Annotated in this window: 44 protein-coding genes (1 of these 44 cut by a window edge); all 44 read right to left on the bottom strand. The window is 36.1% G+C overall.

All coding sequences use genetic code 11. From position 1 onward, the window contains the following. Window positions 1-153: 153 nt before the first annotated feature. Entirely contained in the window at window positions 154-690 is a 537-nt protein-coding gene (gene pgsA / locus K0R93_RS03965) for a CDP-diacylglycerol--glycerol-3-phosphate 3-phosphatidyltransferase (RefSeq protein WP_300297881.1), read from the bottom strand. Continuing rightward, window positions 674-2,020, bottom strand: coding sequence for a 30S ribosomal protein S12 methylthiotransferase RimO (gene rimO, locus K0R93_RS03960; RefSeq protein ID WP_300297879.1), 1,347 nt, complete (start codon window positions 2,018-2,020; stop codon window positions 674-676). The genes pgsA and rimO overlap by 17 nt, the downstream gene beginning before the upstream one ends. A gap of 25 nt (window positions 2,021-2,045) precedes the next feature. Further along, on the bottom strand, window positions 2,046-3,086 hold the full coding sequence (mnmH, locus tag K0R93_RS03955) for a tRNA 2-selenouridine(34) synthase MnmH (protein WP_300297876.1): 1,041 nt from the start codon (window positions 3,084-3,086) through the stop codon (window positions 2,046-2,048). Between the two features lie 86 nt (window positions 3,087-3,172). Beyond that, complete coding sequence (locus K0R93_RS03950) at window positions 3,173-5,488, bottom strand: FtsK/SpoIIIE family DNA translocase (RefSeq protein ID WP_300297873.1); 2,316 nt, start codon at window positions 5,486-5,488, stop codon at window positions 3,173-3,175. A 194-nt stretch (window positions 5,489-5,682) separates the two neighbouring features. Next, the gene (locus tag K0R93_RS03945) at window positions 5,683-6,468 is read right to left on the bottom strand and encodes a ClpP family protease (protein WP_330685010.1); all 786 of its coding nucleotides are present in this window, start codon (window positions 6,466-6,468) and stop codon (window positions 5,683-5,685) included. A 164-nt stretch (window positions 6,469-6,632) separates the two neighbouring features. Next, window positions 6,633-7,856, bottom strand: coding sequence for an aspartate kinase (dapG, locus tag K0R93_RS03940; RefSeq protein ID WP_300297871.1), 1,224 nt, complete (start codon window positions 7,854-7,856; stop codon window positions 6,633-6,635). 137 nt (window positions 7,857-7,993) lie between these two features. Beyond that, on the bottom strand, window positions 7,994-8,263 hold the full coding sequence (locus K0R93_RS03935; RefSeq protein ID WP_300297868.1) for a YlmC/YmxH family sporulation protein: 270 nt from the start codon (window positions 8,261-8,263) through the stop codon (window positions 7,994-7,996). 124 nt (window positions 8,264-8,387) lie between these two features. Next, the gene (dut, locus tag K0R93_RS03930) at window positions 8,388-8,825 is read right to left on the bottom strand and encodes a dUTP diphosphatase (protein ID WP_300297865.1); all 438 of its coding nucleotides are present in this window, start codon (window positions 8,823-8,825) and stop codon (window positions 8,388-8,390) included. A gap of 211 nt (window positions 8,826-9,036) precedes the next feature. Beyond that, the gene (locus tag K0R93_RS03925; protein ID WP_300297862.1) at window positions 9,037-10,296 is read right to left on the bottom strand and encodes a M16 family metallopeptidase; all 1,260 of its coding nucleotides are present in this window, start codon (window positions 10,294-10,296) and stop codon (window positions 9,037-9,039) included. Window positions 10,297-10,491: 195 nt separating this feature from the next. Next, entirely contained in the window at window positions 10,492-12,597 is a 2,106-nt protein-coding gene (gene pnp / locus K0R93_RS03920) for a polyribonucleotide nucleotidyltransferase (RefSeq protein ID WP_300297859.1), read from the bottom strand. Between the two features lie 153 nt (window positions 12,598-12,750). Beyond that, the gene (gene rpsO, locus K0R93_RS03915; RefSeq protein ID WP_415782646.1) at window positions 12,751-13,014 is read right to left on the bottom strand and encodes a 30S ribosomal protein S15; all 264 of its coding nucleotides are present in this window, start codon (window positions 13,012-13,014) and stop codon (window positions 12,751-12,753) included. A gap of 131 nt (window positions 13,015-13,145) precedes the next feature. Beyond that, window positions 13,146-14,072 (bottom strand): bifunctional riboflavin kinase/FAD synthetase, encoded by a 927-nt coding sequence (locus K0R93_RS03910; RefSeq protein ID WP_300297854.1) that lies wholly within the window; start codon window positions 14,070-14,072, stop codon window positions 13,146-13,148. A 12-nt stretch (window positions 14,073-14,084) separates the two neighbouring features. Next, the gene (truB, locus tag K0R93_RS03905) at window positions 14,085-14,978 is read right to left on the bottom strand and encodes a tRNA pseudouridine(55) synthase TruB (protein WP_300297851.1); all 894 of its coding nucleotides are present in this window, start codon (window positions 14,976-14,978) and stop codon (window positions 14,085-14,087) included. A gap of 8 nt (window positions 14,979-14,986) precedes the next feature. Beyond that, window positions 14,987-15,955, bottom strand: coding sequence for a DHH family phosphoesterase (locus K0R93_RS03900; protein ID WP_300297848.1), 969 nt, complete (start codon window positions 15,953-15,955; stop codon window positions 14,987-14,989). Further along, window positions 15,933-16,310 (bottom strand): 30S ribosome-binding factor RbfA, encoded by a 378-nt coding sequence (rbfA, locus tag K0R93_RS03895; RefSeq protein ID WP_300297845.1) that lies wholly within the window; start codon window positions 16,308-16,310, stop codon window positions 15,933-15,935. Before rbfA ends, K0R93_RS03900 begins: the two co-directional genes overlap by 23 nt. A 29-nt stretch (window positions 16,311-16,339) precedes the next feature. After that, window positions 16,340-18,364 carry a translation initiation factor IF-2 gene (infB, locus tag K0R93_RS03890; protein WP_300297842.1) on the bottom strand — a complete coding sequence of 675 codons (2,025 nt, stop codon included), beginning with the start codon at window positions 18,362-18,364 and terminating at the stop codon, window positions 16,340-16,342. A 2-nt stretch (window positions 18,365-18,366) separates the two neighbouring features. Next, window positions 18,367-18,702, bottom strand: a complete 336-nt coding sequence (locus tag K0R93_RS03885; protein ID WP_300297839.1) for a L7Ae/L30e/S12e/Gadd45 family ribosomal protein — start codon at window positions 18,700-18,702, stop codon at window positions 18,367-18,369. Continuing rightward, window positions 18,695-18,964, bottom strand: coding sequence for an RNase P modulator RnpM (gene rnpM / locus K0R93_RS03880; protein ID WP_300297837.1), 270 nt, complete (start codon window positions 18,962-18,964; stop codon window positions 18,695-18,697). Before rnpM ends, K0R93_RS03885 begins: the two co-directional genes overlap by 8 nt. A gap of 18 nt (window positions 18,965-18,982) precedes the next feature. Further along, the gene (gene nusA / locus K0R93_RS03875; RefSeq protein WP_300297834.1) at window positions 18,983-20,044 is read right to left on the bottom strand and encodes a transcription termination factor NusA; all 1,062 of its coding nucleotides are present in this window, start codon (window positions 20,042-20,044) and stop codon (window positions 18,983-18,985) included. Window positions 20,045-20,063: 19 nt separating this feature from the next. Further along, a complete protein-coding gene (rimP, locus tag K0R93_RS03870; RefSeq protein WP_300297832.1) occupies window positions 20,064-20,528 on the bottom strand; it encodes a ribosome maturation factor RimP in 465 nt (154 codons plus the stop codon). 188 nt (window positions 20,529-20,716) lie between these two features. Next, complete coding sequence (locus tag K0R93_RS03865; protein WP_300297829.1) at window positions 20,717-24,994, bottom strand: PolC-type DNA polymerase III; 4,278 nt, start codon at window positions 24,992-24,994, stop codon at window positions 20,717-20,719. A 43-nt stretch (window positions 24,995-25,037) separates the two neighbouring features. Next, complete coding sequence (gene ispG, locus K0R93_RS03860) at window positions 25,038-26,093, bottom strand: flavodoxin-dependent (E)-4-hydroxy-3-methylbut-2-enyl-diphosphate synthase (protein ID WP_330685009.1); 1,056 nt, start codon at window positions 26,091-26,093, stop codon at window positions 25,038-25,040. A 16-nt stretch (window positions 26,094-26,109) separates the two neighbouring features. Next, window positions 26,110-27,120, bottom strand: a complete 1,011-nt coding sequence (gene rseP / locus K0R93_RS03855) for an RIP metalloprotease RseP (protein WP_300297824.1) — start codon at window positions 27,118-27,120, stop codon at window positions 26,110-26,112. Between the two features lie 11 nt (window positions 27,121-27,131). Then, window positions 27,132-28,280: a 1-deoxy-D-xylulose-5-phosphate reductoisomerase gene (locus tag K0R93_RS03850; RefSeq protein WP_300297821.1), complete on the bottom strand. Its 1,149-nt coding sequence runs from the start codon at window positions 28,278-28,280 to the stop codon at window positions 27,132-27,134. An 88-nt stretch (window positions 28,281-28,368) separates the two neighbouring features. Further along, window positions 28,369-29,151 (bottom strand): phosphatidate cytidylyltransferase, encoded by a 783-nt coding sequence (locus K0R93_RS03845; RefSeq protein WP_300297818.1) that lies wholly within the window; start codon window positions 29,149-29,151, stop codon window positions 28,369-28,371. A gap of 11 nt (window positions 29,152-29,162) precedes the next feature. Then, on the bottom strand, window positions 29,163-29,930 hold the full coding sequence (locus K0R93_RS03840) for an isoprenyl transferase (protein WP_300297815.1): 768 nt from the start codon (window positions 29,928-29,930) through the stop codon (window positions 29,163-29,165). A 60-nt stretch (window positions 29,931-29,990) separates the two neighbouring features. Beyond that, window positions 29,991-30,176 (bottom strand): PASTA domain-containing protein, encoded by a 186-nt coding sequence (locus tag K0R93_RS03835; protein WP_300297812.1) that lies wholly within the window; start codon window positions 30,174-30,176, stop codon window positions 29,991-29,993. Between the two features lie 4 nt (window positions 30,177-30,180). After that, complete coding sequence (gene frr / locus K0R93_RS03830; protein WP_300297809.1) at window positions 30,181-30,738, bottom strand: ribosome recycling factor; 558 nt, start codon at window positions 30,736-30,738, stop codon at window positions 30,181-30,183. Continuing rightward, a complete protein-coding gene (gene pyrH, locus K0R93_RS03825; protein WP_300297895.1) occupies window positions 30,739-31,455 on the bottom strand; it encodes a UMP kinase in 717 nt (238 codons plus the stop codon). Window positions 31,456-31,569: 114 nt separating this feature from the next. Continuing rightward, on the bottom strand, window positions 31,570-32,217 hold the full coding sequence (gene tsf, locus K0R93_RS03820; protein WP_300297807.1) for a translation elongation factor Ts: 648 nt from the start codon (window positions 32,215-32,217) through the stop codon (window positions 31,570-31,572). Between the two features lie 89 nt (window positions 32,218-32,306). Continuing rightward, window positions 32,307-33,005, bottom strand: a complete 699-nt coding sequence (gene rpsB / locus K0R93_RS03815; protein ID WP_300297804.1) for a 30S ribosomal protein S2 — start codon at window positions 33,003-33,005, stop codon at window positions 32,307-32,309. 273 nt (window positions 33,006-33,278) lie between these two features. Then, complete coding sequence (locus K0R93_RS03810; protein ID WP_300297801.1) at window positions 33,279-33,797, bottom strand: DUF6115 domain-containing protein; 519 nt, start codon at window positions 33,795-33,797, stop codon at window positions 33,279-33,281. Window positions 33,798-33,812: 15 nt separating this feature from the next. Then, window positions 33,813-34,151 (bottom strand): hypothetical protein, encoded by a 339-nt coding sequence (locus K0R93_RS03805; protein WP_300297798.1) that lies wholly within the window; start codon window positions 34,149-34,151, stop codon window positions 33,813-33,815. A 7-nt stretch (window positions 34,152-34,158) separates the two neighbouring features. Beyond that, on the bottom strand, window positions 34,159-35,964 hold the full coding sequence (locus K0R93_RS03800; protein WP_300297795.1) for a FapA family protein: 1,806 nt from the start codon (window positions 35,962-35,964) through the stop codon (window positions 34,159-34,161). A 23-nt stretch (window positions 35,965-35,987) separates the two neighbouring features. Next, complete coding sequence (locus K0R93_RS03795) at window positions 35,988-36,722, bottom strand: FliA/WhiG family RNA polymerase sigma factor (protein WP_300297793.1); 735 nt, start codon at window positions 36,720-36,722, stop codon at window positions 35,988-35,990. Window positions 36,723-36,735: 13 nt separating this feature from the next. After that, on the bottom strand, window positions 36,736-37,086 hold the full coding sequence (locus K0R93_RS03790) for a hypothetical protein (RefSeq protein ID WP_300297790.1): 351 nt from the start codon (window positions 37,084-37,086) through the stop codon (window positions 36,736-36,738). A gap of 13 nt (window positions 37,087-37,099) precedes the next feature. Next, complete coding sequence (locus K0R93_RS03785; RefSeq protein WP_300297787.1) at window positions 37,100-37,588, bottom strand: chemotaxis protein CheD; 489 nt, start codon at window positions 37,586-37,588, stop codon at window positions 37,100-37,102. Continuing rightward, entirely contained in the window at window positions 37,585-38,202 is a 618-nt protein-coding gene (locus K0R93_RS03780; RefSeq protein WP_300297784.1) for a chemotaxis protein CheC, read from the bottom strand. Before K0R93_RS03780 ends, K0R93_RS03785 begins: the two co-directional genes overlap by 4 nt. 12 nt (window positions 38,203-38,214) lie before the next feature. Next, window positions 38,215-38,679, bottom strand: a complete 465-nt coding sequence (locus tag K0R93_RS03775; RefSeq protein ID WP_300297781.1) for a chemotaxis protein CheW — start codon at window positions 38,677-38,679, stop codon at window positions 38,215-38,217. Window positions 38,680-38,709: 30 nt separating this feature from the next. Then, window positions 38,710-40,734 (bottom strand): chemotaxis protein CheA, encoded by a 2,025-nt coding sequence (locus tag K0R93_RS03770; RefSeq protein WP_300297778.1) that lies wholly within the window; start codon window positions 40,732-40,734, stop codon window positions 38,710-38,712. A 4-nt stretch (window positions 40,735-40,738) separates the two neighbouring features. After that, entirely contained in the window at window positions 40,739-41,791 is a 1,053-nt protein-coding gene (locus tag K0R93_RS03765; protein WP_300297775.1) for a protein-glutamate methylesterase/protein-glutamine glutaminase, read from the bottom strand. Beyond that, window positions 41,792-42,454 carry a flagellar brake protein gene (locus K0R93_RS03760; RefSeq protein ID WP_300297772.1) on the bottom strand — a complete coding sequence of 221 codons (663 nt, stop codon included), beginning with the start codon at window positions 42,452-42,454 and terminating at the stop codon, window positions 41,792-41,794. It lies immediately after the preceding gene. Between the two features lie 57 nt (window positions 42,455-42,511). Further along, window positions 42,512-43,432 (bottom strand): MinD/ParA family protein, encoded by a 921-nt coding sequence (locus tag K0R93_RS03755; protein ID WP_300297769.1) that lies wholly within the window; start codon window positions 43,430-43,432, stop codon window positions 42,512-42,514. Next, on the bottom strand, window positions 43,425-44,251 hold the 3' portion of the coding sequence (gene flhF, locus K0R93_RS03750; protein WP_300297892.1) for a flagellar biosynthesis protein FlhF. The gene runs 316 nt beyond the window's last position; the window shows 827 of its 1,143 coding nt (coding positions 317-1,143); its start codon lies beyond the right edge, outside the window — the gene reads right to left on this strand; the stop codon is at window positions 43,425-43,427. The genes K0R93_RS03755 and flhF overlap by 8 nt, the downstream gene beginning before the upstream one ends.

Here is a 44,251-nt window from a genome sequence, read left to right as displayed (position 1 = left end):
ATTTCTCCCATACTGTATCCAGATAGTTGAGATAAATATTGGCGAGCAATGGTGATATTACTCCTCCTTGAGGACTTCCTATTTCACTTTCTTCGAATATTCCATTGGGCACGCTCCTATTAAACAAAAAAAGCAGCTCTGCTGCTTTTTCATCTACTGTTTTAATATTTGACGATTTAAATAAATATAATCTACACCTGAAATAATAGTTAGCAATACCGCAGCCCACAGGGCTAAACTGCTAAAAGGAAAGTTAATTAAGCTAAACGGGAAGTTATCAAGGAGTATTGCGATAATCGCTACGATCTGACTTATTGTTTTTAGCTTTCCCCACCAACTGGCAGCAATAACAATACCCTCGGATGCAGCAATTGCCCTAAATATACTGATGATATATTCCCTGGAAATAATCACAACTACAATCCATGCAGGCAGTTTACCCATTTGTACCAGTGAAACCAAAGCTGCTGTAACCAAGAGCTTATCTGCCAATGGATCCATAAATTTACCGAATTTGGTTATTTGATTTCTACTCCTAGCTATATAGCCATCAAGAGTATCTGTGATCGCAGCTATCATAAAAATTGCTGCTGCTATGTACATCCCATATGGGATTTTGTTCAATAGCACGATCATAAAAACTGGGACTAGAAAAATTCTAGCAATTGTAAGTTTATTCGCAAGATTCATTGAGTATCATCTCTCCCGTTAAATCGTATTCGAGTGCATCCGTGATTCTAACCTTTACAAAATCACCAGGATTCAAGAGGAGTACTGAAGAAAAATAAACAATTCCATCAATTTCTGGTGCATCATAAATAGTTCTTCCTATATATACATTTTCTTCTTCTAGTTTCTCTTCTACAAGTATATCATAAATTTTACCGATTTTCTCTCTATTTTTTTTCAATGATATATCTTTTTGGATAAGCATAATCTCATCTCGCCTAATTTCTTTAATACTTTCATCCAATTGATCCTTGAGTTTCGCAGCTGGTGTATCTTCCTCCTGAGAATAGGTAAATACGCCAAGCTTATCAAACTCCATCTCTTTAACAAAAGACGCTAATTCTTCAAATTGTTCGTTTGTTTCTCCAGGAAATCCTACAATCAAAGAAGTTCGCAAAGAAATATCGGGAATTTTTTTTCTTAGCCTTTCAATAACGTTCATGATATGTTCTTTCGTTGTTTTACGATTCATTCGCTTCAGTACTTCATTGTTACAGTGCTGAATTGGCATATCAAGGTATTTACAGATTTTTTCTTCCCTAGTAATGATGTCGATTAGTTCTTCATTGATTTCATCAGGATAGCAATATAAAATCCGAATCCATTGTAGATCCTCAATTGTACATAGTTGGCTGAGCAGCTGTGTAAGTCTATATTCTCCGTATAAATCAATACCATACCTAGTTGTATCTTGAGCGATAAGTATCAGCTCTTTAACGCCATTGTTTACCATGGTTTGTGCTTCACTCATAATACTCTCAATATCTCTGCTTCTATAAGAACCTCTCAATTTTGGTATAATACAATAGGTACAACAATTATCGCACCCATCCGCTATTTTAAGATAAGCAGAATACTTAGGTGTTGCTAATAATCTTGGTAAGTCTTCAGAAATCTTAATATTCATATCTCCAGACTTAGAAATTCGATTTCCTCTCAAAGCCTCATCAATGATTTGAATAATCTCCGGATAGTTGCCCGTTCCAATGATTGCATCTACCTCTGGCAGTTCTTCCAATAGTTCGTCTGAATATCGCTCACCTAAACAACCAGCTACTACTAGAATTTTGCAATTTCCTTCTTCCTTGAATTTTCCCAATTCAATGATCGTGTCGATAGATTCCTGCTTTGCAGCTTCAATAAATCCACAGGTGTTTACAATAATTATGTCAGCTATCTCTTTTTGGTCCGTCAACTGATAACTATACTTGTCTAGTAAACCCATCATAATCTCTGAATCTACTAAGTTTTTGGCGCATCCTAAAGACTCTACTGATACCTTTAATGACATATAAAAACTCCTCTCAAGTTAGATGCTAAATATACTGTACAAAATTCTCAAGTTTCTTGATTACATCTTCAATTTTCTGATACGTAATGACTAAATCATAGGGACAATATTTTTCTATCGAATACTTATACAAGGGATCATAATAGTATTCAATCAGATATTCAATGACATACTTATATTCTTTGTTTTCAATCCTACGAATTAAATTTTCTACCACGTCATTTCCTAATCTTTTGTTTAGGTGGCGAATTGCATCAATAATTTTTTCATTCTTATGGGTCAATTGATTCACATAATCACTATATATAATCTCTATTCGATTATGTAAAGATGTTTCAATTAGCACATGGTCACCGCTCATCATTCTATTGTACAATGAATCTGGAACATGAACACTCCCAATTCTTTTGCTTTCGCTTTCAACAAAAACGTAATTACTTTGAAGCCTAGATAGGCACTCGAAGATAAAAGCCTCAAAATTCTTCTGTGTGGGCGGAGAACCTTCAAAAACGATGTCACCAAATACTGAACCACTATTTTGAGCCAATCTTTCAAGATCTAATACAGGCTGGCCACATTGATGCAATAACTCTAAGATATGGGTTTTCCCTACGCCGGTGTGCCCATGGAGCATTACGAATCTATATTTATCAATGGACTGATTCATGAAATCAACCACATGTTTACGATAGGCTTTGTATCCGCCGACCAATTGGTATGTATTGGTGATACTCATAGCATTCAGAAAATTACATACGGATTTGCTCCGCATTCCCCCACGCCAGCAAAACACGATAATTGAATCATATTTATTTGAATAGTCCTTTATCTTTTCATATATCTCCTTAAGTTTTGAAGCTACAAAATCGAGACCAACAGCCGTGGCTCCTTCTCTACTCTCTTTTCGATACACAGTGCCAACTTCTGCTCTTTCATAATCGTCTAATATTGGAATATTTATAGCCCCTGGAATGGTGGCCTCCGCAAATTCTGCTGGAGATCTCACATCAATAAAAAGCTTATTTCCGATATTTAATGCATCTTCAACTATTATTGGTTTTAACATATTCATTCCTCATTTTCTCAGCGTTCTTCTTTAGAGTATTATGCACCAATTTAGAGAAACATAGAACATATATTAAGAGTAGAATTTTAGGCTCTACTCTTAATATCTTCAAACTCCTCTTTGGATATAAGCACCTGTCTCGGTTTGCTTCCTTCATGGGGTCCCACGATTCCACGTTCTTCCATAGCATCAATTAATCTTGCCGCTCTATTATAACCTATTCGAAATCTTCGCTGAAGCATTGAGATTGAGGCTTGCTCAGTTTGAACTACTAATTCTATGGCGTCTTTTAACAATTCATCTGCTGTGCCTTCTTCACTTGAATCATCGTTTTCAATCTTCTCTATAATATCCAACTCATAACTGGTATCTTCCACAGCTTGATCCTTAACAAATGAAACAACCCTCTCAACTTCAGCGTCAGACATAAACGCCCCTTGTATACGTTTCGGTTTAGAAGCGCCTACAGGATAAAACAACATATCTCCTTTACCTAAGAGTTTCTCAGCCCCTCCCATGTCAAGAATGGTCCTTGAGTCTGCTTGGGATGAAACTGCAAAGGCAATTCTTGAAGGAATATTGGCTTTAATGACACCTGTAATGACATCCACTGAAGGTCTTTGCGTTGCAACAATCAAATGCATACCTGCAGCCCTTGCCATTTGAGCCAAGCGACAAATAGAATCCTCTACTTGTCCAGGAGCTACCATCATTAGATCTGCGAGTTCATCAATGATAATTACGATTTTTGATAGTGTGTCGATTCCTTCTTTTTTGGCCTTCTCATTATAGCCAGTTATATCTCTAACACCATTTTGAGCAAAGGTTTTATATCTATTGGTCATTTCCTGAACAGCCCAATTTAAAGCTGTAGAGGCCTTTTTGGGATCCGTTACCACAGGGATAAGCAGGTGAGGAATACCATTATAATTATTCAGCTCAACCACCTTTGGATCGATTAATAAAAACTTTACTTCTTCCGGTGATGCTTTATATAATATGCTGGTGATAAGCGTATTTACACATACACTTTTACCTGAGCCAGTCGATCCCGCAATTAATAGGTGAGGCATTTTAGCCAAATCTGATACCATAGGATTTCCAGCAATATCCTTTCCTAGAACAAAAGTTAGTTTTGATTCGTTTTCTGTAAACGGATCGCTTACTAAGACTTCTTTTATTGTGACCGTAGTAACTAAGTCATTGGGAATCTCTATCCCCACTGCTGCTTTGCCTGGGATAGGTGCTTCAATCCGAATATGTGAAGCAGCTAAATTCAAGGCAATATCATCAGATAGACCAACAATCTTGCTAACCTTCACGCCCGGACTAGGCTGTATTTCATATCTTGTGATTGTAGGGCCCTTGCTTACCTGCATGACCTTTGCATCTACACCAAAATTTTGCAGCGTGTCTTCTAATACTTTTGCTTTACTCAAGATTTCCTTTTTATCATTTTTGCTATTTACTGAACTTCCATTCTCTAGAAGATTTAGACTGGGCATTTTATAAGCAATGGGTGCCTTTGTTGTCTGGGTGATATGTAAGTCCTCAGTTTCTCCGCTAATATCTAGCTCTGTCTCTGGAATTGCTTTATCTGCTGTATTCTTTTCTGTTTGTTGATCATCGACTTCTCTCTCTTCCCCTCCAGATTTCCGGGTAAAATCAAGGATCTTTATTTTCGAATCTATGGTTTCATTCTTTACCATAGGCAATTCTTTATGATCACTTATAACAGGTTCCTTTTGTTTTTCTAAGGTAACCTTATCTTTGCTTCCACTAGACCTCTTTTCTTTTTCTGGCTGGACTTGTATGAATTCGAGGATTGCCTGCCCTAGGGTAACAAAAAATGAAACAATACCCTTTTTAATATTTGCAAATACAGTGATTAACGAGACTTTTGTCAGCATAAGTAATGAAGCTACCATAATCGTTATGACAATTACATAGCTGCCACTCAAACCAAATAATTTAAGAAAAGTCAGGCCAAGAATCGTCCCTATAAATCCGCTTCCTCTATCTTCAATTCCTTGCATATAAACATGCCCAAGATTAGCAAAACTTAATTGGTTTTCAGCCGAAGGGTCAATGTGATTGACACCAAATAAAATTACATAGGATAGATACATAACTAACACAGTAAAACGCAGCTTTCGATCTATAGATTTCAATTTACCAGCCATGGTGAATAAACCAAAGGCTATGATGACGAAAGGTAATAGATTAGCTGGCTGAGCCAAAAGACCTTTTAGGGTATATTTAATGATTTTACCTATTTCGCCAGAAGACTCTGTTTGCAAACTAATGAGTACTAAAATTCCAATGGAAATAATAAATAAGGAGACAATTTCATGACGAATAGGGGATCTATTTTCTACCTTTTTCCGTTGTTTTCTTGACATCTTCATTCACCTCAGCTATTTGCTTTAAAGAGCATAGGAACACGCTTCCTAGATCCAGACCTTTAGCATATATTTATTATAAAATTAACAGCGATGTATAATTTATTCATCGGATGAAAAAGAAAAAAATAAAGTGCTAATCTTAGATATTAACACTTTACCACTGCTATTATAACATATGCTATTCAATTATTCTATTGTAAATTCATAGGATTTTCGGCTAATTCAACCCGTTGATCATTATTCGCATTTATTAACTCTTGTAATTTTGCCATTGATTCTTTAATGCCACCCACTTCATCTATTAGACCAATATCTACAGCTTCATTTCCAATTAAAATCGTACCAATGTCATTTGCAATTTCATCGGTCTCGTTCATTAGCTGAATGAATGTTTCTCTAGATACCTTCGATGTCCTTGTTACAAACTGAATAATTCTTTCTTGCATCTTCTGAAAATATTTAAACGTTTGTGGAACACCAATGACTAGTCCGTTCATCCGTATTGGATGAATCGTCATGGTTGCAGTAGGGACTATAAACGAATAATCACTGGCAGTTGCTAATGGAACACCAATGCTGTGTCCTCCTCCTAATACAATAGATACAGTCGGTTTTGTTAAACTAGAAATCATTTCAGCCAAAGCTAAGCCAGCTTCCACATCCCCACCCACTGTATTAAGTATTGTCAGCAATCCTTTTATCTTTGGATTTTCTTCCACTGCGATTAGCTGTGGTATAATATGCTCATATTTTGTAGACTTATTCTGAGGTGGAGCTACCATATGGCCCTCAATATGCCCAATAATTGTTAAGTAGTGTATATTTCCTGGCATTTCAGGTATCCCATGATTGCCTAAACTTTTTACATTTTCTAAAGTAGATTTTAACTTCAGCTTTGGACGTCCTGTCATTGGCGTTTCTGTCGCAGGCAAAACTTCAGGAGGTGCAGCTGGTGTTTTCTCGTCATTTTCAAACATTGTTTCACACTCCTATATTTAAGTTATACAAACTATCTAAAATGCAATGTTAATTATTACTTAATAACAAGTGATAGATAGTCTAAATCAATTATGGTTTCATATATATTTTTACCATAAATAAAACTACTATACCCAAACTTTGCGTATAGTAGTTTTTTGCTTTACCTGGAAAGATTAAATTCTTGGTGCAGCGCATTTACTGCTTTTTCCATATCGCTTTGCTTGACTAAACACGATATTGTTGTATGAGAATCTGAAGATTGTAATATTTTTACATCTTGGCTAGCCAAGGCTTTAACAATACGAGCCATTACACCTGGAACACCACGGATCTTATGCCCTATAGCTGTAATCTTACTGCATCCCGCTGTTACTTTAAACTTATACCCTAATGACTTTAGGAGAAGTTCAAGCTTCTCAGCATTTTTTTCATCAACTGTAAATACTTTTCTATCGGTAAAAAAATTAATTAAATCTATGCTGATATGTTTATTGGTCAGCTCATTCATAAATTTCTCACTTTCTTCAACGGAATCTTCGTTAAAGGAAACAGTAAACTGAGTAATGCCATTTTTATGAGCTATAGCGGTTAACAAATTATCTTCATTGGCATTTCTATATGAACTCCCTTTGAATCCCATATTTCCATTAATAATGGTACCTGGTGCATCAGAAAATGTATTTTTAATTTTTAATGTCAAGCTACCTCTTCTTGCTATTTCAACCGCTCGTGGATGTACAACTTTTGCGCCGTCTTCAGCCATTTGATAAATTTCATCATAGCAAATATTATCAATCACCTTCGCCTCTGGCACAAGCCGGGGATCAGCGGTCATTACGCCATCCACATCTGTGTAGATTTCTACAATATCAGCCTTTAAAGCTTCTCCCAAAATTGCCGCAGTCGTGTCGCTGCCACCTCTCCCTAATGTTGTAATATCACCTGTCATGGTTGCCCCTTGAAATCCTGTCACTACAGGAATTTTTCCTTCCTTTATCAGATTAAGAATGGGCTCACAGTCTACCTGTACTACTTCTGCGTCACCATGATATTTATCTGTAATAATTCCTGCTTGAAGGCCTGATAACGCCACAGCCTCATAACCTAGCGCTTTTATGGTATTTGCCATAATTACAGCAGAAATTACTTCACCACACGCCATGATCATATCAAGTTCTCTACTACTCTGCTCTTTGAATGCTCGATTGGCTAATCCAATCAGCGTATCTGTGGCATAAGGATCACCGCTTCGTCCTATGGCAGAAACTACTACAACAGGTGCTTTACCTTCTTCTTTGCTGCAAATTACTTTTTTCGCTACTCTTTCCCTTAGTTCTTCTGTTGCTACAGAGGTTCCACCAAATTTTTGGATAATGATGTTCATTTTCCTCCTCCTTACCAAATATATACCTTAATATTAGCACATATTAATAAATATTTCTACTTAATTCGAGCATATGTTGCTATATATATATCATATGTGGAGAAAAATGAGGTGGTGTATGACCTAGGAAAATCTATCTATAAAGAAAACTTTCTTCTGTTTGGTTTTTCTTCTTCCAGTTCGATGATAATCATATCATTGCCGATTTTTTTGACACAGCTCCAAGGAATTTCAATAAAATTGCGCTCAGAAAAAAGTGATAGTTGATTTCGAAAATCTGGTACGAGCAATGCCCTAATCTTTCCATTCCGCTCATCTATTAACAAATCAGATTCTGCAACAATTCCCAATCTGCCCCCATCGGTTAGATTGACTATTTCTTTCCCTCCAAGCTTACTTAGTTTCATAATTTCCCTCCCTATTATTCTTACAATTAATCATCATTTATTAAATACTTGTACTTAAGACAAATTTTTTCGATACAAGCCTTCACTATATATTTATTGCAAGAGTAGAGGTATTATTCACTATTTATTTTCCTGTATGACCAAAACCACCTAATCCCCTGGCTGTTTCATTAAGATCTTCTACAGGAACCCAATCTATTCTTTCATATCTGCATATTACAAGTTGAGCAATTCTCTCACCATTTTGAATAATAAAATCTTCTTTTCCCCAATTTATTAGAGGTACTTTGATTTCACCTCTATAGTCACTATCAATTGTACCAATCCCATTTATTAATCCTATACCATGCTTTATCGCTAATCCACTTCTTGCTCTGACTTGAGCCTCAAGTCCCTCTGGAAGTTCTATATGTATCCCTGTAGGTATAAGGGATCGCTCACATGGGCCTAATACAACTTCTTCTGATAAACAAGCACGAAGATCCATTCCTGACGCGCTGCTTGTTTCATACGTTGGCAATGTAATTCCACTTTCTTTTAATTTTATTTTTATTTGAATCATTTTTTCTTCCCCCTATTATTTTTGATATAAAAATAGCATCTAACGATGCCATCTGAGGGGAACCTAGTTCCCCTTCGACGGCTGCTAGGCAGCCTGAGCATCCCTCTGACTACGGCATGGGAATACTTCCCATGCACCCCTGCTTTTTCATTCAATAGGAAAGTAGAACCTTCCTATTGAATGAAAAAGACATTAGCCGAAGCTAATATCTTTAGAATTTAAGTATTTCATTAACACCTTGTTCATTATCAATTTTCCCTACAAGAGCAACAGAAGCGTATTGCAGATTAAAAATGTCATGGGTTACACGACAGACATCTTCCATGGTTACGCTATCTATTTTATCTAATATTTCTTTTTGGGTAAAAACTCTATTCAAAAGTAGTTCTGATTTACCCATGGATGTCATTCTACTACTGGTACTCTCAAGCCCTAAAATGTAATTTCCTTTTAGCTGCTCCTTCGATTTGTAAAATTCTTCTTCGGTTAATCCTTTTTCTTTCATGTTAGATATCTCTTCGCTGATTAGTTTGGTGACCTCTAGCAGCTGATTTGGGTTTATGCCCGCATAAATTGTCATCATACCAACCCGGCTATAGGATGAAGGATATGAAAATACTGAATACGCCAATCCCTTATCCTCTCGAATATTCTGAAATAACCTTGAGCTCATACTACCACCAAAAACATTGTTCATTACCAATAAAGGATACAAATCCTTATGTCCCTGTGGAATGCCCTTAAGACCAATACAAAAATGCAGTTGTTCAATATCCTTATATCGATGTCCGCTATTCTTCGTAAAGTTAGGTACTTCTATGGTATCTGGCACTTTTATTTTATTCGTATATTGGGCAAATTTCTCTTCCAATAAACTTAATAATAATTGTTGATCGATATTTCCTGCTACTGATACAACAATATTATCGCATGTATAGTTGTTCGCCACATATTCTAGAATCATCTCACGGTGAAATTGACCAACGGTTTGGTTCGTTCCTAATATAGGGGATCCTAAAGAGTGGTTACTGAAAGTTATCTTTGAAAGTAAATCATGCACTAAGTCATCTGGCGAATCTTCATACATATTTATCTCTTCTAATACAACACTCTTCTCTTTTTCAATCTCTATATCAATAAAGGTTGAGTTAAACAACATATCTGATAATACATCAACAGCAATTGGAAGATGACTATCTAAAACCTTTGCATAATAACATGTACACTCTTTGCTTGTAAATGCATTTAATTGTCCACCAATGCTATCTATACTCTCAGCAATCTGTTTTGCCGTTCTATTTGTCGTGCCTTTAAAGAGCATATGTTCAATAAAGTGTGAAATACCATTATTTTTACTATTTTCATGAATAGAACCTACCCCAATCCAAAACCCTAATGAAACAGACTTTACATGGGGGATATGTTCTACAATAACCCTAACACCATTACTTAATTTATGTCTTTCAAACATCTTATCCTCCTACGTTCTTTTCTAAGAAACATACTAATTATTATAATTTAGTATGCCGAAATAATCAAGAAAAAACACTTGTTTTAAAAAGCAATCCAAACATAATCGCAGTTCCATCAAATTTGTTGCTTTTAACAACTTAGGAGTTTTTCATTTTCCCAAAAGAAAAACATAAACCTGTTTGGTTTATGTTTTCTATTTACCTTCCGATTCAGGCTGTTCTGTCTCAGGAAGTGCATCTTTTCTTGATAGATTAATTCTGCCCTGCTTGTCAATTTCTATTACTTTTACAAGAACTTCATCGCCAATGTTAAGTACATCTTCGACCTTTGCAGTTCTTTCTTTTGCGATATTTGATATATGTACTAATCCTTCTTTACCTGGTAAGATTTCAACAAAAGCACCAAAATTCATAATACGCATTACCTTACCCATATAAATCTCACCAACTTGAGCTTCCTTCACAATACCTTCAACCATTTTTAACGCCTTATTTCCATCCTCTACATTTGAAGCTGTAATAAAGACTCTGCCATCATCTTCGATATCGATCTTGACTCCAGTTTCATCGATAATTTTATTGATTGTTTTTCCGCCAGGCCCGATTAACTCCCTGATCTTATCTGGATGAATCATGGTCTTAATAATTCTTGGAGCATATGGAGAAATTTCATCTCTAGGCTTGGAGATCGTAGCATTCATCTTATCTAGAATATACAACCTTCCATCCTTTGCTTGAGCTAAAGCTCTCTCTAGAATTTCTTTATTTATTCCTTCGATTTTGATATCCATCTGGATTGCTGTAATTCCTTCTGCTGTTCCGGCGACCTTAAAGTCCATATCTCCTAAGAAATCTTCCATGCCTTGAATATCACTTAAAATAGATAGTTGGTCATCATCTTTAATCAACCCCATGGCAATTCCAGCAACTGGAGATTTGATTGGTACTCCAGCATCTAACAAGGCCAGTGTACTTCCACAAACTGAAGCTTGAGATGTACTTCCATTAGAGCTAAGAACCTCTGAAACAAGACGGATTGTATATGGAAAGTCTGATTCTGATGGAATGACAGGCTCTAAAGCTCTCTCTGCCAAAGCACCATGTCCAATTTCTCTTCTACCTGGACCCCTCATGAATCTTGCTTCTCCTACACTATAAGGTGGGAAGTTATAGTGATGCATATATCTCTTTGATTCTTCCTCTCCCAAGCCGTCTAAAATTTGGGCATCCCCTATAGCACCAAGTGTGGCTACAGTCAATGCTTGTGTTTGACCTCTCTTAAACAATCCTGTACCATGGGCTCTTGGTAGAATGCCAACCTCACATGTGATCTCACGAATTTCTTCAGGTTTTCTGTTATCTGGTCTAACCTTATCATATGTAATCATTTTACGCACTTGTTCTTTTGTAATCTGATATAGCGTCTGAGAAACATCTTTTGCATTATCTGGATACTTTTCAACGAAATACTCCATAGCTTCTTGTTTCACTTTTTCCATATTTTCATTTCTTTCAACTTTATCTACTGTTTTTATAGCTTGAAGCATTTTATCAGTAGCAAACGCCCTTACTTCTTCTTCAATTGCTGCATCTATTTCAAAAAGAACAACTTCTTGTTTTGGCTTGCCTACTTCTTCTACAATCTCTTCAATAAAGGCAACCACTTTTTTAATCTCTTCATGGGCAAACATGATTGCATTTAGCATTACCTCTTCAGAAAGCTCATTAGCACCGGCTTCTACCATCATGATAGCATCCTTTGTACCTGAAACCACCAAATGCATCTGACTTGTTTCCCGCTCTTTGACAGTTGGGTTAATCACCATCTGTCCATCGACCATTCCGATGATTGCTGATCCAGTAGGTCCTTTAAAAGGTATATCGGAAATGGACAAAGCAATGGAAGAACCTATCATCGCTACCACGTCTGGCGTGCAATCTTGATCAACAGATAAAACAGTAGCTACGACTTGTACATCATTCCTATATCCTTTCGGGAAAAGCGGGCGAATAGGTCGATCGATTAATCTTGAAGTCAGAATAGCTTTTTCTGTAGGCCTACCTTCTCTTTTGACAAATCCACCGGGAATTTTGCCGACAGAATAAAGTCTTTCCTCATAATCTACGCTAAGTGGAAAGAAATCAATGCCTTCCTTTGGCTGTGAAGATGCAACTGCAGTTACCAAAACAACAGTATCTCCATATCTAACAAAAGCTGCACCACTTGCCTGCTCAGCATATTTACCAATAGTAACTTCTAAAGGTCTGTTGCCAATTGTTGTTTTGAAAATCTTTTCCATCATTTACCTCCTTACATGTTTTATTTATAAATACAGGAAATATATTCTACACAGATAATATTATTTCCTACACTCTCACGAAAAATCCTCACAAATCTAAAAACATATGTATGATAAAATAATAGAGCGGGACAAAACCCCGCTCAATTATCACTACTTTCTTAAACCTAACTTTTCAATAACTGTTCTATATCTTTCAATATCCTTATCCTTTAGATAGTTCAGTAAATTTCTTCTGTTACCAACCATCTTTAAAAGTCCACGACGTGAATGGTGATCCTTCTTGTGTACTTTTAAGTGCTCATTTAACTCATTAATTCTTGTAGTCAATAATGCAATTTGAACTTCTGGAGAACCAGTATCATTTTCATGGACCTTGTAAGAATTAATTACTGTCATTTTGTTTTCTTTATTCATAGCCATGCTTTTCACCTCCTTAATTTTTATCCCCATAAGCCAAGTAATACGTCGGAGTCTCGAATTACATAGCATATGGTTCTTCACAATATATAATGGTAGCATACTTGAACTAAAAAGTAAATATAAAATTACATATTGAAGTATTTTTGAGCCGACTTGATATCAATCTGTACTTGCTTCACCAAATCATCTACACTGGCGAATTTCATTTCACCCCTACAACAATGATAAAACTGAACCTCTATTTCTTTGCCATATAAATCATTGTCAAAATTAAGTATATGGGTTTCCACAGTTATGGGATTCTCTCCAAAAGTAGGATTGTATCCAACACTGGTGATACTAGGATAGATCTTTTCATCTATGATACATTTTGTATAGTAAACGCCCGGCTTTGGAAGAATTAGGTTTCCTTCAATCTTTAGATTCGCAGTTGGAAATCCCAGTTGATGGCCTAAGCCTTTTCCCCTCACAACATTACCAAAAACACTATATTTTCGTCCTAGAAAAAGATTCGCCTTATTAATCATACCATCGCCAATAAACTTTCTGATCGCTGTACTGCTGATAATTTCATCTTCGATTTTAACTGCATCAACAATCTTTAATTCGTACATAAACTGTTGCTGGTACTCCTTTAGCAGGTTCACATCACCATGGGCCTTATATCCAAATCGATAATCAAATCCTACAACGCCATACGCCATATTTAGCTTTCGAATTAGGATATCTTCAACGAATTTTGCTGGTGCTAGATTTCTATGTAAATCGTCAAATTCAACAGAAATCACATAATCAATATCGAATTCTCTAAAAACATTAAATTTATCTTTTTCAGTCAAAATTCTATTGGGGGCTCCATTCGTAGAAGTCAAACTTCTGGGATGATTGGTAAATGTATATACTACACTTTTGAATTTATTCTTTCTACAAACATCAACAAGATTCATAAGAAGCGTCTGATGTCCTATATGGATGCCATCAAAGCTTCCTAATGCTACACCACACTTATAAGATTTTAAATCTATATTCTCAAGAGAAGTGATAATTTCCATATTTTTTCCCCTTTAGTTAAAAACTCGATCAATGTCAATGTAGAGGTCACCATCATACTTTACTTTTCCCAAGGCAATAAATCGATCATCTGCGTATAGTCTCACCATGGTATCCTTCACTAATTGTACATTACCTACCAGGTTTTTTCTGTAAATATGATTTCCGTTTAAAAGATATTTCAATGATGATGTTGTTACATCAATTCTAGTCATTTGGATAAGTGGATAATCTACATCAAAAACATACTCTTTCCTAATCTTCTCAATATCTGTTCCTTGAAGTGTTTCTAATGTTACTGCATTTGAAAGGTTAAACCGTCCGCTGGCTGTACGAAGCAGAAAAGACATAACCCCTCCACAGCCTAAGTAATTTCCGACATCCTCACATAAGGTTCTCACATATGTCCCTTTAGAACATTCTACATCAAACAAAATAGTAGCTTTTTCTATTTTTAGGATATCTATTTTCTCAATAAATATTTTCCTTGCCTCTCGTTCAACCGTCTTTCCTTCTCTTGCCAGTTCATATAGTCTCTTCCCATTCTGCTTTAAAGCAGAATACATAGGTGGAATCTGTAAAATCTCTCCATTAAAACGTTGAAACGCTTTATGGATTTCATCTTCTTTTACATTTACTGGTCGAGAATTAATAATGGTTCCCCATCTATCTAATGTATCTGTATTATGACCGAGGATCATCTCACAGCGATATTTTTTCATATCATCCATCAGATACTGGCTAATTCTTGTTGCCTTCCCAAGACATATGGGTAAGACACCGGCTGCCATAGGATCTAATGTCCCTGTATGGCCAACTTTTTTCATATTTAATGTTTTCCTCACAACATAAACAACATCATGAGAAGTCATTCTGGGTGGTTTCAATATATTAATAATACCGTCCATTCAATCACCTATAATCTATCTTTTAAAACACTAAGTAATTTGTTTTTTGCATCATCAATACTTCCATGGATAGTGCAACCAGAGGCTTTACTATGACCGCCTCCACCAAACTCTCCTGCAATCTTGCTCACATCTATATGGTATTTTGACCGGAGTCCTATCTTAATCTCCCCTGGCTTCAGTTCCTTTAATAATATAGCTACTTCTACCCCTTTTATATCTCTAGCATATTCAATAAGCCCATCGGTATCAGAAGTGCTTGCTCCTGTATTACGCAACATATTTTCAGTAACATGTAATGTTGCTAACTGCCCTTGGTAGTGAAACTCTAAAGTATTTAGCACAGTAGAAAGAAGCTTTATCTGATAAGACGGCTTATTCTGATAAAGCTCTGTTGTTATCTCATTTAGCCGAATCCCATTTCGAAGTAAATCAGCAGCGATTTCATGGGTTTTCGATGTTGTATTGCTATATTTAAAACTTCCTGTATCCGTTGAAATAGCAGTGTAAAGGCAGGTAGCTATTTCACAGTCTAATGCTACACCCATAGCATGAATGAGCGAATATATGATTTCTCCAGTAGCCGCAGCTTGATGATCGACGATATTGATATCTGCAAATAAAGTATTCGTGATATGATGATCAATATTTACACTTAGTTCTGCACTGTGAATATACTGGCTGCGAGAACCCAATCTGCTTAGATCACTGCAATCAATACCAATGACAGTATCCAGTTTCATTATCGGATTTATTTCTCTAACAATATATTGAACAGGCAGCGATCGTAAATTATACGGAATGTCATCATCCAATAAAATCCATGGCTCTTTGCCCATCTTTTTTAACGCTAAAAAAAGTGCCAAAGCAGACCCAATGGTATCTCCATCAGGAAGGATATGAGGGAGAATGAGTACACGTTCTCCCTTTTTGATTGCTTCGACAAACTTGTTATCATGCATCTTGTTCATGGTCATTGACAACATCCTTTTTATTTACCTTACTGATTAATTCATTGATATGCATTCCTTGTTCAATAGACTGATCCATTTTAAATAGGGGCTCCGGTGTATAACGGAGTTTCAAGCTCTTACCTATTTCTTTACGAATAAATCCCCCAGCATTTTGTAGGGCTTTTAGGGAATTTTCCTTTTCATCTTGAGATCCATATACACTAATGAAAATATTTGCATATCTTAAGTCTCTCGTCACTTCCACAGCAACAACACTTGTCAACGGTGATAGTCTTGGATCTTTTAGTTCATTCATAATCAGATGACTAACTAACTTCTTAATTTCTTCACTAATCCTATTTGTACGTGGATAACCCATATCAGAGCCACCTTCCTATCTAAAACATATTACACTCTTTTTACTTCTTCAATAATAAAGGCTTCTACAATATCTCCTTCTTTAAGATCGTTGTAGTTAGCAATTCCTACACCACATTCGTATCCAGCCGCTACTTCCTTCGCATCATCTTTAAATCTCTTTAATGAGGACATTTCTCCTTCATGAATAACAATACCATCTCTAATCAATCGTACTTTTGCATTTCTTGTAATCTTCCCGTTTAACACATAAGCACCACCAATAGTTCCAATACCAGGCACCTTAAATGTTGCTCTAATTTCAGTTTTTCCTAATACGACCTCTTTATACACAGGATCAAGCATACCCTTCATCGCTGCTTCTACATCTGCTATGGCTTCATAAATGATTCTATAGGTCCTTAAATCAATGTTTTCTCTTTCTGCAAGGTTTTCTACAGCAGTTGAAGGTCGTACATTGAATCCGATGATAATCGCATTAGAAGCAGATGCAAGCTTTATATCTGATTCCGTAATAGCGCCCACGCCACCGTGAATCATCTTTACTTTAACTTCCTCATTGCTTAGTTTCACCAATGATTGTTTTACGGCCTCTACAGAGCCTTGCACATCAGCCTTGACTATGATATTTAATTCTTTTACATTACCCTCTTGAATATGTTTAAATAAATCCTCAAGGGTCACTTTTGCCGAAGCATTCAAGTTTTCTTCTCGCTCTTTTACTTTTCTCTTTTCTACAATTTGTCTTGCAATTTTATCCTCTTTTACAGCATGGAATAAGTCCCCAGCTTCAGGAGCATCTGAAAGACCTAAAATTTCAACTGCTGTAGATGGACCTGCCTTCTTTATCTGTTTACCTTTATCATTAATCATGGCTCGTATTCTTCCGTAGGATGCTCCAGCCACAACAGAATCTCCCACCTTTAATGTACCATTTTGAACAAGTATCGTTGCAACAGGTCCTCTTCCCTTATCAAGCTTCGCTTCAATCACTGTTCCAGTGGCAAAGCGTTTAGGATTCGCTTTTAATTCAAGCATCTCTGCAGCTATAATAATCATTTCTAACAGTGTTTCGATACCTTCCCCTGTCTTCGCTGAAACAGGTACAAGGATTGTATCGCCACCCCACTCTTCTATCAAAATACCGTGATCTGATAGTTCCTGTTTTACTCGATCTGAGTTTACTTCAGGCTTATCAATCTTATTCATCGCTACAATGATAGGTACATTGGCTGCTTTAGCATGGTTTATTGCTTCCTTCGTTTGAGGCATCACCCCATCATCAGCTGCTACCACTAGGATTGCTATATCTGTTATACTGGCCCCTCGTGCTCTCATAGATGTGAACGCCTCATGTCCTGGGGTATCAAGGAAAACAATCTTATTTCCATGAACCTCTACCTCGGAAGCCCCTATGTGTTGGGTTATCCCCCCCGCCTCACGGGATGTTACACTTGTATTCCGGATGGCATCAAGCAGTGATGTTTTACCATGGTCGACATGACCCATCACAGTAATAACGGGTGGTCTAGCCTTCAAATCTTCTGGTTTATCTTCTTCTTGTACTAGCCCAATCTCAAGTTCTTCTTTCACTTCTTCTTTTTCAATGGCTATACCAAAGTCGGTGCAGATCAACTCTGCTGTATCGAAATCTACTTCCTGATTAATTGTAGCAAATATACCTAAAGCAATAAGTTTTCCCATTACATCTGATACGCTCTTACCGATCTTTTCAGCTAAATCCTTCACAGTCAAAGCTTCTGGAATCAAGATCAATTTATGATTCTCCTCACTTGATACTCCACCCTGCTGAATTGTCTCTTTTAAAGTTTCTACGTTTGCTTCGTGATTGGATTTATCCGTTCCTTTGTTATTTGTACTTTTTTCTTTCTTATCTTCTACTCCATAAAGTTCTATAATAATATTCGCCTCATCTTCCTCTAATGCACTCATGTGATTTGCAACTTCTACACCAAACTCAGTTAATTTCTCAATTACTTCCTTGCTAGATATCCCTAAATCTTTTGCCAATTGATACACTCTCAATTTTGACATATTCATTCACCCCCTAAAGAATTTAAATCCTCCATAGACTCCATAATCAGACTATGTATTTTACTTGCAAAAACAGCATCTTTGATTGCATATACTGCCCTATTTGACTTTCCTATAGCAGATGAAAGTTCATCCCTTTTGCCAAAAATAACATATCGGATTCCTCTAAAGTCACACATATCTTTGAACTTCTTTTTTGTATTTTCCGAAGCGTCCAAAGGAATAATCACTAACCGAATATGACCTTTTTTTATGTGATATTCACAGGTATCTTCTCCTGTAATAAGATTTCCAGAGCGTTGTGCTAAACCTAAAAACGATAAGATTCTTTTATCCATCATGCCTTAGCTCCTCATGAAGCTTGATATAAATTTCTTCCCCAACATCTTGTTGAAAGGCACGGTTTAATGCCTTCTTTTTCTGAACCTTATTCAAACACTCCACATCATCACATATATAGGCACCGCGGCCAGCTGCTTTACCTGTTTTATCAATTTTTATATCCCCTTCAGGCGTTCGAACAATACGTATTAGCTCTTTTTTGGGTTTTCCTTCCATACAGCCAAGGCATTGTCTAAGGGGTATTTTTCGTGCTTTCATGGAGAATACCTCCTTTTCCTAACTACTACTTTTCTGTTGAATATATTCCTTATACTGAGTTTCACTTTTGATATCGATTTTCCAACCTGTGAGTTTCGCTGCCAACCTTGCATTCTGACCTTCTTTTCCGATAGCAAGGGATAGCTGGAAATCAGGAACAACAACAAGAGCAGATTTCTCATCATCTTTTACTTCGACCTTGACTACCTTAGAAGGACTCAAGGAACTGGCTATATACTCTTCAGGATTTTCGCTCCATTTAATAATATCTATTTTTTCACCCTTTAACTCATCGACGATTGCCTGAACTCTAACACCCTTATGTCCTACACAAGCTCCTACAGGGTCCACATTAGGATCATGGGAGTGTACTGCCAATTTTGATCTTGAACCGGCTTCCCTTGCAACACTTTTTATCTCAACAACACCATCATGGATTTCAGGTACTTCTAACTCGAATAGTCTCTTCACTAGTCCTGGATGAGTTCTTGATACCATGATTTGAGGACCTTTTGTAGTCTTCTTTACTTCAACAATATAGGATTTTATTCGATCATTGTGCTTATAAGCTTCCCCTTCAATTTGCTCCCCGGGTGCTAAAATCGCCTCTGTTTTTCCTAAATTGATAAAAACATTTCCTTTACTGATTCTTTGCACAATACCTGTGACAATCTCGCTTTCACGGTTAATAAATTCATCAAATATAATACCGCGCTCAGCTTCTCTAATTCTCTGAACGACTACCTGCTTTGCAGTTTGTGCTGCGATTCTACCAAAGTTTTTAGGTGTTACTTCCTTTTCAACCACATCACCAATCTCATAATTCCTATCAATTTCCTTTGCATCCTCAAGACTGATATGTAATAGTTCATCTTCAACGTCATCAACGACATCTTTCAATGAGAATACCCTGACTTCGCCTGTATCTCGATTAATATACACTTTTACATTTTGTGCAGAACCGTAATTACGCTTATAGCCGGAAATGAGTGCAGCTTCGATGGCATCAATAAGTATATCCTTTGCTACGCCCTTTTCCTTCTCAATTTGGTCAAGAGCTTCGATAAATTCTCCATTCACTTGTTATTACCTCCCTATATTAAATTATTACTGCTAACTTTACCTTTGCAATCTTATCCTTTGATAATTCCAAGGTTTCATGTTCACTAATTTTTATAGCTACTACATTTTCAATCAAACCTAGTAATTCACCTTCAATCATCTTTTTCCCATCTACTGCCTGGTAAAGATATGCTTCAACCATTCTTCCTTTAAACTTTTCAAAATCTGAATCCTTTTTTAACTCTCTGTCTAGTCCAGCCGATGATACCTCCAAATAATATGCCTCTTCTATTGGATCGACTTCGTCCAATCGTTCACTCAAATATTCACTTACTGCCTGACAATCGTCCAAGGTAATTCCATCTCTATGGTCTATATATACCCTTAGAAATCTATCTCTGCCTTCTTTAATAAACTCTATATCAACTAGTTCTAACTCTTTTTCTTTAATTTTTGGCATAACCAATTCTTCCACGATATCGGCAACTCGCTTTTTAGACATTGTATTTTCCTCCTCTATTGGAACTATTTATAAAAAGATGTATTATTTTTATTCTCTCGTAATTCCACGTCCTTTATTCCTACATAAAAGTATATGTATAATAGCAAAGAGTGGGTTTTCTCCCACTCTTTTTCGCGCATCTTTCTATTTCAGTAAAATTATAACATATAAAGAAAAGTTATGCAAGGCTAAAATAGAGATAACTGATTGGTATTAGGCAATCCATCTAAGCATCCATGATTCTGTAAAGTCTCGATAACTGTTTTTGTAACCTTTGCCCTCGTTCGTAAGTCTTCCAACGAAATAAATTCTCTATCTTTTCTGCTCTCACAGATACTTTTGGCAGCATTCTCTCCAACACCCTGCAGTGCACACAAAGGCGGAAGAAGCTTATCCTCAACAATCTTAAAATGCTCTGCATCAGATTTATATATATCAACTGGTAAAAAATGCAGGCCCCTTGCATACATTTCGCTGGCTACCTCAAGAACCGTCAACAGATCCTTCTCTTTTTGAGACATTGCATTGCCAAGTGTTTCTAATTCCTTCATCTTGTTTTTTATTTTTTCTTTTCCCCTTACAACCAGGTCAGCATCAAAATCCGATGCTTTTGTTGTAAAATATGTGGCATAAAAAGCTAAAGGATAATGCACTTTAAAGTATGCAATTCTAAAAGACATCATAACGTAAGCGACAGCATGGGCCTTTGGAAACATGTATTTTATTTTATTACATGAATCAATATACCATTTTGGCACCTTGTTTTGAGCCATTGCTTCCTCATCTTCAGGTGATAACCCTTTCCCTTTTCTTACCTTTTCCATAATCTTAAAGGCTGTTTTGGGAGGTAATCCCTTATATATCAAATAGTTCATAATATCATCTCTAGTAGATATAACATCTTTTAATTCAGCTGTGCCTTGTCGGACAAGTTCCTGGGCATTGTTTAACCACACATCCGTACCATGGGACAAACCGCTTATTCGAACCAATTCTGCGAAAGTGGATGGTTGGGTATCTACCAACATTTGCCGTACAAATTTTGTCCCAAATTCAGGAATACCCAAACTGCCTACCTCACATATGAATTCCTTATCAACAATTTTTAATGGATCAAGACTTGTAAATATTTTTACCGTTTCTTTATCATCAAGAGGAATCTGGGTTGGATCAACTCCGGTAATATCCTGAAGCATTCTAATAATCGTAGGTACATCGTGACCTAAAATATCTAGCTTTAATAACCTACCGCTGATTGAATGATAGTCAAAATGAGTGGTAATGATCCCAGAGGAACCATCATTCGCGGGATATTGAATCGGACAAAAATCATATATTTCTTTATAGTTAGGTACAACCATTACCCCGCCTGGATGTTGCCCCGTCGTTCTTTTTACCCCTGTACATCCTTTAGCCAATCTTTCTATTTCACGATTGTTTACTGGTATTTGTTTTTCTTCATAATATTTCTTAACAAATCCATAAGCTGTCTTATCTGCAATTGTGCCGATTGTTCCTGCTCTAAATACATAGCCTTCTCCAAACAGTTCTTCTGTGTATTTATGAGCTGTAGGCTGATATTCTCCAGCAAAATTCAAGTCAATATCAGGTTCCTTATCACCCTCGAATCCAAGAAACACTTCAAAAGGTATGTCATGTCCATCTTTCAAATAAAAAATATTACATTTTGGACAAACTTTATCTGGTAAATCTGCTCCACTTCCTATGGAGCCATCTGTAATAAACTCCGAATCTTTACAATTTGGACAGACATAGTGAGGGGGCAATGGGTTTACTTCAGTAATATTACTCATTGTTGCAACAAAGGATGATCCCACAGATCCTCTGGAGCCTACAAGATATCCGTCTTGCAAAGATTTTGCAACCAACTTTTGAGCGATAATATACATAACAGCATAACCGTTACTAATAATGGAGTTTAATTCTCTATCCAACCTCTTTTGTACCAATTCAGGAAGAGGATCACCATAAATACGTGTAGCTTTTTCATAACACATCCTTCTGAGATCTTCATCTGATCCTTCAATGATCGGTGGAAAAGTATCATCCGGTATAGGTATAATATGATCCACCTGGTTCGCAATATGATTTGGATAGTTTACAACTACATCAAGTGCAGCATGCTTTCCGAGGTATTCAAATTCCTTTAACATCTCATCAGTGGTTCTAAAGTATAAAGGGGTCTGCTCATCTGCGTCATCAAAACCTTGCCCTGCCATCAATATTCTTCGATAGGCTTCATCGTGGGGATCAAGAAAATGAACATCCCCTGTAGCAACCACAGGCTTATGAAATGCAGTCCCTAGGTCCACAATCTTTTTATTAATATCTCTTAACTCTTCTTCATCTTTAACAATGCCTTTATCAATTAAAAAAGTATTATTATGAATAGGTTGTATTTCTAAATAATCATAATACTTAACAATTTCTTCTATTTCACGTTTCGATTTATTGCTTGTGATTGCACGGTATAATTCTCCAGCTTCACATGCCGTTCCAATAATCAGACCTTCCCGCATCTGTGTTAACAGTGATTTGGGAATCCGCGGACGCTTATAAAAATAATTCATATGGGATGCAGATATTATTTTATATAAGTTTTTTAATCCAGTGTAATTTTTTACTAGAATAATAATATGATAGGTATCCATTTTTTTGATATCTGCATTTTTGTTGGATAGTTCATTTATTTCTCTCAACTCACTAATATTTCTTTCCTTTAAAAGGTTTAGAAATTGGATGAAAATCTCTGCCGTTGCACCAGCATCATCTACAGCACGATGATGATTTTTTAGTACAACGCCCAGCGCGGTAGCGATAATATTTAATTTGTATTTTTTAAGCTTAGGCATCAGTATTTTAGCTAAGGATAAGGTATCCACTACAGGATTATCGAAACTTAGCCCGAGTCTATGGCAGTTTTCCTTGATAAACGAGGTGTCAAATCCTGCATTGTGGGCTACAACTGGGTTTTCTCCTACGAATTCTAAAAATTTCGGCAGCACTTCTTCGATTTTAGGCTGATCTCTTAGCATTTCATCGGAAATCCCTGTGAGTTCTACAATATTTGATGGAATAGCTCTTTCTGGGTTAACCAACATATTGAAATGATCTATGACCTTTCCTTCAGAAATTTTCACAGCACCAATCTCAGTTATTCCATCGTGTTTGCTGGATAGTCCAGTTGTTTCTATGTCAAAAACCACATAACATTGATCTAATGGCTTATTATTGCAATTTAATACGATAGGCGCCCCGTCATTTACCAAATAACCTTCCACTCCATAAATTACCTTAATATCATGTTTCTTACCAGCTTCCATGGCTTCTGGGAAAGCTTGTACTACGCCATGATCTGTAATAGCAATAGCAGGATGCCCCCATTTAGCCGCCCTTTTGACTAAACTAGAGGTTGATGAAACGCCATCCATAGAGCTCATTTGGGTATGGGCATGTAATTCAATTCTTTTGTGTTCACTCTTATCTACTCTAACCACAGGCCTTGCTTCGTTGATATCATTGGCCATGATGATCAATTCCCTTGAAAATGTGTCATATCTGGCCTCTCCTTTAAGTCTTATGTATTTTCCTATAGAAAGGGTTTCATCGAGCACTTCAGTCTGTTCCTTTTTTGCAAATATCTTTGCAGCAATTGATCCAGTATAATCAGTGATACATAGGGTAAATAAAGTTTTTCCATTCTTTAGCTCCCTAGTCTCCAGGCTAAAGATTTCTCCTTCTATACATGCACTTCCTGATTCCTCGGTTACATCCGATATAGGGGTTTTGACCTCATTAATTCTTTTCCCTAGGATCACACCCTCAATATTTTGTCCTTTTTCCTTAGGATCTTTTAATATATCAGCTCTCTCAGGCAGTTGATTTATTAATCCCTTTAATAGATTCTGAGTTTCTTCCTCTTTTAATTTTAAATATTCTTCGTTGCATCCTGTTTCTTCCTCTGACTCGTAAATGAGTATCACCTTGATCGAAATCCCAAATTCATAGGATAAAATTCTTTCAATGAAATGATCAACCTTTTTTTCCTTTAAACTTTCAACCCCTAATTCACTTTCTATACGTATATATAATAGGTCGTTTTCTAGCTGAAACTCAGCATTTTTCATCCAGGCCAGGGTAGATGGTAATTTTTGATTCAATTCAAAAAGAATATTATCTTTATAGATTTTGATAATACTCTCCTGATCAATATCCATATGCCTATATACCGTAAAAAAATTTATTTCTTGAAGAAAAGATAGGCTTCCATAAATTCTTTCTTTGATTTTTTCAAGATTCTGTTTGTAGACTATTTCCTTCGGTAAAACAACAATATCTAACCTTTTTTTTTCTTGATTGTATCGAATTTTCTCTATATCACCACCAACGGCCATTCGAATGTCCGTTAATAAGTTACTAAAAACATGATTAAGTATATTATCCATCTATACCACCCTTAAAACTCGAATTCATATTAAAATCTATTGACTACAATTTATCGATTTCTTCAAGAAGAACCCTCTCAATCTCATCTTCAGATAGTTTTCTTATAACTTCTCCTTTTTTAAATAATAGTGCCGATGATTTTCCACCAGCAATACCAATATCAGCTTCTCTTGCCTCGCCAGGTCCATTCACAGCACAGCCCATAATTGCCACAGTAATTGGCTTATTTACTTGCTTGAGTTTTTCCTCTATGCGATTTGCCAACTGAATCAGGTCGATTTGACATCGTCCGCAGGTAGGGCAAGAAATTAAGTTCACCCCGAAACTTCTTAATCTCAATGATTTTAATATTTCTTTTGCCACCTTTATTTCTTCCACTGGGTCCCCTGTCAATGAAACCCTTACGGTATCCCCTAGACCATCCAATAATAAGGAGCCAATACCTATAGAAGATTTAACTGTTCCACTCCATAATGTACCGGCCTCTGTTATTCCTATGTGCAAAGGATAATTAACCTTTTGAGAAAGTAATCTATAAGCTCCTATAGTAAGACGAATATCTGATGCTTTTAATGAGATCACGATATCCTGAAAATCTAAATGCTCTAGAATTTGGATATGCTCCATAGCACTTTCAACTAAAGCGTCAGCATTTATTTCTCCATATTTATTGAGTATTTTATTATCGATAGAACCAGCATTAACACCTATTCTAATAGGGATATTTCTGCGCTTTGCTTGTTCAACAACTTTACGTACGCGATCAATATCTCCAATATTTCCTGGATTCAGCCGAAGCTTATCGATGCCATTCTCAATTGCTAACAAGGCTAAACGATAATCAAAATGGATATCAGCCACCAAGGGAATATGTATTTGAGATTTTATACGTTTGATCGCATTGGCTGCTTCCTCGTCTAAAATTGCTATTCTTACAATTTCGCAGCCAGCTTCTTCCAGACGTAAAATTTGATTAACTGTTGCTTGAACGTCTCGCGTATCGGTATTTGTCATGGACTGAATACTGATAGGCGCATCTCCGCCAATTTTAAGATTTCCGCATTGTACACTTCTTGTTACTTTTCTTTTATTGTACATCAAAATAACCACCTATCTAAAAAATATCAAAACGAATGATATCTTTGTATACTATAAAAACCATTAAAGCCATCAATAGAACGAACCCTACTAGATGAATAAAGCCTTCTTTTTCTGGATTTAATGGCTTACCGCTCAATCCTTCAATGGATAAAAAGATTAACCGTCCACCATCAAGAGCTGGTATAGGAAGTAAATTAACGATACCCAAATTAATGCTAATAACTGCAGCAATATGCAGCACATTAAATATTCCTATTTTTGCCGCTTCACCCACAATATGAATAATTCCCACAGGTCCAACGACATCTTCAGCAGATGCTTTTCCTTTAAACAGATTACCCAGGTAGTCTAGCATTCCTGTTAGTACAAAGGCAGTCCTATCAATACTCGCTTTAGCCGCCTGACCAAAGGATTTTTTCAAAATAGGGGTAATTCCAATTACCGCTTGTTTTGTTTCAACATTTACCACTGGCTTCACCATGATACTTTTCTGCTTCCCATCATTATCAATCAGTTCGATATTCAGTGATTTATCTTTGCTGCCATTAATAATTTGAACAATTTCATCCCAACTGTTAATTTCCTCATCTTCGATGCGAACGACACGGTCTCCAGCAGCGATTCCTGCCGATTCAGCTGGAAGACCAGGCGTAACTTGATCAATTTGAGTTGTTGGAAATCCGATAGAATAGAAGATAATCATAAACAGCAATATGGCCAGAATAAAATTCATTATTGGCCCTGCCAGAATAACTGACATTCTTGCCCATAGAGGTTTATTATTAAAGCTTCTTAAGTCAGAAGAAGCTTCGTCCTCCCCCTCCATCTTAACATACCCTCCAATAGGAAGGACCCTAACCGAATAAGAGGTTTCCTTGCCTTTCATACTTAATATCTTCGGTCCCATACCTACAGCAAATTCATGTACTTTGATGCCTACTGCCTTTGCAATGGCAAAATGCCCCAACTCATGAAATATTACTAACAACCCAAAAACCAGTATTGCTGCAATGATTGTTCCCATATTCACACCACCTATTTAATCATGTTTTTTACAAAAGTTCTTGCCCATATATCAATTTCTATAATTCTATCAACATCTATAGAATACTCTATATGATGTTGATCAAGAACTTTTTCCAATATGCTCGATATGTCACAAAAAGAAATTTTCCCCCCAAGAAATAATGCAACTAACTCTTCATTGGCCCCGTTCAACACTGTCGGCATACTACCTCCAGCCTTTAGAGAATCATAGGCTAATCTTAGAGCGGGAAATTTATCAAGATTTGGTTCTTCAAAACTTAAATTGCCTAATTTGTAAAAATCCATCTTTTCATAATTATTCTCAATACGGTTAGGATATGTTAAAGCGTATTGGATTGGTACACGCATGTCAGGACAGCCTAACTGTGCAAGAACAGAGCTATCTTTATATTCAACAAGCGAATGAATAATGCTTTGAGGATGAACAACTACCTCAATTTGATCTATAGGTATATCAAATAGCCATTTGGCTTCTATAACCTCAAGTCCTTTATTCATCAAGGTAGCAGAGTCTATGCTAATTTTCTTTCCCATGTTCCATTTGGGATGTTTGAGTGCTTCGTCAACAGTCACTTTTTGTAGTTGCTCTAATGAATGTTGTCTAAATGGCCCCCCAGAAGCTGTTAAAATAATTCTTCTAATATCTTCCGTCTTAGATCCTTGTATACACTGAAAAATTGCACTATGCTCACTATCGACAGGAATAATCTTTACACCTTGGTTATGAGCCTCTTGCATAACAATTTCCCCAGCTGTAACCAAAGTTTCTTTGTTTGCTAAAGCGATATTTTTTCTAGCTTGAATCGCTCTTAGCGTAGGAATCAACCCAATCATTCCCACCACAGCTGTAACTACCGTATCAACCTCTGGCAGCGTTGCAACAGCGATAAGGCCTTCCATGCCTGTCATTATTTCAGTGTTACATTTACCGAGTCTCCTAGATAATTCTAAAGCCTTTTCGTGTTCCATTACTGCTGCTATTTTAGGATTAAATTCTCGAATTTGCTGCTCCAATTCATCAATATTATTGTTACCACTTATTCCAAATATATGAAACTCGTTCTTATTGTTTCTAACCACATCAATTGTTTGTTTCCCAATTGATCCAGTTGATCCTAAGATACTAATTCTATTCATAGGCTCACCCTTTCGACATTGTATGAAGCTATGTATTTTTATATTCTAAATAGTAAAAAGGCATGCTTTGCCTTTTACACATTTAAAATTATTTTATCACAAGAATAGTGTAATAGTATATCAACGGTGCAGTAAAAAGTATACTATCAAATCTATCTAAAACGCCGCCGTGCCCAGGCATTATTTTTCCATAATCTTTAATTCCTACATATCTTTTAAACATTGAGGCGGTGAGATCACCCAACTGCGCAATAATACTACCAATAAACCCCATAATTAAACAATGAATAAAAAGCTCTGGGATTACAATGCTGGCAAAGATTCCGCTGATAGCCGTACAGCCTAAAATACCACCTACAGATCCCTCAACAGTTTTTTTGGGGCTTATATTAGGACACAATTTAGTTTTTCCAAAAAACACCCCAGTAAAGTATGCAAAAGTATCCGTTACAAAAGCAGTAATAAATACTAGCCATAAGAGTTTCGGATAATAACTCGATGCTAAAAAGTTAATATGGAACATAAAAAAAACAATATAATAAATGCCCATAGCTGTGATGCCAGAGGATAAAATTTCTTCTTTTCGCCCTAGCAGAATATATCCCAATATCATAAAAATATTTAGAAAAAACCAAAACATTATCAACTCTATTTTTGCTCCATTATAAGTAAACAGAGTCAATAGAATAGCACTAATTATACCAATAGGCTTTGATGGCTTAATGTTAATATTATGAAAAGCATTAAAAAATTCATCTATACCTAAAATCGCTAATATTAATATGGAAACTTTTAAAAAGATGCCGCCTTCTATAACTACAAATAATAATAGGGGAATCCCCAGCAGCGCTGATATAATTCTTACTAACATAAAATCGCCTCCTATTTGACGCCCCCGTATCTTCTGTCTCTTTTTTGATAATCTATGATAGCTTTCATTAGATGTTTCCCTGAAAAGTCAGGCCAATATATATTAGAGAACCAAAATTCACTATATGCGATCTGCCAAAGCAAGAAATTACTTACACGCAACTCTCCACTAGGCCTTATAAGCAAATCTGGATCGGGAATTCCTGCAGTATATAGGAATCCAGAAAATATTTCTTCGTCAATGGATTCGATCTCTAATTCATTATTTTTTACTTTTCTCGCCAACGCTTTAATTGCATGAATAATTTCGGACCGTCCACCATAGTTCAGAGCTATATTTACAATCAAACCCTGATTGTTCTGTGTTAATTCAAATGCACTATGTATCTCTTCCTGGGCACTTTTGGGTAATCCGTCTATATCCCCGATAATATTAATTTTAACATTGTTCTTATGCAATTCTTGTACTTCCTTCCTTAAATACATCACTAGTAACTGCATAAGCGCATTTACTTCATCCTCAGGCCTCTTCCAATTTTCAGTAGAAAAAGCGTATAAAGATAAATACTTGATTCCCAGTTGGGAACTCGTGCGAATTATATCCCTGAGTGCTTCAACACCTGCCTTATGCCCGGCAGTTCTAGGTAAACCCCTTTTTTTTGCCCATCGCCCATTTCCGTCCATAATGATGGCAACGTGCTCAGGAATTCTCGTTATATCAATATTCTCAAAATCATATTCAGCATGCGGTTTCGTAAACATGTTTCTTATAAATTTCATACAAAAGTGCCTCCAGTAATCAATGAGAAGTAAATATTTTAAACCCCCTTTGACGGGGGCTTAAAAATAACTAACTGTTAATTCTATGTAATCTTCAATAATGGTCTGCTTTACTACTCGGCACTCGCCTATAGTAGTATTCTCTTTAGGTGCAAAGGTTTCTACGATCCTCACGCTTCGGTTAATCTTTGTTAACTCAGCCTTAGCACCTTCCAAAGTTAATCCAACCAAATCAGGATTGTTCACAAACCTATACCTCCATGATCTCTTTTTCTTTCTTCTCGATTAACTCATCGATAATTTCAATATGTTTATTGGTCATCTTTTGTACTTCATCCTCTGATTTTTTCAAATCATCCTCTGTAATTTCTGCATTTTTTTGCATTTTCTTCAGCTTATCGTTAGCATCTCTTCTTTCATTTCGAATGGCAACTTTAGCATCCTCTCCAACTTTTTTCGCAAGTTTCGTTAATTCCTTCCTTCGCTCTTCCGTTAGCTGTGGAATAGCTAATCTTATGATTTTTCCATCGTTGGATGGATTGATACCGAGGTCAGACTGTGTAATTGCTTTTTCAATAGATTGCACCGAAGATTTATCAAAGGGTTGAATGATTAACAACCTCGGTTCTGGAGCAGATACTGTAGCGATTTGCTTTAATGGTGTAGGTGATCCATAATACTCAACAACAATACGATCCAATAAAGCAGGATTCGCTCTGCCTGCTCTGATGCTATGTAGCTCTTCCTTTAGTACTCTAATGGTTTTTTGCATTTTTTCGTCTAATTCTTTGTGAACACTTAAACTCATCTAATATTCCTCCCTTACGATTGTTCCTATTTTTTCACCTGAAATTACTTTTTTAATATTCTGAGGTTCATCAAGGCCAAATACAACAATCGGTATTTTATTATCCATACATAAGGAAGTAGCTGTAGAATCCATAACTCCTAGGCCCTTATTTAATACGTCAATATATGTTAACTCTTCGAATTTTTGAGCATTAGGATTTATTTTAGGATCAGAATCATAGACGCCATCTACCTTTTTAGCTAATAGAATTACTTCCGCTTCTATTTCTGCAGCCCTCAGAGCAGCTGTAGTATCTGTTGAAAAATATGGATTGCCCGTTCCAGCCGCAAAAATAACTACTCTACCTTTTTCCAGATGACGAACAGCTTTTCGCCTTATATAAGGTTCTGCAATTTGTCTCATTTCAATTGCAGTCTGTACTCTAGTCAAAACATCCATGCTTTCTAACGCATCTTGTAAGGCCAAAGCATTTATAACAGTTGCCAGCATTCCCATGTAATCTGCTGTTGTTCGATCCATGCCTTTACCACTTCTACCTCGCCAAAAATTGCCACCGCCTACTACGATTGATACTTCGACGCCTAAATCAAATATCTCCTTCACTTGACTGGCAATTGAATCTATTGTTTTTTCGTTTAAACCAAATCCTTGATCTCCAGCTAATGCTTCTCCACTAAGCTTCAATATGACTCTCTTATATTTTGGCCTCACAATTACAGCCTCCGTTCTAAATATTCTACATGCTTCCTTAAAAACCTTTTCTATTTTTATGATGTAGTATTCTAAAAAAGAGAACACTGGGTGTGTTCTCTATGTTTAGTTGTCTTATTAACTATTAATTTGTTTTGCCACTTCTTCTGCAAAGTTTTCTTCTTTCTTTTCAATACCTTCGCCAACCTCAAATCTCATGAATCTTCTAATGGATAAATTTTCTCCAATTTTAGCGATTTTTTGATTTAATAGATCTTGAATTGTAATATCAGGATCTCTAATGAAAGGTTGTTCTAGTAGACAAACCTCTTTGAAGAATTTGTCAATTCTACCTTCAACCATTTTATCAACAATTTTTTCTGGCTTGCCTTCATTTAGAGCTTGTGCTCTTAAGATTTCTTTTTCTTTTTGAATAACTTCTTCTGAAACTTCTTCTCTTCTTATGTAAAGTGGATTTGAAGCTGCGATTTGCATTGCAACATCTTTAACAAACTGCTTGAATTCGTCATTTTTTGCAACAAAGTCCGTTTCACTATTCACTTCTACTAATACACCTATTCTTCCGCCGTGAATATATGACTCAACAAGACCCTCTGCTGCAATTCTACCTGCTTTTTTAGCTGCTTTAGCCAATCCCTTTTCTCTAAGTACTTCCACAGCTTTTTCCATATCGCCGTTTGTCTCTTCTAAAGCCTTTTTGCAATCCATCATTCCGGCCCCAGTGCTCTCTCTTAACTCTTTAACCATTCCAGCTGTAACAGCCATTAGAACGCCTCCTCACATGTTTCTGTGTATATTATAAATGGTAAGAGAAGCAAGGGATAAAATCCCCTCTTAACCCTTACCATCATCCATTACTCTTCCATTTGCTCGCCTTGTCTACCTTCGATCATCGCATCTGCAATTTTCGCTGTGATAAGCTTTACTGCTCTGATCGCATCATCGTTGGCAGGAATTACATAATCAACTTCATCAGGGTCGCAGTTTGTATCAACAATACCCACTACAGGTATTCCTAATTTTTGTGCCTCTTGAACTGCAATTCTCTCTTTACGAGGATCTACAACGAACAATGCACCAGGAAGATCATTCATTTCTTTGATTCCGCCTAAGAATTTTTCAAGTTTTTCTTGCTCAGCTTTTAACTTGATTACTTCTTTTTTTGGCAGAACATCGAATAATCCATTTTCTTCCATTCTTACTAGCTCATTTAGTCGTTCAATTCTTCTACGGATTGTTTTATAGTTTGTTAACATTCCGCCTAACCATCTTTGATTTACGAAGTACATACCACATCTTTTCGCTTCTTGCTCAATAGATTCCTGTGCCTGTTTCTTCGTACCTACGAACAACATTGTCTTGTTGCTTGCAGCAACTTCTTTCACGAAAGAATAAGCTTCTTCTACTTTCTTTACTGTCTTTTGTAAGTCAATAATGTAGATACCATTTCTTTCTGTGAAAATGTACTCTGCCATTTTAGGATTCCATCTTCTTGTTTGATGTCCAAAGTGAACGCCTGCTTCTAATAGTTGTTTCATTGAAATTACTGACATTTTCTTCACCTCCTTGGTTTTTTCCTCCACTCTGTTCATCTCTTCAAATGACCTTTCGGCAACCATTTGAAGATTCCAGAGAGTGTGTATTTAAATCACCTTATGTAGTATAACATAACACAAATGGATTTGGCAATAATTATTTACATATTTAATTTATTATCATTCTTTCCTACTGCCTATACAAATATACCATAACTACCATAAAATTCAACAAAATAGAAACTAAGCAGTACAAAGCAATTCTTAAGAAAACATTCTACTTTGATGAGTCTATTTTTTATGAAGATTCACTATAAGCTGTACTTCTCCAATCCCTTTATTCAAACGTCTTGCAATCTGAGCTGGATTGTATCCTTCATCATATAATCTTAATATTTCGCTGTTTATGAATGGATTGGTCTCTTCTTTTAAGTCTCGAGCTGTCTCACTTTGTATTAAAGCTTTATCATCTTCACAATTTAGTACCTTATCACCAATAGCATCGTAATGATTTTTATGTATTTCATCTTTATATTTTTTAATTTTATTGTCAATATCCTCAATCATCTGGCTCATTTCAGCGGTCCGAGCATCAATGCTTTGGATGATTTGTTCGCTGACAGTATTTAATTCCTCGATGATTTCCTCCGCAAGATCAATATACTCTGCTAACTTTTTTTCTCTTTCTTTTAAAGTTTGATTCTCCGATGTAAGAAAGGGACTCTGGTGCCTTCGAAGCACAAAGTACGACAAGAGCACCATCATTACACCTATAAAAAAGACTAAATAATTCATCATACTATTGGTCATTGCTCCCCTCAAAAATTAAATCATTATATCGATTCTAACACCTTTACCAGTTGCAAGCTTTTCCTTATTTTTCACCTCAGCATTTTCTTTTTCTTCTTTTTTACCTTCTTGAAAACTTTGGTTATTTCCTTGCCCATTTTTATGATGATTTTGATTGTTTATATTTGGATGTGTTTTCTGGTCAAAGGCATTTACACGACTCATTTGTTTCTCAATATTTTTCTGATCTTGTATCACGAGGGTCTGATGTTCCATTCGCTCTTTATTATTTAAAGTCTGGTTTTCTTGTGACATTTTAATATTTTTAGGAATCATGGATTGAAAATCAATTGGCCTTATTGACACTTCCATCACCCGCTTGTTATCCCATATAAGGAATAATTTTAATTTCTCCGCTCTCACGTACGACAGTGGAGCGCTGGATCTGATCTCTTACAAAATAAAAGGAGTTACCAATAGAAATCTTTACACCTGGATATATAATGCTTTCTGCATGTATTCTTCCATTAGACAATGACTGTAATATTTGCTTTAGATGCATTAATTCATTATTCACGCTATCAATCTTTGTTTCTAGATACTGTTTTGTATTTGTAGATTTCGTAAGTATTTCTTGTTTATCAGGTGGTAACGTGGTAACTTTAGCCATCTTAGACAATAAATCTATGGCTTTGCTCACACTATCCATATTTTTCATTAAACTATCTAATTCTTCTTTCAATCCATCATAGCGTTCCTTTATTTCGGGATCAATCCCTACTTCTAATTTTGTGGCTGTAGCCATATGAGAACCTATAGTCCTTGCATAAATATCATTGTTGGCTCTAATCTCTCCACCCACAATAAGTCCTTTCTTCCCATCAATCTTAATCTCACCTTTAGACTCTAACTTGCAGTGCATGACAACGTCTGCTTGAATATTTCCAAACGCTTTTGCATAACAATTCTCCATATATCGAGCAATAATATCCTGTTTGCTAACTAACCTGCCATGATTATTTCCTTGAATTCCTTTATGTAATAGGATAGTTCCTTCAGCTTCAATAATAGCACCTTCCACTACGCCATGGACTTCCACATCACCATCACAGTGGATTTCAAATCCAGTTGCAACGTTTCCTTTTACAACAACTTTCCCATTAAAGTTAATATTCCCCGTGGAATTATCAACATTGCCATTGATTTCATATACCTGTAGAACAGTTACTTTATCATCAATTAATTTTACTTGTCCATTGATGTCAGCGACCAATTGCAGTTCATTATCGCTTTCTATTACATTCTTTCCCTTTTTGAATTGTGCATGTTTTCCAGGCTTTGGAGTTATGACTCTCCCTTTTACCGTTGTACCTTCTACACCATCTGTTGGCAATGTTTTAACAGCTAATACATCACCTTTTTTGACATTATGAATCAGATGAAGCTCTTTTAGATTCACAGAGCCATCTTCTAACAGCTCTGGTCTTATTTTTGAATGAGTATCAAACATGTATTGCAATGTTCCATCTAATCCGTAGATTGCATCTTTGCCCCTGGCCACTTCAACTTTTCTGTTGAAACTACTTTCAATCAGTAGATTTTCTATAGCAATAGAATCTATTCCATAATTGACACCTGCTGCATTCAGTGATTCTATCACGTTTTCTTTTGTAACCATCTTTCCCCCATAGGGTGGTATGATCGTTACAAACGCTTTCATTTCATCCTTGCTGACTTCTACGATAACCTCTGCGTCTCTCATATCATTTTCACTAGGATTTTCAATATTGATTGTTGATATTTCTTTTGAAGCTAAGGCGTTCTTTATTTCCTGTATATCGTAGCTTATAATACCCTGGAGTTTTAAAAATGATGTAATTTCCTCATAACTAACAGCTTTGCCCATGCCTCTAGGTGGATATATCATTAGGACTTTACTGTTTCCTTCAAGTTTAAGTTCATAGTGACCATTTTGATTTTCATCTTTATAAAGAGTATTATTCTCATCTGCAACTTTTTTTAGCGTCGCCTTTACCTTGCAATTCTTTACAGATAGATTGAAAATTGATTTTCCTTCCTCAATTACTTCAACGTGAACATACTCAGCAGTGGTATTTAACTCTTTTAAAGCATTTCCTAGAGCTTCTTCATAAGTTTTTCCCTGTGCAATAACATATTCCTTTGTCAATTGCAATCACCACCCTTAATAGATTAGCTAATCTTTTCTAACCGACTCTTTAACCTCATCATCGCCTTGGTATGAAGTTGAGATATTCTAGATTCAGATATACCCATTATTGCCGATATTTCCTTATATGTCAGCTCAGAGTAGTAATACAAGCTAATAATCTTTTTCTCCCTTTCCGGAAGATTGTTTACAGAATCAATTAAAATTTCTTTCATTTCCTCTTGTTCAAAGTATTGTTGGGGTTCATTATTAATATCGTCATCTATGATGGCAAAATTTGCATTATTTATAATTTTTTCTTCTAAAGAAACTACCGTAAAAGAATGTACATCAGATAGTATGTTATTTAGCTCATCTACTGAGATGCCTAGTGCCATTGCCACGTCTTCATCATTTGCACTCCGTCCGCTTTTATTTTCAATGACCTGATATGCTTCTTCAAGTTTCTTATATTTTTGTCTGACAGAGCGGGGGATCCAATCTAAGTTTCTTAATTGATCGATAATCGCACCTCTTACACGAATATGTGCATAGGTTTCAAATTTAACATTTTTCTTTGGATCAAACTTATCGATGGCATCCAATAAACCAAATATACCATAGCTTACTAAGTCATCAAATTCAATATGGTTTCCATAATTATTATACAGTCTACCAGCAATAATTTTGACCAAGTCAATATATTCGATAATAAGCTGATCCTTTATTTGTTTGTCCCTAGTCTTTATATATTTATCCCACAGAATGTTATTTTGCATGGCTATACCTCCCCTAAGACTCGTTAATTTGCTCTAAGACTTTTGATGATTGATTCTTATTGCTATAATTCTTAAAGTCTAAGGGCATAAAGTTCTGATCTTCATCTTCAGGGTTATCGAATAATTCTGATTCTCCTGGGGGAATAACAATGTCAATATTGCTAGGATTAGATTTCTCTTGTTTAACTTTTACCCTAGCGATGGAAGAAACACATAAGTGAGACCCAAAGAATATAATGGCGTAAAAAATCAAAGTTCTCTTCAAATAGGTTGCAAAACTAATATTTGAGAACATCCCAATAATTGTTCCGACCAAAATAGATGTCAAAAGTAGTACATATGGTAGTTTTTTTAGCTTTTCCATATAAAAACTCCATTCATATTTGTTTCGTTCCATGTCCAATGGTCTTTATCATAAGGATTCCAGTATCAGAATAGAGTTCTATTGTCCTACCGAAATTCCCCCCAGTATCTTCAGCGATAAGTGGAATTCTTAGCCCTTCTAAAATTTCTTTGGTAGCTGCCACATTTCGTTCCCCAATTTTCATGATGTCATTTTTGTTAGAAAACGAAAACATTTGTGCACCACCAGCTATTTTGCTAACTAGTCTATGCCTATTGGCCCCAATCTTTAAGACATCCTCTAGAAGTTGAGCAATCCCTGTATCAGCAAATTTAGCTGTATTACTGTTATTTCGGATTGTTTTACTTGAGGGCAGCATGATATGAGCAAGACCTGATATTTTGGTTACGGGATCATAAAGAGTAATTCCAACACAGGATCCTAGTCCTAACGTGGTTAATGTTCCTGGATGCTTTATTACATTTAAATCGGCCATCCCTACTTTTATGATTTCTCCAGTCATTGTAAAACACCTAAACTTTTCAATAAAATTTCGAATGAATCTTCATCCGGTATGAGGAAGAAGAAGCCTTTTACTTCATTATTTCCTTCATTGAACTCTGTTTCAATTAACAACACATGATCTCCTACTTGCCCAAACTGAATAATTGGAACGCTGAGTATAGCACCTGACATGTCAATGGCCAATGATGGCACTGAAATTTTTATATCGAGCCCAGTTAGAGCAGACAAGGAAGAAATGTAGGAGCCAGATAGAATATTCCCAATTTCCTGAAGGGCTGATTGTCCAATTTCATCTGGAATTTCTAAACCATCATTAGAAGGCATGATCATATTGGTAAGTGTTGTTGAAGACCTTAGGGTAAGCAAGAACATAATACTTCCGCTGATATCTCCGTCTACACGAAAATATATACCACAAACCGGTACCTCTGGTCCCCCCAATAATTCTGCAACTTCTTTAAACTCTAGTATCTCAACCTTAGGTACGTTCATATCAATCTTTCGATCAATCATCTTTGCTAAAGCAGTAGCAGCATTCCCAGCTCCGATGTTGCCGATTTCTTTTAATACATCGATTTGTTGACTATCGAGCTCCTCGATGGAAATTCCCATATGGCACACCCCCTACTCTACGTCATCATTGGCATCTTTAATATCTAAAACCTTCTTTAAATCAAGTAAAATAATAATCCGATCTTCATGCTTACCAATACCTTTGATGAACTCATTGCCAGTATTATTTGTTATATTCGCTGCGTCTTCAATCTCATCACTATTTAACTGTAATACTTCTGAAGAAGAATCTACTATTATTCCAACGACAATTTCTTCTACCGAAACGATAATGATTCTTGACTCATCGTCGAAAGGCATCTCAGGCAAACTGAATCGTTTTCTAAGATTTACTACTGGTACTACTTCACCCCTTAGATTTATAACACCCTGTACATAATGTAGGGCGTGGGGAACTCTCGTTATATCCATTACCCTTTCGATTGTTTCTACTTGGAGTATATCGATACCATAAAACTCATTATCTAATTTAAATAAAACATATTGATTTTCTGTGGCAACCATTTTGTTCTCCATATATTTCTCCCCTCTCTATAGGACTGCTTTTTACAACAAGGAGTTCGTATCTACAATCAATGCAACCTGTCCATTGCCCAAGATCGTTGCACCCGCAATTACCTTTATACCAGAAAGGAATTTTCCTAGGGATTTAATGACGATCTCTTGTTGCCCGATGAGGTTGTCAACAATAAATCCTGCTGTTTTCTCCCCTTTACGAACTACAACAACGGTCAAGTCTTCTTTCCCTTGATTTGAATCTACAACTTGCAATATTTGATTCATCCTTAATATTGGCAGTGTAGTATTTCTATATAATACCACTTCTTGATTTTGTACCTTTCTAATCGTTGATGCCTTTATTGTAACAATCTCTTTTATCGAGCTTAAAGGAATAGCATATTTCTCAGAACCGACATTGACCAATAACGCCTGAATGATTGCCAGTGTCAAAGGTAATCGAATAACGAATTTACTTCCTTTAGACTTGGCAGTTTGTACTTCTACTACGCCTCCAAGGGATTCAATTTTTGTCTTTACGACATCTAAGCCAACGCCTCTTCCCGATATATCAGATATCTTATCAGCTGTACTAAATCCTGGATGAAACAATAGGTTCACCGCTTCTTTATCATCTAGAATTTCAGCTTCTTCCTTCTTTAGAAGTCCATTCTGAACGGCTTTACTCTTTACTTTCTCAATATTAATGCCTTGTCCATCATCCTCAACCTCAATAACTACACTATTTCCATCGGGATATGCTACAAGCTTAACTGTACCGAATTCACGCTTGCCAAGAGTTCTTCGTGTTTCAGGATCTTCAATCCCATGGTCAATTGAGTTTCTTATACAGTGTATAAGTGGATCTCCTATTTCATCGATTACAGTCCTATCTACCTCTGTTTCCTCTCCAGACATAAAAAGCTCAATATCCTTACCTAACTCTTTTGATAAATCTCTAACCATCCGAGGGAATCTGTTAAATACTCTCTCGATGGGAACCATTCGTACCTTCATAACAGCATCATGAAGACTGGTAGTAATTCTCTCTAAATATTCTATTGCCTCATTCATATTATTTTTTTTGCCTGAATCATCAATATCTTCTAATCTTGTTTTAATAATAATTAATTCACTTACTAAATTCATTAGATTGTCAAGCCTGTCAATATCAACTCTGACCGTTTTGCCAACAGTTGGTTTTTTAGATTTCGATGATCTTTTTTCATCCCCTGGTCTTTCTTGTTCTTCTTGATTTCCAGTACTTTCTTCTTGCTGTACAGATTCCATTCTAAAGGCGGGTCCATTGATTGTAACAGGTTGAATATGTACTTCATCAATCTCTGAAATAGAATCTATTTCTTTCTTAATATCTTCCAACGACAACTTTGAAATAAGAATTAAATCAAATGATAAATCGAAATTCTCATCCTCGATATCCTCAACAGATGGATTAGACTTAATGATTTCACAATCTCTTTCCAATGTATTGAAAATAATAAATGCCCTTGCTGACTTAAGCATGCAGTTCGGACTTAAAACGATCTTTAATTTAAAACAATTGTGACCCTCAAGGGATGCCTTCTCAATAGCATTTTTTGAAAAATCCTCAATCTCAATGTTGATGGCTTCCTCATGTAGACTAGGTAATACTTCATTGGATAATATAACCTGATCTTTCAAGTCCACATCACTTGCCATAATCCCATTTAATTTGACAATCAATCCCTGGGAGTCGTTACTTCCTTCATCCCCTGTTTTTTCAATTTCACTGATGTATCCTTCCAATGTATCTAAACACTCGAAAAGGATGTCAATAATACCTCCGTTAATTTTCAACTCGTTACTTCGAAGGGATTGAAGTACGTTTTCCATTTCATGGGTTAGGCTTGCCAACCTGCTGTATCCCATGGTACCAGACATACCTTTTAATGTATGGGCAACCCTAAAAATATCATTTAGAAGGCCTAGCTCATTATTATCATTTTCTAATTCTAATAAGCTCTGATTCATATTTTGTAAATGTTCCTTGGACTCTTCAATAAATATCTCTAAATATTGACTCATATCCATAGCTTTACACCCCCACAGCTTTTATTATTGATTCTGCAATACCTTCAAGTGAAACAAGAATATCCACACAACCTAAGTTGACTGCAGACTTAGGCATGCCATAGACGACGCATGATTCTTCACTCTGAGCAATTGTAACACCACCACTAAGTTTAATGTTTCTCATGCCTTCCGCTCCGTCTGAACCCATCCCTGTCATAATAACCCCCGTTAGATTTTTTATTTGTAGTTGTGCAAGAGAGTTCATCATATAGTCTACAGACGGGCGATGTCCTGTCATAGGTTGATCTGTTGTTAATTTGATTCTAAAAACATTGCCATTTTTTATAACCTTCATATGTCTGTCTCCTGGAGCGACATACGCATGTGCTGGAAGAAGGATATCATCCTCTTCTGCCTCTTTTACGGTAATTTCAGATAAACTATTCAGCCTTTCTGCAAGAGATTTTGTGAATCCAGGAGGCATATGTTGTACAATAAGAATGCTAGCTGGAATATTCTTAGGCAGAAATGGTATGATGCTTTGTAATGCTCTTGGTCCACCGGTAGAAGTGCCTATGGCTACAATATTATTTACATTTGCATCTGTCTTAAAGTTGAACACTTTTTTATCTGAAGCTGTTAATTCCGGTTTAAAAACATGTTTTGATTTCACATTGGCTTTCGACGCCATTTTAAGTTTCTCATGAAGCTGCAGCTTCATATCTTCTGTATTCATTTTGAAGATGCTAGAGGGCTTTGCAATAAAGTCAACAGCCCCTAATTCCAGCGCCCTTACTGTAGCATCTGCTCCCTCTTTTGTTAAACTGCTTAGCATTAATACAGGTAATGGCATCTCTTTCATTATGACCTTTAGTGCTGTAATTCCATCCATGATAGGCATTTCAACATCCATTGTTACTATGGTTGGTGATAATTCTTTGATTTTTTCGATGGCTTCCTGCCCATTTTTGGCTGTCCCGACTACTCTTAGATCTGAATTATCCTCTATTATATCTGTAATCACCTTTCGCATAAAGGCTGAATCATCGACGACCAAAACGTTGAGTTTTTTCATCTATACCAATCCCTTTTTTTTCATTTTTCTCTGATAATTAAATATAAAGGATATAATTTGGGTTCGCGACTGTTCCTGTATGCTGTCGAAAATCACAGCAATATCATAATCATTTCCTGAACCTTCATAGGGCACACAGCGTATTATACGTCCCCTCGCATGGATGATGCCGTCATCTGTTTTCAACTCAATATCTACGATGTTATTGGGGTTCACCTTGGTTTTTGAAATAATTCTTAACCCACCACCGCTAATATCTTTTGTCAGCGCATTAAAGCTGTTGCACTCTCCTAATCCATTATCAGCTACTGTCATTTTTACATCTAGTACAATATCAAGACGAAAGTAGTCTCTACGTTGAACCTTCTTAACATCACTCAACCTCTCTATCTTCATATAAGATAGATGATCTGAATGCTTTCGCGCCAACACACGGGCACTAAAGGCAAATACTCCTATACTTTTCTTAGAATATTTAATCTGTATAATCTCACCCACAGGTATAGGAACCACTACGCTATTTACAATCGGCATAGCTACGAACATATGTTTATCATCTATCATATCTAACACCTGACTTATGAGCTTACTATCATTTTTCATAATCGTTCTGTTATCAATTTCAATTTTATCCCCAATAGAGAGTAAATTATAATCATTCATACGACTAAGACCCTTCCCCCTTCAGCAGTAGATTGTCCTCTAACAAAGATAGATGAATTATATTGATTTTCTTTGGCCATAAAAAAATTTGTTTATAAATTTCTTTAGGCCGCTTACTTCAAATACTTCGGATGTTTGCTCATTGATAATTCTTGAAGCAATTGAATGTATCCCTTGACTGACTAAGCTGTTAGGATAATTCAGAATAAATGGTCTCTGTGCCTTTACAGATTTCGAAACAGCTGTATCATCATATAGATATCCTAATTGTTCTAAAGTAATATTTAAAAATCTTTGGGCAGCAGTATTCAATTTATTATAAATATCAAGACCTTCTTGATTATTATCTACTCTATTAATCAAAAGGCGAATTCTTTTATCAACACCTTCAGCTACTATGTTTTTAATCATAGCGTAGGCATCTGTGATCGATGTTGGTTCCGGTGTTGTAACGATGATTATTTCATCAGTGGCATTTACAAAGGAAAGTACAGAATGATTAATTCCTGCACCAGTATCAATCAAAATGAAATCTGTTTCTCTACCAATAGTTTTTAGATTCTCAATCAGGTGATTAATCTGTTCTTCTGTAAGATTAACCAGTTCGCGTAAACCAGAACCTCCAGATATAATTTTAATTCCCTGTGGACCTTCAACCATGACCTCTTCTATGCTTTTTTCTTTTCTAATGACATGGGCTAAAGAGTATTTAGGAATCAATCCAATGATGACATCAATATTGGCTAATCCCAAATCTGCATCTAAGATTGTAACACTAAATCCTAAATTTCTTAATGCAAGTCCAAGATTAAGGGTAAAATTAGATTTACCCACGCCGCCTTTTCCACTGGTAATCGTAATCACTCTAGCATCTCTCTCATTTATGACGGTTATCTTTTCCTGGTCTGTAACTGCATCCTGATTATTTCTCTTTAAACTATTAATAATTTCTCTTAATTTCTGGGCTTGATCATTCATATTTTTCACCTACAATGCTATTTGCAATCCTATCAGAATTTGCAATTTCTATATCATCAGGTACGCTTTGTCCAATCGTAAGATAAGATAAACTCTTGCCTGTTAGTATTTTTGTATTCAATATGTTCCCCTTTGTACTGGACTCATCTAGTTTTGTAAAAAGCAGCTTATATTCTTTAATAAATTCATAGGAGCTAACAATGTTTTTTATGTCTTTATATCCGGTCGTAGCACTTATCACTAAGAATATTTCAGGGTTTTCAACAGTTTCAATTAATCGTTTTACCTCTTCAAGCTGTTCACTGTTTTTATGATTTCTTCCCGCGGTATCTATCAAAACGATATCTTTATTATTAAAATTCGATAAAGCATCTTTCATTTCCTGCGGTTCATAGACAACTTTCAACGGAATACCCAATATTTCGCTATAGGTTCGAAGTTGGTCTACAGCAGCAATCCTATAGGTATCTGCAGTAATAACCCCAACAGACTTCATCCCATTTATTGATAACTTCGCTGCTAATTTTGCTAAAGTAGTTGTTTTCCCCACACCTGTTGGTCCTATCAACACAATTGTCCTCTGTTGAGTCTTCCCCTCTTCTACCGGTGAAGGTTGTCCAAGATATTCTCGAATTTTAATTCGTATTGCATTTTTGATTGCCTCTTCATTTTCTCTTGTAAAACTCATTTGTTTTCTTACAATAGATAATATTTTCTCTGAGATACTAGGTTCTACATCATTCTGTAAAAGCAGATTTAAATACTTTTCATATATCTCATCCTTTTTCTGACCATGTCCCTCTTGAATTGGTTCGATAG

Origin of the sequence: Anaerosolibacter sp., assembly GCF_029240175.1 — a bacterium.
Taxonomy (GTDB): Bacteria; Bacillota; Clostridia; order Peptostreptococcales; family Thermotaleaceae; genus Anaerosolibacter.
This window is presented reverse-complemented; position numbering and strand designations above follow the sequence as displayed.

Bases quoted from the DNA above. Each gene is read 5' to 3' on its own strand.
- pgsA (WP_300297881.1), bottom strand. From the start codon at position 690: ATGAATCTTGCGAATAAACTTACAATTGCTAGAATTTTTCTAGTCCCA.
- rimO (WP_300297879.1), bottom strand. From the start codon at position 2,020: ATGTCATTAAAGGTATCAGTAGAGTCTTTAGGATGCGCCAAAAACTTA.
- mnmH (WP_300297876.1), bottom strand. From the start codon at position 3,086: ATGTTAAAACCAATAATAGTTGAAGATGCATTAAATATCGGAAATAAG.
- K0R93_RS03950 (WP_300297873.1), bottom strand. From the start codon at position 5,488: ATGTCAAGAAAACAACGGAAAAAGGTAGAAAATAGATCCCCTATTCGT.
- K0R93_RS03945 (WP_330685010.1), bottom strand. From the start codon at position 6,468: ATGTTTGAAAATGACGAGAAAACACCAGCTGCACCTCCTGAAGTTTTG.
- dapG (WP_300297871.1), bottom strand. From the start codon at position 7,856: ATGAACATCATTATCCAAAAATTTGGTGGAACCTCTGTAGCAACAGAA.
- K0R93_RS03935 (WP_300297868.1), bottom strand. From the start codon at position 8,263: ATGAAACTAAGTAAGCTTGGAGGGAAAGAAATAGTCAATCTAACCGAT.
- dut (WP_300297865.1), bottom strand. From the start codon at position 8,825: ATGATTCAAATAAAAATAAAATTAAAAGAAAGTGGAATTACATTGCCA.
- K0R93_RS03925 (WP_300297862.1), bottom strand. From the start codon at position 10,296: ATGTTTGAAAGACATAAATTAAGTAATGGTGTTAGGGTTATTGTAGAA.
- pnp (WP_300297859.1), bottom strand. From the start codon at position 12,597: ATGGAAAAGATTTTCAAAACAACAATTGGCAACAGACCTTTAGAAGTT.
- rpsO (WP_415782646.1), bottom strand. From the start codon at position 13,014: ATGAATAAAGAAAACAAAATGACAGTAATTAATTCTTACAAGGTCCAT.
- K0R93_RS03910 (WP_300297854.1), bottom strand. From the start codon at position 14,072: ATGGAAATTATCACTTCTCTTGAGAATATAGATTTAAAATCTTATAAG.
- truB (WP_300297851.1), bottom strand. From the start codon at position 14,978: ATGGACGGTATTATTAATATATTGAAACCACCCAGAATGACTTCTCAT.
- K0R93_RS03900 (WP_300297848.1), bottom strand. From the start codon at position 15,955: ATGACCATGAACAAGATGCATGATAACAAGTTTGTCGAAGCAATCAAA.
- rbfA (WP_300297845.1), bottom strand. From the start codon at position 16,310: ATGGGTTATCCACGTACAAATAGGATTAGTGAAGAAATTAAGAAGTTA.
- infB (WP_300297842.1), bottom strand. From the start codon at position 18,364: ATGTCAAAATTGAGAGTGTATCAATTGGCAAAAGATTTAGGGATATCT.
- K0R93_RS03885 (WP_300297839.1), bottom strand. From the start codon at position 18,702: ATGGATAAAAGAATCTTATCGTTTTTAGGTTTAGCACAACGCTCTGGA.
- rnpM (WP_300297837.1), bottom strand. From the start codon at position 18,964: ATGAAAGCACGAAAAATACCCCTTAGACAATGCCTTGGCTGTATGGAA.
- rimP (WP_300297832.1), bottom strand. From the start codon at position 20,528: ATGTCTAAAAAGCGAGTTGCCGATATCGTGGAAGAATTGGTTATGCCA.
- K0R93_RS03865 (WP_300297829.1), bottom strand. From the start codon at position 24,994: ATGGATAATATACTTAATCATGTTTTTAGTAACTTATTAACGGACATT.
- ispG (WP_330685009.1), bottom strand. From the start codon at position 26,093: ATGTACAATAAAAGAAAAGTAACAAGAAGTGTACAATGCGGAAATCTT.
- rseP (WP_300297824.1), bottom strand. From the start codon at position 27,120: ATGGGAACAATCATTGCAGCAATACTGGTTTTTGGGTTGTTAGTAATA.
- K0R93_RS03850 (WP_300297821.1), bottom strand. From the start codon at position 28,280: ATGAATAGAATTAGTATCTTAGGATCAACTGGATCAATTGGGAAACAA.
- K0R93_RS03845 (WP_300297818.1), bottom strand. From the start codon at position 29,151: ATGTTAGTAAGAATTATATCAGCGCTGCTGGGGATTCCCCTATTATTA.
- K0R93_RS03840 (WP_300297815.1), bottom strand. From the start codon at position 29,930: ATGAAATTTATAAGAAACATGTTTACGAAACCGCATGCTGAATATGAT.
- frr (WP_300297809.1), bottom strand. From the start codon at position 30,738: ATGAGTTTAAGTGTTCACAAAGAATTAGACGAAAAAATGCAAAAAACC.
- tsf (WP_300297807.1), bottom strand. From the start codon at position 32,217: ATGGCTGTTACAGCTGGAATGGTTAAAGAGTTAAGAGAGAGCACTGGG.
- rpsB (WP_300297804.1), bottom strand. From the start codon at position 33,005: ATGTCAGTAATTTCAATGAAACAACTATTAGAAGCAGGCGTTCACTTT.
- K0R93_RS03810 (WP_300297801.1), bottom strand. From the start codon at position 33,797: ATGACCAATAGTATGATGAATTATTTAGTCTTTTTTATAGGTGTAATG.
- K0R93_RS03795 (WP_300297793.1), bottom strand. From the start codon at position 36,722: ATGCAAAATAACATTCTGTGGGATAAATATATAAAGACTAGGGACAAA.
- K0R93_RS03790 (WP_300297790.1), bottom strand. From the start codon at position 37,086: ATGGAAAAGCTAAAAAAACTACCATATGTACTACTTTTGACATCTATT.
- K0R93_RS03785 (WP_300297787.1), bottom strand. From the start codon at position 37,588: ATGACTGGAGAAATCATAAAAGTAGGGATGGCCGATTTAAATGTAATA.
- K0R93_RS03780 (WP_300297784.1), bottom strand. From the start codon at position 38,202: ATGGGAATTTCCATCGAGGAGCTCGATAGTCAACAAATCGATGTATTA.
- K0R93_RS03775 (WP_300297781.1), bottom strand. From the start codon at position 38,679: ATGGAGAACAAAATGGTTGCCACAGAAAATCAATATGTTTTATTTAAA.
- K0R93_RS03770 (WP_300297778.1), bottom strand. From the start codon at position 40,734: ATGGATATGAGTCAATATTTAGAGATATTTATTGAAGAGTCCAAGGAA.
- K0R93_RS03765 (WP_300297775.1), bottom strand. From the start codon at position 41,791: ATGAAAAAACTCAACGTTTTGGTCGTCGATGATTCAGCCTTTATGCGA.
- K0R93_RS03760 (WP_300297772.1), bottom strand. From the start codon at position 42,454: ATGAATGATTATAATTTACTCTCTATTGGGGATAAAATTGAAATTGAT.
- K0R93_RS03755 (WP_300297769.1), bottom strand. From the start codon at position 43,432: ATGAATGATCAAGCCCAGAAATTAAGAGAAATTATTAATAGTTTAAAG.